Genomic DNA, 55,717 nt, shown 5'->3' on the forward strand with positions numbered 1-55,717 from the left:
TAGTCCAGGGCCCGCTGCGGCGGCGTGCCTTGGGGCAGGAGCACCAGGCCCAGGTCCACCGCGCGGGCGCTGCTCGCGTGGCCTGGCTCCGCGGGGGCGATGTCCATGCCCGCCAGATGCCCCAGGGTGCCCAGGCCGCAGCAGCAGAAGCAGCTCGCCAGCCCCACGAAGGCGAGCAGCAGCTTGAAGAACGTCTTCACGCGGGCGCGCGCAGCATCCCTTCGGGGAGCTGAGGGAAGGGGATGAGCCCGTTGAGCGCCGCCTGCAAGCCCGGCGCGGTCAGCAGCGCCAGCACCAGCAGGATGGCGGAGAGGATGAGCGCGGCGGCGATGTTGCCCTTGCGCACCTCTTCCAGTTCATCGATGCCGGGGGTCATCCGGTCGAACAGCAGGACGCCCGTGCCGAGCACCGTGACGCCCACGCCCAGCGACAACCCCACGTGGAGGACTGCCACCGCGAGCAGCTTCCCCACCACGGCGAGGTGGATGGGCGGGTTCTGTACGGTGAGGTCCACCGCGTCCGACGTGGCCTGCACCGCGTGCTGCACCAGCAGGCCCAGGGCCACGAGGCTGGCGGCGTGGACGAGGCACGCGGCGACGTTGCCCTGCCGCAGCTCCTCCACCGGGTTGGCGCCGAGGATGCGGCTCAGGCCCCGCAGGGCGAACCAGATGCCCAGCGCGGCGACGAGGCCGCCGAACACCACCTTGATGAGGCCGACGAAGAGGAGGGCGAGGTCCATGGCGAGCGAGGCGTGCCGGGCGCTCCGGATGAGCGCCCGGCCCCCCACTCTAGCCCGGTGTCACTGCCGGCCGAAGGCCTGAGTCCAGTAGTGCCGGTACGTGCTGCTCGGGGCGTTGAAGTACCCGACGCCCATGTCGAGGAGGCTCGGGTTCATGATGTTGTTGCAGTGGCCGCCGCTGGCCATCCAGCCGTTCACCACGGCCGCCGCGGTGCCGTAGCCGGCCGCCACGTTCTCCGCGGCGTTGCGGTACGTGTAGCCCGCCCAGTTCATCCGCTGCCAGGGCGAGGAGCCGTCCGAGCCGGTGTGGCTCATGAAGTTGTTGGTGCCCATGTCCTTGGAGTGCTTGCGCGCCGCACAGCGAAGCTGCGCGTTCATGGTGAGCGCGGGCGCGGGGGCCTTCACCACGCCATTACAGACAGCGCCGGCGGCCCGGCGTTGGTTGACGAGCACCAGGACCTCGGCCTCGAGCGCCGTCCAGGCCGAGTTCCAGGTCGTGACGTCATCGCAGTACGCGAAGGCGGTGACGGTGGCGGACCCTTCTTGCGTCTCCGCCGAGGGGATGATGACGCCCTCACCCGAGGGCTCCGACGGAGGCGCCTCGGGCTCACCGCAGCCCGCGGACATCGCGGCACCTAGGAACACGACAGCGAAGAAACGTGCGTTCATGACAGCTCCCTTTCCACGGGGGTGGAGCCGCATCCTGCCGCTTCAGGCGTCTGCGTCGAAAGGCGCCAATGGCATACAGATGAATGGCTGTTTACTCGCCTGCTTGGAGGCGCTCGATTGCCTTCAAAAGCTCCGGATCTCTATCCAAGGCGAGGTCTTCCGTCGTGGGCACAATCTCTTCATCCGGCACAATTCCCACGCCATGGAAGGTGGAGCGGTCAGGATAGAGAACTTCCATTCCGGTGAACATGAACCGGAAATTGCCTGGCAGCACCAGGTTGGTGAAGTTGCCGTTGGTGCCAGCGCTGCGCCGGCCCACGACCTGGACGCGGTTGGCTCCCACGAGGATGGTCGCGAAGTTCTCCGCCGCGGAGACGGAGCGAGGCCCCATGAGCAGCACGATGGGACCTCGGAACGAGGGCTCGGCGCCTCCCGTGAAGACGTAGTGCTCTTCCTTCGCGTCGTGCTGGTCAGGTCCCGTCCAGCGGCGGATGCGGAAGATGGGGCTGGAGAAGTCGCCCTGGATGAGGTGCGGGAGTGCATCGTAGTGGCTGAAGCCGGGATAGCCGCGCATGTCCACGACGAGCCCGCGCGCGCTCGAGGCGCTCTGAAGCTGTTGGATGAAGGCGTTCAGGTTCGTGCCTGAGTCCTGGTTCATGCTGACGTAGTAGAGGGAGGGCGCGCCCAGGTCGTCCAGCCAGCCGCCCCGGCGCCGAGAGGGGGCGAAGCCGAGCGCCTCGGTGAGGTCACTCCCATTCCAGGGGGTGGCTGCCACGGTGCGTTCGTGGCCGTCCATTCCCCGCAGCACCAGAGAGAGGGGCCCTGTCAGCTCGCGTAGCCGGCGCGTGGCCAGGTCATGCCGGTAGCCGTGCGTGGCGGCGGACGTGCGGGCGAGCTCCTCCGCATACCACTCCGCCACGCCGCGGTCGCCCACGCGCACCAGGGTGTCGCCTGGGCGGAACTCCGGGAACAGCGCGCGGCGGACCACCACGTCTCCACCGGCGACCTCCTCCATCAGCACGGGCAGGGTGCCGATGAAGGGCGAGGGTGTGGCGTAGACGAAGACGTGTCCGTCCTGGAGGACGGCGCCGAAGCGGCGCAAGAGCTGAATCGTGCGCAGCGCGTTCACCGGGGCTTCGTCCACCGAGGCCAGCGTCTCCTCCAGCCTCGCGTCGATGCCATCGCCCACCACCGGGAAGTAGGGGAAGAAGCGCCGCAGGGCGCCATGGACGATGACGAGCGATGCGCGCGCGATGCCCGCGGTGGGCGGCCGCTGGGTGCCGGGGCCCGAGACAAACGGGCGCGGCGTCAGCTTTTCACGGAGCACCTCGGCGCTTCGATTCATCGCGGGCGGGGTGCCCAGCGCGGGCAGCTCTCTCAGTCCATCCGCGAGGAGGGCTGGCGGTTCGCGGTCGGCGGGAATCCGGTCGGGGAGGGGGCCGGCGTCGTCCTCGAGCTGAGAAATCCGAATCGAGAGGCCCCGTTGTGCCAGGGGAACCCAGCGCGACTCCGCGACCGCCGTCGCCACGGCTTCGCCCCACAGCCAGGCGCGGCGTGTCGCGCGCAGGTCAACCACGAAGCGCGCCGCCGCCGGGGGCAAGGTGGCGTTCGTCAGCAGCACCACCGGCAAGTCCACCGCGCCCGATGCCGGGTAGGCCAAGGCGTTCAGGCGCTGCGTGGTGTTGGCGTAGACGTTGACGCTGAAGAACTCGTCCATCGGTCCGTCGTGGACGCGCACGCGCGCGGAGACTCGGGACGCGGGCGTGTTGCTGGCGGCCGCGATGGCGCGAGTCAGTGCCTCCTCCAACTCCGGCACGTCGGGCAGCCCCCGCAGGTCGATGGCCACCGCCTGCGTCCCTTCGGGCAGCATGGGCTCCCCTGTCCCAGGGCGGATGACCGCGACGGTGTCGTATTGTTCGACCTGGACTGGGGAAAGCGGCGCGGCGTCACGAGGGACGTGGACGCAGACGGATTCGAACTCATCCGCGTAGGCCTGAGCGACGCCGTTCCAGTCGACGGTGCTCCCTTCCAGGGCGGTGGCGAGCACCGAGTCAATGGCCCGGTAGCCCCTGCCTGGGCTGAAGAAGCGGAGCAGCGCGTGGGCCTCGGACAAGGCCACGGCGGCCGGGGCCGTGCCCATGGCGCCGGGCGTGACGTGCGGGCACCAGTCAATGGCTCGTGGGGCGGGCTCGGGCGGCGGAGGCGGTGGGGCATCGCCACAGGCCGTGTGGAAGGCACAGGTCGCCGCGAGCAACCACCGTGAGCCCGGGGATGCGACGCGTCCCTGCGTCTTCGTCACTCTGGCGTGGCGTGTCATCGAGTCCGTTCTCGTTGCTGGGGTGGGGAGGCAAGGGGGCCGCCCGCTCGGAAACGGAGAGCCGCTCTCTGTATATCGACGAGGTTGCGCCCCGGGCGGGCCGTCGCGGCCGTGGCCGGAACCTCGGAGCGCCGGTCCGACACGTCATGAGCCTTGAGCGCGGCGCGGCTACTTCGGCGAGCGAGGTGCCGAACGCTGACTCAACTCGCGTACGAACTCGTCCTCGACAAGGGTGGCGCCAGCAGCCCAGAGCAGCCATTCGAGCGCCTGGTGCGAGAACTGTAACTCAGTGACGGCCACTCGAATGATGAGGTCGTCCGCGGAGACGAACTCGGCGTCCCACCACCACCACTCGCGTTGCGCCGGCTCGAACCAGTACGTGAAGCCGTCGACGGTCCACCGCTCCACCTCGACGCCAGCGGCCTCCGCGGGGAGCGCACCTGCCGCTGGCAGGCACGCCGCGACGAACCAAGAGGGCAGCAGTCGTTGCCAGTCGTCCTGGGATGGCCACGGTTCACTCGGTGGCCTGATGACGCACGCGAGCGCCTCGGTCGTACGCTGGAGCACGCGGGCCGCGCTCGACGGTGCGTGGACGTAGATGCGAACCCGCCTGAGGTCGTCTGGGAAGGGGGCGGCAATGGGGGCTCGCGCCTGCAGATGGTCGCGCTCGACCTCCCAACTCAATTCGCCTGGGGGCATGACTCCAGGATGTTCGCGGAGGAGCGAACTTGCAAACAACCGCGACCCACCGTGCATCGCTCCACGGCGGTGTCTGGGGTTGAGTTCAGCCGGGACCTGTCGGTCGTCCCGGCCGCCGGTGATGCGGCGCAAGGGGCTGGTCCGCTCGCGACCCTGCTCACTCCGCCCCGCGTGCCATGGCGCGCGGGACGGAGTGACGCGTCAGACGAGCCGCTTGCCCTTCACGAAGTCCAGGCCCACCGGGTTGCCCCGGAAGTGGATGGGGTCCAGCATGACGCGGCGGATGCGCCAGCCCTCGGCGGTCTTGAGCACGTCGTGCGTGTAGCGGATGACGACGGTCCATTCCTGCTGCACGCCGCCCGCGTAGAAGAAGTGGGCCACGTCCGCGTAGGCCATGACCTGCGCCTCGGTGTCGCTCTTGAAGTGGGTGCGCACGGTGTTCGCGGTGGCGTGCTGGACGCGGTGGAAGGGCGCCAGGGCATCACCTCCCACCTTGGCCATCGCGTCGCGGGCCATGGTGACGGGCTCACCGTCGAAGAGCCGGCTGTAGTCCGCGATGACTTCGGGCGTGAAGACATTCACCCAGCGGCTCCAGTCGCCGGTGTCCCGGCCGAAGTCGATGGCCTGACCGTACTCCGCCACCAGTTCCTGGATGGCAATCCAGTCCAGGATGTACTGCGTGTCTTTCTCTCTCATGTCCGCTGAACCCCCGTTGAAAGGATTTGAAGGCTTGCATGGAGGCTCCGACGCGTCCAGCCCTGGCGCCTGGAGGACTTGAGGTGTTTGCCTTTCAAGGTGCTTCGGGCGGCTTCAATCCGCGCAGTCTCCAGACTTGAAAGGTGTGCAGGCGCTTCCCTCGAAAGTCGCCAAACAGCTCCACGGGGCCTTCCAGCGCGGTGAATCGAGACAGCAGTTCATCGGGTGGATGGGGGCCGCCTTCTCCCACCCAGAGCACGTCCTGGCCGGGCGCCAGGGGCGGGGCGGGCCAGAGGTCGTACTGGCTGAAGCGCGCGGGGGCGCCCGTGTTCGTGACGCCCCCTGTGTAGTAGGCCACCTGGGAGGCCAGTTGGTAGTTGCCGGCGTACACGGCGGCGACGTTGGGCGCGTCCAGGTCTGGGAAGAGCTGCTCGGGCGATGCCAGCGCACGCAGCACGCTCCAGCCATGCGTGCGGGCCAGGGCCGTGTCCCGGCGGAAGTCGAGCGCGGGGAAGAGCAGGTGCGAGCCCACGCCCAGCACCACGGCCAGTCCTGAAGCGGCCGCCGCGCGTTGCAAGCCGGGGCGCATGCCCGCCGCGCCGACGCAGGCCGCCACATAGGCCGCGCAGGGCCAGTTGGCCTCGCCCCGCGTGCGAAGCGACGCGACGCCGAAGAACAGCAGCGGCACCAGCACCGCCATCCGGAGCAGCAGGTGCTCGCGGGGGCCTCGGAGGCCGTACCACCCCGCGAGGGGAAACAGGATGGGCCCGCCCAGGGCGAGCTGACCCGCGAGGAACTCGCCGAACGTGGCCCAGCCGCTGCGCCAGCCTCGCCCCAGGCCATGGGTGAGTTGGAAGGTGAAGCCCACCCAGTCCTTGTCCGCGTTCCAGAGCACCACGGGCGCGAAGCAGGCTCCGGCCACGGTCGCGGTGCTCCAGGCGCCCCAGGGAAGGCGCCGCGCGCGCACCGTGGTGATGAGGAACGCCACGCCCAGCAGCACCGCGGGGTACTTCGCGAGCAGCGCGCAGCCGCCGGCCAGTCCCGCCCAGAGCCACTGCTCGCGCCACAGGGCCCAGAGCGCGAGCGTCCAGAAGAGCAGCAACAGTGAATCCGGCGTGGGCCACACGCCCGCCACCGCGCCCGCGGGAACGGTGCTCCACAGCGCCGCCGCGCGCCAGGCCGCGTGCGTGTCACCATGGACGTCGCGCGCCAGGCCCCAGACCGCGGCCACCGTGCCCAGGCCACAGAACAGGGCCGTGCCTTCGATGCCCAGCAGGGCGATGCTCCAGGCCACCAGCGGCGGGTGGTCGAAGTAGCCCCAATCGAGCTGGCGGGCCCATTGCCAGTAATAGGCGCTGTCGAAGTAGACGTCCGTGCCGAGCATCAGCGCGAGGCGCGCCCCCAGGGCGAGCGCGAGCAACACCTGACAGGACTTCAGGCACAGGCCCGGTGAGGTGGGCCGAGGGAATGCGGGAGGCAACGGAGACACGGCGCGCAGCTACACAGTCCCCCCCTGTGTTCGCCATCGTCCCTCGAGTGCTTTCGGCTTGCCCGGCCCCGCGCGGGTTCGTATCTCGACAGCAGGTCCTTTCCCCGGAGTCCGCATGGCCACGTTTCCCCCGTCTCCTGACACCTCCAACCGCCTGGCCCGGGAACCGTCACCGTACTTGCGCCAACACGCGCACAACCCCGTGGACTGGTTCCCCTGGGGGGAAGAGGCGCTCGCGCGGGCGAAGGCGGAGAACAAGCCCATCTTGTTGTCCGTGGGGTACTCCGCCTGCCACTGGTGTCACGTCATGGCGCACGAGTCGTTCGAGTCGCCCGACACGGCCCGGTTGATGAACGAGGGTTTCATCAACATCAAGGTGGACCGCGAGGAGCGGCCGGACCTGGACCAGATTTATCAGGGCGTCGTGCAGCTCATGGGGCAGGGCGGCGGCTGGCCCCTCACGGTGTTCCTCACGCCGGACCTGAAGCCCTTCTACGGGGGGACCTACTTCCCTCCGCAGGACAAGTATGGGCGTCCGGGTTTCCCCCGGCTGCTCATGGCGCTGCGGGACGCGTGGGAGAACAAGCAGGACGAGGTGCAGCGTCAGTCGGCGCAGTTCGAGGAGGGGCTCGGGGAGCTGGCCTCGTATGGCCTGGAGGCCGCGCCCGCCGTGCTGACGGTGGCGGACGTGGTGGCCATGGGGCAGGGCATGGCGAAGCAGGTGGATGCCGTCAACGGAGGCTTTGGCGGCGCGCCCAAGTTCCCCAACCCGATGAACTTCGCGTTGATGTTGCGAGCCTGGCGGCGCGGTGGGGGCGCGGCGTTGAAGGACGCGGTGTTCCTCACGCTGGAGCGCATGGCCCGGGGCGGCATCTATGATCAGCTCGGGGGCGGCTTCCACCGGTACTCGGTGGACGAGCGCTGGCTGGTGCCCCACTTCGAGAAGATGCTCTATGACAACGCGCAGCTCCTGCACCTCTACGCGCAGGCGCAGCAGGTGGAGCCCCGGCCGCTGTGGCGCAAGGTGGTGGAGGAGACGGTGGAGTACGTGCGCCGCGAGATGACCGACGCGGGCGGCGGCTTCTACGCCGCGCAGGACGCCGACAGCGAGGGCGAGGAGGGGAAGTTCTTCGTCTGGAAGCCGGAGGAGGTCCGCGCGGCGCTGCCGGAGGCCCAGGCGGAGCTGGTGCTGCGTCACTTCGGCATCAAGCCCGGCGGCAACTTCGAGCATGGCGCCACGGTGCTGGAGGTCGTCGTCCCCGTGGACGCGTTGGCGAAGGAGCGCGGGGGGGCGGAGGACGTCGTGGCGAGCGAGCTGGCCGCGGCCCGGAAGACGCTCTTCGCGGCGCGTGAGCAGCGGGTGAAGCCGGGCCGGGACGACAAGCAGCTCTCCGGTTGGAACGGGTTGATGATTCGCGGGCTCGCGCTCGCCTCGCGCGTCTTCGACCGGCCGGAGTGGGCGCGCTGGGCCGCGGACGCCGCGGATTTCGTGCTGGAGAAGGCGTGGGACGGGACGCGGCTGGCGCGCTCGTACCAGGAGGGGCAGGCGCGCATCGACGGCTTCCTGGAGGACTACGGCAACCTGGCCTCGGGGCTCACCGCGCTCTATCAAGCGACGTTCGACGTGAAGTACCTGGAGGCGGCGGACGCGCTGGTGCGCCGGGCCGTGGACCTCTTCTGGGATGCGGAGAAGGCGGCGTACCTCACCGCGCCAAGGGGACAGAAGGACCTCGTCGTCGCGACATATGGCCTCTTCGACAATGCCTTCCCGTCCGGTGCGTCCACGCTGACGGAGGCGCAGGTGGAGCTGGCGGCGCTCACGGGCGACAAGCGGCACCTGGAGCTGCCGGAGCGCTACGTGTCACGCATGCACGACGGGCTGGTGCGCAACCCCATGGGCTACGGCTACCTGGGGCTCGCGGCGGATGCGCTGCTGGAGGGCGCGGCGGCCGTCACGCTCGCGGGCTCGCGGGAGGACGTGGCGCCGCTGCGGTCCGCGCTGGACCACGCCTTCATCCCCACCGTCTCCGTGGGCTGGAAGGCGATGGGGCAGCCGGTGCCGGCGCTGCTGAAGGAACTCTTCGAGGGCCGCGAGCCCGTGAAGGGGAAGGGCGCGGCCTACCTGTGCCGGGGCTTCGTCTGCGAGCTGCCCGTCACCGAGCCGGACGTCCTGTCCCAGCGGCTGGCGGCGCTCACCGGCCCCTGAGCAGGGCCGGCGCGCCGCCGCGTCACTTGACGGCGGTGACCTTCAGGGCGCCGATGAGCGGCGTGATTTCGGCGTTGCCTTCCTTGCCGAAGGCGAAGTGCGTGGCGTCCGCCACCGGCTGGTTGAAGGTGGGGTCCAACTGGGTCCACTCGCCCACGAAGGCCTCCACCCACTCGTGCCAGTAGAGCGCGGGCACGCCGTCCTGGTTCATCATGTAGATGACGCCGTCCACGCGCCGGGCGGGCACGCCGGCCGCGCGCAGCAGCGCCACCGACAGCAGCGAGTGCTCCGTGCAGTCGCCCTTCTTCTGGGTCAGCACATCCGTGGCCCGGTCCGCGCTGGCGCCGTAGTCCTTCTCCAGATTGGCGTACACCCAGGCGTTCACCTTCTGGGTGATGCGGTACGCGTCCTTCTCGTTGCCCACGAGCTGCTTCGCCAGCTCCCGGATGGCGGGCGCCTCGCTCTCCACCATGAGCGTGGCCTTGAGATTCTCGCCGCCCTCCGGGTCCTTCAGCGGCAGCGGCTTGCGCGTCTTGGGAGCGGCGGCGGACAGCGTGACTTCCACGCTGCCGTCCGGCTGCGCCTTGTAGTGCTGCCGGTACGTCTGCTCCTGGAACTTCGCGGGCAGGCCCTGCACCACCAGCGTGACGCTGCCGGGCACCGTGCGCGCGGAGTCGGGCAGCGGCTTGGGGAGCACCACGCGCGTGAGGCCGAACACCTCCACCAGGTCCAGCCGCTTCGCGACGGCCTCCGTCTCCTTGCGGGCCTGCATCGTCGTGCCGTAGTCCACCAGCACCATCTCTCCGCGCTGGGTGACGTACGAGACGACGGGGACCTTCTCCTTCTCCGACACCGTGGTGGACTTGCCCAGCTTCACCTTCACGCCGTTGATGACCCGCTGCTCCTCGGGCTCCACGGTGGTGGTGAGGCCGTACGACTCCAAATCCATGCCGTCGAGCGAGAAGCCCGACACCTTCGCCTTGCGGTGCAGCGCGACGCGCGGCGGGTCGGCGTCCTCCACGTGCTCCTTCGCGGGTGGCAGCTTGGGCAGCGTCTCGTCCGCGAGCCCCGGGCGCTTGCGCACCACCGTGACGCCGTCCGGCTGTGCCGTGCCTTCCAGCGTCTGCGTGCCGCCGTCGCCCGTCTGCTTCACCACGAAGGACAGCAGCCGCCCACCGGGCTTCGCTTCGTAGATGCGCTCCTCGTGGTGCATGCGCTCCGAGACGCGCGAGCCCACCATGGCCTTGAAGACGAGCTGGTTGGTCGTCTTCACGCGGGCGGGCGTGCCCGGGAGCACCTCCAGGTCGGTGAAGAGCCAGCCGACCTTCTTGTCCATGAGGTAGAGGCCGAAGTACTCGCCGCCCTGGGGCCGGGCGGCCTTCACCACGTCCGAGACGGGGGCCTGCGCTGGCGCGGCCTTGGCGGCCGGAGCGGGCGCCTTCGCGAGCGCGGACGGTGCGCCCACCAGCAGGGCGCACAGGGACACGAGGGCCAGGGAGGTCGGTCGGTGCGTGCGAGTCATCGTGCCCCTTCTAACGAGGGAAGGGGCCGTTGTCTTCACCCGCCCGACGCGGGGGCCTGGGGACTACAGGCGCTTGGTGAGGATGATGAGGTCGTCCCCCACCTTGTAGAAGTCCCGGATGCGGGCCTCCTCGCCGTACTTCATGGAGGCGTAGAAGCCACGCGTGGGGCCGTAGGCCTCCGTGGCGCTCGTCTCCACGCGGATGAGGCGCCCGTTGCGGCGGCGCAAGTCACCCTCCATGGCGGACACCAACGCGGCGCCTACGCCCTGACCGCGAACTTCCGGTGCGGACGCAATCCAGTACAGGTCGAAGGTGTCCTCCGTCATCGGCGTGGGGCCGTAACAGATGTAGCCCACCAGCTCGGAGCCCCGGTCCGCCACGATGATGGCGTAGTCCGTGTTGCCCTTTTCCAGCGTGGTGTTCGCCAACTCGATGGCGACCTCAACCTCCTGCGGCGAGAAGGTTTCGATCTTTCGAATCAGCGCGGCGATTGACTCCCGGTCCTTTTCTTCGATGGGACGGATGTCCATGTGCTCTCTCGAGAGCGACCTCCACGAGCCGGGATGCCAGGGCCGGGTAGTCCATGCCCGCGGCCAGGGCGGCCTTGGCGAACCCCGCGTCGGGGTGGAGGTCACAGTTGGGGTTGATGTCGATGACGTAGGGCACGCCCTCCGGAGACACCCGGAGGTCGACCCGTCCATAGTCCTGACAGTCCAGTGCAGCAAAGGCTTCCAATGCAACCTGCACGCAACGGGACTCCAGCGCCGCATCTGCCTGGCACAAGCCGCTGGACGTGTCCCGGTACTCCGGCGACGCCGCCTCCCACTTCGCGTTGTAGGAGACAATGTTCGGTCTGTCTTCGAAAGTACGCCCGAAGACGATTTCAGTCAGCGGAAGTGGCTGGCGCGGCTGGTTGCCGAGCAGCGGCACGTAAATTTCACGCCCAGGGATGAACTGCTCGACCAGGGCCGGCTGATGGAACTCGCGGAGCACCGCGTCACAGGCCCGCACCAGCGCGGCGCGGTCGTGCACGACGGACTCCGACGTGACGCCCATGCTGGCGTCCTCGCGCGCGGGCTTGACGATGAGGGGCCAGGGCAGGTCCACCGCCAGCGCGTCCTCCAGGCGCTCCACCACGCGGAAGGGCGGGGTGGACACGCCGCGCGCGGAGAGGACCTCCTTCGCCTTCGGCTTGTGCAGCGCCAGGCCCAGGGACAGCGCGGAGGAGCCCGTGTAGGCCAGGCCCAGCGCGTCCAACAGGCAGGGGACCGCCATCTCTCCGCGGCTGTCCGCGGCCAGGGACTCGCAGAGGTTGATGACCAGGTCCGGCTGGCGCCGGCGCAAGGTCTCCACGAAGTCGAGCCGGTCACCTTCGATGGCGAGCGGCTCGGCCAGCGTGGCGCCTTGGGTGAGGGCGTCCGCCAGCGAGGAGACGACGCGGACCACATCCTCCCGGGCCTCCCGCCCAGGGTCGTCCTCGAGGAGGTCGTGGTCGCGGTTGTGCAGCAGGATGATGTGCATTCGGTGGTGGCGGAGGGTTACCACGTCCCCTGCCTTCATCACAGTCCGCACGTGAGGCGGGCCACCCCCTGGCTGCCCCTCGGGGAGGTTCGCGGTACGTTTGCAGACCTACCGAAGGGGTAACCAGGAGTATGGAAAGGGAATCATGCGCATCCGTGACCCCATCCACGGCACCATCCCGGTCAGCGACCCCGAGAAGGCCGTCATCGACAGCCGACACTACCAGCGCCTGCGCTACGTCCGGCAGCTCGGCTTCGGCGACCTGGCCTTCCCCGGGGCCACGCACACGCGGCACATCCATTCGTTGGGGGCCATGCATGTGGCCTCGCGCGTCTTCGGCGCGGTGGCCGCGCGCTCGTCCCTGCCGGAGGACGTGCGCGAGCGCTTCTGCACGGCGGTCCGGCTGGCGGTGCTGTGTCATGACCTGGGGCACATGCCGCTGTCCCATGCCTCGGAGCGCATCGCCCCGAAGCGCTCGCTCCTGCGCCTGCCTTCCTGGTTGGACAGCACGGCGGAAGGTGAGCAGGCGACCCACGAGGACTACACGGCGAAGATCCTCCTCGACAGCTCGCTGACGCCCATCATCGAGAAGCACTTCCACGGCATGGGGATCACCCCCATGGCGGCGGTGGCGCTGGTGACGGGCGCGAAGCCGCCCAGGGACCCGGGCTTCACGCACCAGGGCGTGGACTGGTCGCCGCTGCTGCGCGCCATCGTGTCCGGCGAGCTGGACGCGGACCGCATGGACTACCTGCTGCGGGACTCCTTCTATACGGGCGTGAACTATGGCCGGTACGACATGGATTGGATTGTCAGCAACCTCAATCCGGCCGTGAAGGACGGGCGGGCCTACCTCGCGCTCAGCCGCGCGGCGGCCTTCGCCTTCGAGGACTTCCTCCTCAGCCGCTACCACATGTTCGTGTCCGTCTACCTTCACCACACCTCGGTGAACTTCGACTACATGCTGCGGCGCTATTACGAGGAATCGCCCGGCGAGTTCGAGATTCCCTCGGACCCGGAGGAGTTCCTCCTCTGTGACGATTCGGCGCTCTGGTACACGCTGCGCCGCTCGAAGAACCCGTGGGCCCAGCGCATCAGCCGGCGGCAGGGCTACAAGCTGCTGGCGCAGTTCACCGAGCGCGACGCCGGTTACGACCTGGACGTGCTGCGCAGCGCGCTCGTGTCCCACAAGTTCGACCACTACGTCGTTGAATCTCAAAACGTGTTGAGCAAGTACACCTCCGGTCCGTCCTCCAGCGGGCCGAGCCTGTTCATCATCGACGCGTCCACCGGGCGGCTGACGGAGGTGGCGCGTTACACGCCGCTGTATCAACGCTACAGCGGCGCGGTGAAGCTCGTCCGGCTGTACGTCCGGCCGGACCAGGCGGACAGGGCACATGCGTTGATGGGCAAGCTTCTCGGCCAGGCGGTGGAATCATGAGCGAGCGTCTTCCGGGCCTCGGCCTCGGGCTGGACCTGACCCACACTCCCGTGGAGGCCCGGCCCTCCTCTGTGGCGCTGCTGTACCGGCGAACGGACTCGGGGGTGGAGGTGTACTGGGTGAAGCGCGGCAAGGCGCTTCGGTTCGCGGGGGGCTTCTATGCCTTTCCCGGCGGGAAGCTGGACGCCGCGGACTCGGACGTCGAGGTGCGGGGCGCGAGCGGGGAGGAGGCCGCCCTGCGTTCGGCGGCGGCGCGCGAGCTGTTCGAGGAGACGGGGGTGTTGGTGGCAGACGGCGCGCACGCGCTGGACGCGCCGAAGCGGGCTTCGCTGCGCAAGGCGCTGCTCGCTGGGACGCTGGGGTGGGGCGCGCTGCTGAAGGCGGAAGGGCTGGCGCTGGATGCCGAGGCGTTCCGCGCCGCGGGCCGTTGGGTGACGCCGCCGTCTTTGCCCGTGCGCTTCGATACGCGCTTCTATCTGGTGGAGATGCCGGCGTACGCCCAGGCGGAGTGGTGGCCCGGGGAGCTGGCCGAGGGCGCCTGGATTCGTCCCGGTGATGCCCTGGCGCGCTGGGGTGACGGCACGGCGCTGCTGCATCCGCCCGCGGTGCATGCCTTCCAGGTGCTGGCGTCCTTCACGGATGAGGCCGACGCGCTGGCCCGTCTGGTGTCGCCGCCGTTCTGCCCGGGTTACGTGTCCCAGCGCATCGAGTTCCAGCAGGGCGTCCGCGTGGTGGCGTTGGAGACGCCCACGCTGCCTCCCGCGGCGCACACCAACGCGTACGTGCTGGGCAACGGTGAGCTGCTCATCGTGGACCCGGGCGCGTCGGACGTGAAGCAGTACGCGAAGCTGCTGTCGCTGGTGTCGGGGTTGAAGGCGGAAGGGCTGCGGCCCGTGGCGGTGGTGCTCACGCATCACCATGGTGACCACGTGGGCGGGGCCCGCGCGGTGAAGGAACGGCTGGGCATTCCGCTGTGGTGCCATGCGCGCACGGCGGACCGGCTGGACTATCCCGCGGAGCGCTTGTTGGAGGACGGTGACGTGCTGGAGCTCGCGGGCGAGGTGCCGCAGCGCTGGCGTGTGTTGCACACGCCGGGACATGCGCAGGGGCACCTGTGTCTCGTGGACGAGCGCAGCCACGCGGCGGTGGTGGGCGACATGGTGGCTGGCGTGGGTACCATCGTCATCGACCCGCCGGAGGGGCACATGGGGGATTACCTCACGCAGCTCGCGCGGCTGCGCGACCTGCCCGTGAGCACCCTGTACCCGGCGCACGGCTCGCCGATTCCGGATGGCCCCGCGAAGCTTCAGGAGTACCTGGACCACCGGGCGGCGCGTGAGGCGCTCATCCTTCAGGCCGTGCCGCCTGATGGGGCCACGCTGGCCCAGGTGGTGTCCCTGGCGTACGCGGATACGCCACCGCTGTTGCATCCCATCGCGGAGCGCAGCGCGCTGGCCACGCTGGAGAAGTTGATGGCGGAGGGGCGCGTGCGCGAGGAGTCGTTTCAGTACTTCCGCGTCTGAGCGGGACGCGTTGGCGGATGCGCTCCAGTTCGTGAGGTTGAGCGGAGCCGTCGTTGGGGACCGCTCCGCCATGTTGCGCCCTCGCTTTGACGCTGCCCGTCGCCCCTGCGCTCGGTAGGCTGACGCGCATCAGAATGTGCCCGCGAGCCCGAGCGCGCCTCTCGCGGGCTCCGCCGAGGTGGGAACCGGGGGCAGTTCCGCGCTTGGGGGCTGAAGCGCATCAGAATGTACCCACGAGCTCAGGCGCGCCTCTCGCGGGCTCCGCTGCCGAGGTGGGAGTCAGGGGCAGTCCCGCGATTGGGGGCTGATCCGGCTGAAGCGCATCAGAATGTACCCACGAGTCCGAGCGCGCCTCCTCCGGGCGCCACCGCGGCGGTGGGGACCAGGGTCAGCCCCGTGGGCGGGGACTGACGGCGCTTCCGCCGCGCCCCGTGCGACAGCTCGAACGCGAGGATGGAGGTCGCCACCGGCGCTGCGTAGGCGGCGGCCAGTGCGGGCCACGGCAAATCGCCATCCGTCAGTGCGATGACGGTGAGGGGCACGCCCGTTCCCACGAGTCCGCCCAGCAGCGTGGGCAGAAAGCCCCCATGGGCATCCATCAGCGAGCCTGCGAGGTACGTGCCCGAGGCCGCGCCGAGCCCCATGCCCAGGGATGCCCCGAGGAGGGTGGCCTTCCGGGACTTCGCGCATTCGTTGTAGGGACACGACACGCGGTCGGTGACGAGCACGCCGCCGAGGAACGCTAACGCCAGGCCCGAGGCTCCTATCAGCGCGCCGCCCACTGTTTCGCCCACGAGGCGGGCGCCCAGCGGAAACGTGTCATCGCCTGTCGCGTGCGCCTGGGTGAAGGGTGGGTGGACCTTCGACGACGGCCGTTTCCTCGCAACAGGGGAAGGCTCCTGTGCTTGTGCATGGGGCACATCCGTCGCGGGTTGGGCCGCTACCAGGGATGGGAGCAGGACGGCGAGCGCGATGACGCGGAAGGGGCGGGCAGGCATGGGCACTCGACTATGTCTGCGGGGTGAAAACATGGTGGGGGCAAGGAGACCATCGCTCGCGGCGCGGCACTGTACTGGGCTTGGCCCCACCGGAACGCGTGGGCGCATGGTTGGGACACGGAGTCCATCGCTCGCGGCGCGATACTGGGCTTGGCCTCTCCGGAACGCGTGGGCGCATGGTTGGGGCGTGGAGACCTCGCTTGAGGCGCGGCGCGATACTGGGCTTGGCCTCACTGGACCGCGTGAGCGCATGGCACGGAGACCATCGCTTGTGGCGCGGCACTGGACTGGGCTTGGCATCACCGGACCGCGTGAGCGTATGGCGCGGAGACCATCGCTTGCGGCGCGGCTCGATCCTGGGTCCTGGCCTCACAGGAACGCGTGAGAGCATGGTCGGGGCGCGGAGACCATCGCCTTCCTATCGGGTTCCTCGCTGAACAATCCGCCCGCAGGGGCCTCGTTTCGCGCTCGCGTGGCGGGTCGGGGGCGGTACCTCGGGGCGCTGCTGTCGCGGCTCACTGTTCGGAAATGTCGGGGGTTTTCGCCGCGAAATGTCCCGACATTTCCGAACAGCGAGCTCCCGGCTGCGACTCAGAAGCTGCCCATCAGTCCCAGGCGAGCTCCGTGTGACGTCATGCCCGCGACGGGCACCAACCGGACCTGGCTGGAGGCCTCGCGTTGGCTCTCCTTCAGGATGTTGCGCTGCGAAGACAGTTCGTAACCCGTGACGGCGCCGGCGATGGGGAGCATCAGCATGACCACGGCGATACCGGGGTTGATGTCCCTGTCGCCCACCACGGCGGTGCCCAGGGCGAAGGCGCCCCACCCGACGAGGCTGCCACCGAGGGTTCCGAGGAAGCTCCCCTTGCCGCCCATCATCCTGCCGCCCAGGTATGTCCCAGCGGGGATTCCCAGGAGGACACCGCTGCTGCCGCCCACGGCCGCGACGATGGCGCACTCATCACATCCCACGGTGGCCGAGCCCAGGAGGAAACCCAACACCAGTCCCGCGGTGCCCGCGGCGAGCCCACCGGCCACACCGGAGGCGAACTCCACCGTGATGCGTGGAACGGGGTCCGCGGGTCGCGTGTAGACCTGCGCGGCGGGAGCCTGTTCGTGGGGGGCGTTGGCGCCCTCCGTGTCCTCGCGCGGCGTGGCGCTGTCCTCGGCGATGCCGTGCCGAGTCGGGGCGTCGAGTCCTCCGGGGGCCGGAACCAGCGGCGGGGGCGTCAGCTCGGTGGCGGGCGCCTGTGCCGGTTCGCTGGGGGTGGGCGTCTGTGCCCAAGCCACCCCCTGGCTCCAGAAGAGCAGGAGGGCCAACCCGGTGGAGAGCGCTCGCGAAGGCTTCACCTGCGACACGTTATCGCAACACGTGTCGCACGTCGCTCAAACCCTCAACCGGCGGAGGCTTCGGACACCGGCTGGGCACGGCCCTTGCGGCGCAGCAGGACCCAGGCCAGCGGAATGCCACCCAGCAGGAGCTGGGGAACGAGCGAGAGGGCGTCCGGATAGATGCCCAGCATGTCCACCAGGATGAAGGGGAAGGGCAGCGGGGCCAGCGGGAGGGCGCCGACCTCCTGCAACGAGTGGAGCCCCTTGCCCAGCACCATCACCGCGGTGGCGACGAGGATGACGGTGGACGCGTTGAAGAGCGTCTTCATGGGCAGCCGGTAACCCAGCCGGTTGACGAAGAGGACCATGGCCGTGAGGGCCAGGGCGCCCGCCAGGCAGCCCCAGGCCACGCCCTCGGGCGAGTCCAGCGCGAGGCCCTGGAGGAAGATGGCCGTCTCGAAGCTCTCGCGCAGCACCGCGGTGAAGGCGATGAGGAAGAGGCCCGCCATGCTGCCGCGGCCCAGGGCGCCCTGCATCTTCTCGCGCAGCTCACCCATGAACTGGCTGATGTTGGAGCGCGCGTTGAGCCACAGCGCCGCGTAGATGAGCATGGCCACCGCCACGAGCGCGGCGATGCCCTCCAGCCACTCCCGCTCGGCGCCGGCCAGCAGGTGCCGGCCCAGGAGGTAGGCCAGCGCGCCCACCACCAGCGCGGACATCCATCCGATGTGCACCACCCGCGCGTGCTCGGTGGCCTTCATCTTCCGCAGCGCGGCCAGCAGCGCGGCGACGATGATGGTGGCCTCGAAGCCCTCGCGCAGCAGGATGAGCAGCGTCAGCCATGCCGTGGCCAGCAGGCTCGAGGTGTTGCCGGAGTCGCGCCGAGCCTGGTCCAGCATGGCCAGCAGCTCGCGGCCTTCGTCCTGGAGGTGCGGGCTGCCGCGCTCGGCGGCCATGCGGGCCTTGAGGAAGCCCTGCTCGATGCGCAGCGTCAGCGAGGCGTCGCGCGCGCTGAGCTTGGGCTCCACGGGCTCCACGCCGTTGAGGTAGCCGTCCAGCAGGGCCGCCTTCGCGCCCGCGATGTCACCGGCGGCGCCCAGCTTCATGGCCTGCTGCACGTTCTCCCGGGCGGCGAGCAGCGAGCGCTCCTCATCGGCTTCCAGCATCTTCCGGCGCAGGCAGGCGAGGTTCTGCTCCCCGAACTCCTTCACGAGGTCCGCGTCGGTGGCGTTGGCCAGCCGCTCCAGCGACACGCGCGGCGGGGTGCCTTCGCACTCGGGCAGGCGCATCGTGAAGGCGTAGAAGGCCAGCGCCCAGCGCTCGTCCTCGGACAGGGTGGGGTAGGCGGGCATCGCGGTGCCCGGCACGCCGAAGCTGGTGGTGTTGAAGGCCTTGTACGGCGTGAGGCCGTTCATCAGCTCCGCGTCCTGGAAGTTCGCCGGGGCCGGCTCCATGGTGGCGGCGATGGCCACGTTCGCGCTGCCGTCGGCGCCATGGCACGCGGCGCAGTTGGTGGCGAAGAGCGTCTTGCCCAGCTCCAGGTCCGGCGGGCGGCGGGGGCTGCGGGCCAGTCCACCGGCCACCACCAGGTTCTCCACCAGCTCGCCGCAGTCGCGGCTGACGCCCTCGGCGTCCTCGCTCTTGTCCACGCGGGCCTGGATGTCCTGCACGCGTGGCAGGAAGGCCGCCGCCGCGGGCCCCAGTCCTCGCGCCGCGTCCACCGCCTCCGCGGCGAAGCTCTTCTGCTCCTCCAACTCGAACTCGGACTGCGACTCGATGGCGAGCGGATAGTCCGCCTCCAGGTACTGGAGGATGCCGATGAGCCGGTGCCACGTGCGCTCGTCCGATGCACCGTCGTCCGCCCGGGACGAGAAAGGCAGGGCGAGCAGCAGGCACATGAGGAAGGAGGCAGCGCGGTTCATGCCCCCCCTCTACCAGCGGGGGGAGGTCCTTTCAATCTTGAGAGTCAATATCAAAATCGGGTGCTTTCATGCCCCGGCGGGCAGGGCGGACTCGGGGCCAATCGTCTCCACGACCTGGAATGTGCCCACGCGCAGGGAGTCCACCTGCCAGTCCTCGCCCCGGAGCTTGCCGATGGTCATCGCCCGGATGGCGAGCGTGCCGATGCTGAGCGCGCCGATGGCCAGGGCGCCCAGGGCGGTGGCGCCCATGGCCAGCGCGGGCAGGGCGCGAGGACGGGGCCTCAGCCGGTGTCGCAGCAGGGGAGCGAGCCGCAGGCTGGCGACGAGCGCGGCCACGTTCGAGGCGGTGAGGACGGCGGCGCTGGAGAGAGCGGCCGTCCGCCAGGGAAGGTCCACGGAACGGGAGAGCATGGAGGTCTGCATCCCGTGGAGGTGTGCATGGCGCCAGCGCGTGCCACGCGTCAGGACGGGAGGCCCCCGGCCGGATGGTCAGCGCTCGTAGGTGAGGAACGCGAAGGGGAGCTCGGCGTCGAGGTGCTGTTCCTCTTCGACACACGTCCAGCCCGACAGGTCGACCTCGGGAAAGCATGTGTCGCCGGGGAAGTCCCGGTCGATGCGGGTGAGGTAGAGGCGCTGCACTCGGTCCATCGTCTGGGCGTAGAGGTCCGCGCCGCCGGCGATGAAGACCTCGGTGTCGCCGCTGGCTTGCGCCTTCGCGAGCGCGTCGTCCACGGAGTGAGCGACCTGGACGCCCGCGGGCGCGAAGTCACGTTGACGGGTGACGACGATGAAGGTGCGTCCCGGCAGCGGACGGCCAATGGACTCGTACGTCTTGCGACCCATCACCAGGGTGTGGCCCATGGTGATGCGCTTGAAGCGCGCGAGGTCCGCGGACAGGCGCCATGGGAGCTGATTGCCCGCGCCGATGACGCGGTTGGCGGCCATGGCGACGATGGCGGAGAGCTTCATACGGCCACGGGCGCCTTGATGGCGGGGTGCGGGTCGTAGCCTTCGAGCGTGAAGTCTGCGTACTTGAACGCGAAGAGGTCCTTCACCTCGGGGTTGAGGCGCATGCGAGGCAGCGGGCGCGGCTCGCGCGCGAGCTGCGTCTTCGCCTGCTCGACGTGGTTGAGGTACAGGTGCGCGTCGCCCACGGTGTGGATGAACTCGTGCGCCTCCAGGCCCGTCACCTGCGCCACCATCATCGTCAGCAGCGCGTACGACGCGATGTTGAACGGCAGCCCGAGGAACAGGTCCGCGCTGCGCTGATAGAGCTGGCAGGACAGGCGGCCGTTGGCCACGTAGAACTGGAAGAGCACGTGGCAGGGCGGCAGGTTCATGGAGGGCAGGTCCGCCACGTTCCACGCGCTGATGAGGTGCCGCCGCGAATCGGGGTTCTTCTTCAACCCTTCCACCAGCGCCTTCATCTGGTCGATGTGCTCGCCGTTGGGCGCGGTCCACGAGCGCCACTGGTGGCCGTACACGGGGCCCAGGCTGCCGTCGGCGTTGGCCCACTCGTCCCAGATGGTGACGCCCTGGGCCTGGAGCGTGTGCACGTTGGTGTCCCCCGCGAGCATCCACAGCAGCTCATGCAGGATGGACTTCGTGTGCAGCTTCTTCGTGGTGAGGAGCGGGAAGCCCTGCGTGAGGTCGAACCGGAGCTGGGGGCCGAAGACGCTGAGCGTCCCCGTGCCGGTACGGTCGCCCTTCTTCACTCCGTGGCGCAGGACGTGGTCGAGCAGGGACAGATAGGACTGCATGGGGCTCATGTAACCGAGTCGGTGCTCGTCACAAGTAAACGTACACAGCCTGTCCCGGAGTGAAATGAGTACAGCTACGCACAGGCCTGTTGCGCGGCGTGCGGCTTCTCATGGACGCCAGTCGTCACGCACCATTAGAAGCCGGGACATGAAAATCTACACGAAGAGCGGGGACGCGGGAGAGACCGGACTGTTCGGTGGCGGCCGCGTCGCGAAGGACGACGTGCGTGTGGACGCCTACGGGGACGTCGACGAGCTGAACTCGACCCTCGGCCTGGTGCGGAGCTTCGATGGCCCCACGGACGTGGACGCGCTGCTGCACCGGTTGCAGGACCAGCTCTTCACGGTGGGCGCGGCGATCTCGACGCCCGAGGGCACCAAGGCCTCGGCGCACATCCCCGAATTGAAGGCCGAGTGGGCGGAGGACATGGAGCGCGCCATCGACGGGTTCGAGGCGGAGCTCGCGCCGATGACGCACTTCATCCTGCCCGGTGGCACGCGGGCCGCGAGCGCGCTGCACCTGGCGCGCACCGTCTGCCGCCGCGCGGAGCGCCGCGCGGTGACGCTGCTTCGCGAGGGGAAGATTCCGAAGGCGGTGGTCGTCTACCTCAACCGGCTCTCGGATCTGCTCTTCGTCCTCGCTCGCGTGGTCAACCACCGTGCGGGCGTGGAGGATGTGAAGTGGATTCCCGAGAAGCCTTCGAAGTAGACGGACGCGACTCGTGAACGTGTTGCCCACCGCCCATCTGCGTGACCTCGCCCGCTCGGTGGGCTTCGACCTGGTGGGCTTCGCGCGCGCGGAGCCCATTCCTCCGGACTTCCTGATGTCATGGGTGGCCGCCGGGTACGCGGCCGACATGGACTGGATGGGCGAGCGTGCCGCCGAGCGGCTCGACGTCTCGCTTCTGCTCCCGGGCGCGAAGACGGTCATCTCGTTCGTGAACAACTACTGGCGGGACGACGCGGAGTCGGTGGACTCGCCCATCGCCCGCTACGCCCGTGGCCGGGACTATCACTCCACGCTGCGCGACCGGATGAAGGCCTTCCGCAAGGCCCTCAACGTGATGTTCCCCGGGCTGGGGACCTACGGCAGCGTGGACAGCGGCCCGCTGATGGAGAAGGTCTGGGCGGCTCGCGCGGGGCTGGGCTACGTGGGGAAGAATGGCTGCTTCATCACCGAGCCCTATGGCTCGTGGGTGTTGCTGGCCACGCTCATCGTGGACGCGGAGGTGGATGACTACGGCAACGGGCCCGCGGCGGACCGGTGTGGCGCATGTCGCCGCTGCCTCATGTCCTGTCCCACGGGTGCGTTGGTGGGCAATGGCCGCGTGGATGCGCGCGCGTGTCTGTCCTATCAGACCATCGAGAACCGCGAGCAGCAGGTGCCGGAGGCGTTCCGGCTCAAGTTCGACAACCTGATTTTCGGCTGCGACATCTGCCAGCAGGTGTGCCCGTTGAACCGCCGGCCCGTGTTCGCGGAGAACCCACGCTTCGCGCCGCGCGCGGTGGCTGCGTTGGGCGTGCGTGAACTCGCGGGACTCACACTGGAACAGTATGAGCACCTAATACCTGGCACGGCGCTGGCGCGCGCACGCTACGACGGACTGCGCCGCAACGCCGTGTATGCGTTGGGCGTGGCAAAGCAGGCGGACGCGAAAGTGTTGCTGGAAAAGCTCAGCGGCGATTCGAGCGAATTGGTACGTACCGCCGCGCAATGGGCGCTTCTTCAGCTCGACCCCTGACGTCCACTCCCACGCAGTCCTTGGGCCCGGTCTACGCCGCGCTCATCCTCCAGGTTCTCATCAGCGCGGGAACCTATCTGGCCGGCAAGCGGGCGATGTCGGAGCTGCCACCGCTCACCGTGGTGTTGTGGCGCTTCGTGCTGAGCGGCTCGGTGTTCATGCTGCTCCTGTGCTTCCTGCCAGGGCCGAAGCTCCCACCGCGCAACGAGTGGGGACGGGTCCTGCTGCTGGGCCTGCTCGCGGGGCCGGTGAACCAGGTGTTCTTCTTCTACGGCCTGTCGCAGTCCACGGCGGCGCACGCGGCGCTGCTCTACGCGCTGACGCCGCTGGGCGTGTATTTGCTGAGTCTGGCGCGCGGCCACGAGCGCGCTTCGCTGCGCGCCATGGGCGGCATCGTCACGGCGTTCTCGGGCGTGGTGGTGCTGCTGCTGGGGCGGGGCCTGGCGGACGCGAGCGGCTCGCTGCTGGGTGACCTGCTCATCCTGGGCGCGGTGATGTCGTGGGTGGTGTACACGACAGAGGGCAAGCCGTTCGTCGCCATCCACGGGCCGTTTCGGGCCACGGCGTGGAGCATGAGCGCTTCCACGTTCATGATGCTGATGATGGCGCCGTTCTTCGCGAAGCCCCAGGCGGTGCTCGCGGCGAGCTCCATGGCCCGGTACTCCATCGTCTACCTGGGCCTGCTGACCTCGGTGGTGGCGTACCTGCTCTGGTACTACGCGCTGTCGAAGGTGCCCGCGTCGAAGGTGGCGGTGTTCTCCAACCTCCAACCCGCGGCGACCGCGCTGGCCGCGTGGGCCATCCTGGATGAGGCGCTGCATTGGGAGATTGCGGTGGGCGGTGCGCTCGTGCTCCTGGGCGTGCGGTTGACGCAGGCCGCGCACGTCCGGCCGCCTCCCGTGGCGCCCGTGCCCGCGGCGCGCATCGGGTAGCAAGACTCGGAGTGCCGTGCGGGGTTGCCCCCATTAGCTTCCTTCCGTGGCAGCAAGATTCCCTGGAAGGAGGCAGATGCCGTGCCCACGATGAGGGTGACCGCGCGCGCGTCGAGCGCGAGGTCCGTGAAGGGTGTCGCGGAGCGGGTGGCGGGCGTCGATTGGACGCGTGTCACGACGGAGCTCGATGCACGGGGCTGCGCGACGGTGGAGGGGCTGGTCACCTCCGAGGAGTGCGAGGCCCTGGCCGCGCTGTACGCGGAGGACGCGGTGTTCCGCAGCCGGGTGGTGATGGCGCGTCACGGCTTCGGAAAGGGCGAGTACAAGTACTTCGAATACCCGTTGCCGGGCGTGGTCGCCGCGCTGCGCGAGGCGCTGTATCCCCAGCTCGCGCCCATCGCGAACCGGTGGAACACGGCGATGGGCATCGACGTGCGGTATCCGGTGGAGCACGCGGCGTATCTCGAACGCTGTCACGCGGCGGGGCAGGTGAGGCCCACGCCGCTGCTGCTTCGGTACGGCGCGGACGATTACAACTGCCTGCACCAGGACCTCTACGGCGAGCACGTCTTCCCGCTCCAGGTGGCGGTGTTGTTGTCGGAGCCGGGCAGGGACTTCACGGGCGGCGAGTTCGTGCTCACCGAGCAGCGGCCCCGCATGCAGTCGCGCGCGGAGGTGGTTCCGCTGCGCCAGGGGGACGCGGTGGTGTTCGCGGTCCACCACCGTCCCGTTCAGGGGCCGCGGGGCGTGTACCGGGTGAACCTGCGTCACGGTGTCAGCCGGATTCGTTCAGGGCACCGTCACACGGTGGGCGTCATCTTCCATGATGCGGCGTGAGGAACGCGGATGACGCTGGACCTGTTCGACAGCGTGGGTGGCACCGAGCCCCGTGAAGAGGACCTGGGGCCTGGAGCCCGGGTGCTGCGAGGCTTCGCGCTGCCGCACGACGCGGCGTTGCTGAGCGCGCTTCAGGGCATCACGGACGCGTCGCCCTTTCGCCACATGGAGACGCCGGGTGGCTTCCGCATGTCCGTCGCGATGACGAGCTGTGGGGCGTGGGGCTGGGTGACGGACCGCACGGGCTACCGCTATGCAGAGGTGGACCCGGTGCCGGAGCGGCCTTGGCCCACGATGCCCATGGCGTTCCTTCAGCTCGCGCAGTCCGCCGCCGCACGGGCTGGCTTCGCCGACTTCGTTCCCGATAGCTGTCTGGTCAATCGCTATGACACTGGCGCGAAGATGTCGCTGCACCAGGACAAGGACGAACGTGACTTCTCCGCGCCCATCGTCTCCGTCTCACTGGGACTTCCGGCGGTCTTCCTTTTCGGAGGGGAGGGCAGGGCGGACAAGCCGCTGCGGGTCCGCTTGATTCACGGCGACGTGGTCGTGTGGGGCGGCCCCGCGCGGCTTCGGTATCACGGCGTCATGCCGCTCAAGCCCGGTCATCACCCCCAACTCGGAGCGCATCGCATCAACCTGACGTTCCGGAAGGCGCGCTGAAGTACGCCGCCAAGAAGGGCGCTTCACAGGAGCGCATGGTTGCGGCCAGCCTTGGGCGGCATACGCTGGGCCGATGCTTCGTCCAGGTGAGGACTTGCTCCAAGTGGAAGAGCGGCTGTGGCTCCTGACCGCGCCCACGGGCAAGGGCATCTACGACTTCGCCTTCGACCGCTTCTTCGCGTGCCGCCGACCCTACGTGCTGCCCGAGTCATTGGAGGTGGTGGCGCGGGTGGGCGTCTGGACCGACTATGCCGAGCGCTTCAAGGAACTGGCCGAGTCCGGCATCCGCCTGGTCCACACCCCCGAGCAGCACCTGATGGCCACGGAGCTGCCGCACTGGTACCCGAAACTCGAGGACCTGACGCCGCGCAGCTTCTGGTTCGACACGCGGCCGGACGCGGAGACGGTGGCGCGTCTGCTGGGGTGGCCCGTGTTCGTGAAGGGCGAGCGGCAGACGAGCCGGCACCGCAAATCCCTCTCCATCATAGAAGGGCCGGAGCAGTTCCGCCACGCGATGGAGACCTACGCGAAGGACCCCATCCTGCACTGGCAGCGGGTGGTGTGCCGTGAGCTGCGGCCCTTGCGCCGGGTGGAAGAGGGCGCGCCGGACCGCATCCCCAGCTCCTTCGAGTTCCGCACGTTCTGGTGGAAGGGCGCGCTCGTCGGCTGGGGGCCGTACTGGTGGCAAGGCACGCCGTACACGCTCACGCCGGAGGAGCAGCATGCGGCGCTCGGTCTGGGGCGAGAGGTCGCGCGGCGGCTCGACGTGCCCTTCCTGGTGGTGGACGTGGCCCAGGAGGTGTCGGGCCGGTGGATCGTCATCGAGTGCAACGACGGCCAGGAGAGCGGCTACGCGGGCATCTCTCCCTTCGCGCTGTGGCAGGCCATCCTGAACCTCGAGCGCGGCACGGCCGCCGCGCCGTAGGGCCTCAGTCGCCGTTCGGGTCCCACTCCGAGATGTCGTACTTGGGCTCGGCCGGCACCGCCGGCTTGCTGCTCTTGCTGGGCTGGGGCGTCTTCGCCACCGGCGGACCCTCGGGCACGTCATCGTCGAGCAGCGGGTCCTTCTTCGCCGGGCTCGCGATGACCGCCGGCGGCGCGGCCTTCACCGGCGCGGGCGCGGGCGGTGCGGGCTTCGGCTCCGGAGCCGCCACCGTGGTGGGCTCGTCATCCGGGCCATCCAGGTCGCCCAGTGACGTCGGGTCGGCGGGCGTGGGGACCGGGGCCCGAGGCGGCGGGTCCGATTCACTGGCCCGGTAAACCCCAGTCCTCGTGGCTTCCGCGCCAACACTGGAGGACGGCGGCGGCGGAATGGGCTCCGGCGGCGGTGCGCGACGCGTGGGCTCGGCCGCCACCGCGGAATCCGCGGCGCGATACCCCTCCCGGCGTCCCGACGGACGCTCATCCCCGAACGGGTCCTCCTCCCGCGATTTCCGACTGCGCGTCGGCTTCGCATCGCCGTCGCCGAAGGGGTCCTCCTCGCGGGTCAGCTTCTTGCCCCGCCGAGACCTCGGTGGATCCGCCACCACGCCGGCCGGCAGACCTTTGAGCGAGCTGTGCCGGTCCGCACACAATCCCAGGTTCTCCTGACAGTCCGCCAGACAGTTCGTGAGCTGTTTGACGGCGCGTCCGCTGCCGCCGAACTCGATGGAGCAATCCTCCTTGCACGTCGCGTAGTCCTCCTTGCATCCAGAGGGGACTTCCGCAGCGGCGGTGCTGGCGGCGAGGGTCAGGCCGAGAATCAGAAGAGCTCGCATGGCGATTACGAAAACTACCAGTCTTCTGGGGTTCCTGGGCCAGGGGGGCGCGTTATGGTCCCCTGGCGCGGTGGTCGCGCCACGAGGAGGCACATGGCTGTCAGGGTGGGCATCATCGGGAGCCCCGGGTTGGCCCAGGCACTGGGCATCCCCGGCAAGGGCGAATCCCACATCATCGAGACGCCCTTCGGCCCTCATGCGGCGCCCATCGTCACCACCGAACTCGGCGGCATTCCCGTCGCCTTCGTCGCCCGTCATGGCGCGGGCCACGTCTACAACGCCACCCGTGCCCCCTACCGCGCCAACCTGTACGCCCTGAAGGTCCTGGGCATCACCCACGTCCTGGCCACGGGCACCGTGGGGAGCCTGCGCGAGCACATCCAGCCCCTCCAGCTCGTCGTGCCGGATCAGGTCATCGACCGGACCTACCGCCGACCCTGCACCTTCTACGACGACGTCGCCGTCCACGTGGACCTGGGCACCCCCTTCTGTGGCACCCTGCGCGAGGTGCTCGCCCAGGCCAGGGACCCGCTGGGTCCGCCGGTCCACACGGAGTCCACCTACGTCTGCATCGAGGGCCCGTCGCTCAGCACGCGCGCGGAGAGCCTGCTGTACCGCACCTGGGGCGCGGACCTGGTGGGGATGACGGCCATGCCGGAGGCCCGGCTCGCGCGCGAGGCGGAGCTGCACTACGCGATGGTGGCGCTGCCCACGGACTATGACTCGTGGCAGCCCTGCGCGCCGGGTCACGAGCACGATGAGCTGCTGGCCCTGGTGTCCCACAACCGCAAGGCCGTCACCGCCAGCGGCGCTGCGCTCATCCGCCGCGCGTTGCCCCGCATCGCCGAAGCCCACGCCACCTGCCGCTGCGACACCGCGCTGGCCCTGGCCATTGGCACCGAGCGCAGCCGCATCCCCGACGAGGTGCGCGGCCGGCTTCGTCCACTGCTGGGCAGATACCTCCCGCCCAACGTGGCCTGACACGCCGCGCACCGTCCGCTATCCGAAGCGCGCGCCGAGCGCCCGCTCGCCCGCCTGCTGCCAGTCCGTTCCGCCGAGGCCACTTTCCGGTCCCCGGAACGACTTCGAGCGTGGAGGCGAGCATGCGGCGGCCCAGACTCAAGCACCTCACCTGGCGCGAGTTCACCCGGCGCTTCGTGAAGGAGTTCGAGGAGGACAGCGTCACCGACATCGCGGCGCAGCTTTCGTACTACCTCCTGTTCTCGCTGTTCCCGTTCCTCTTCTTCCTCGTCACGCTGGTGGCGTACCTGCCCATCGCCCCCGGGGCGGTGGACGCGATGATGGACCGCATCCGTCCGCTCGTCCCCGGCGACGCGTTGCAGCTCATCACCGGCCACCTGCAGTCCCTGGTGAATCAGCCCCAGCCCCGGCTGCTGACCGTCGGTCTCGTCATCACGCTGTGGTCCGCGTCTCGCGGGGTGAACGCGCTGCGCACCGCGCTCAACCTGGCCTACGACGTCTCCGAATCCCGGCCCCTCTGGAAGACGCAGGGCCTGGCCATGCTGGTGACGTTGATGGGCTCGCTGCTCATCCCGCTGTCCTTCGCCGTGTTCCTGTTGGGCGGGCGGCTGGGGCTGTGGCTCGCGGGGAAGTTGCAGCTCGTGGACGCCTACCACCTGGTGTGGTCCTGGCTGCGCTGGCCCTTCACCGCGGGGCTGGTGATGCTGGTGCTGGCGCTCTGCTACTACCTGCTGCCCGACGTGAAGCAGCGCTTCAAGTACATCACCCCCGGCTCCGTGCTGGGCACGGGCCTGTGGCTGGGGAGTACCTGGGGCTTCACGCAGTACGTGGAGCACTTCGGCAAGTACAACGTCACCTACGGCTCCATTGGTGGCGTGGTGGTGCTGATGCTGTGGCTCTACATCTCCGGGCTCATCTTCATCGTTGGCGGCGAGGTCAACGCCATCCTCGAGCACGCCTCGGTGGAGGGGAAGTCGAAGGGGGCGCGCCGCTTCGACGAGGCCGCTCCGCGCGAGCCGCCGCTGAAGTCCGTGGGCGCGGCCAAGAGCGCGAAGGGCGCTCAGCATTCGAGGCTGGCGCGCTTCCGGTGGCGGCGCCGCGTGGCCCGGGGGTTGGAGCCCGAGCCCACCGTGGAGGAGCAGGACCCCCGCTCCTCCACGCTGCACTGACGCGGAGGGCTACTTGGCGCCCAGCGCCTGCTTGATGGCGGGGAGCCCGCCCGGGCCGTTGTTGCTGCCGCGCAGGTTCTTCTGCGAGATGATCTTCTGGATGTTCGCGATGCGGTCCTTGTTGGTGGGGTGCGTGCTCAGCCACTTCATCAGCGCGGGCGTGTCGCCCTGCGCCTGCTGGAGCTTCTCGAAGAAGGTGACGAGCCCGCGCGGGTCATAGCCAGCGCCAGAGGCGTAGCGCGCGCCGTACTCGTCGGCTTCAATCTCCTCGCTGCGGCCGTGCGCCAGCAGGGTGCCGCCGCTCACGAGCTGCGCGGCGATCTGCGCCACCGTGCCCGGGTTCTGCCCCAGCGCGGCCTGGGTGATGGCCTGCAGGCCCATCTGGTTCACCATGGCGCGGGCGGAGTGACGGCCCACCACGTGGCCCGCCTCGTGCGCCATGACGCCGGCCAGCTCCGCCTCGGTGTCCGCGGCGAGGATGAGGCCGGTGTAGACGTACAGGTAGCCGCCGGGCGTGGCGAACGCGTTGACCATCTTCGGGTCGTCGATGACGTTGATCTTCCACTTCACCCCCGGCCGGTCCTTGGACGCCTGGTTGAGGATGCTGGAAGAGATGCCGCGCACGTAGTCGACGACGGCGGCGTTCTCGACGTACTTGATGTTCTCCTTCGTCTCCAGCTCCTGCTTGACCTGCCGGCCGAGCTGCTCCTCCTGCTCGTCGGAGATGAGGGTGCGGGCCACGGCCTTCTCCGCGGAGATGCGCTGCTTGGAGCAGCCCGTCGACAGGCCCGTTGCCAAGGTGAGTCCCAGTGCTGCCACGAGGATGCGCTGCATGACGAATGGTGCCTTTCTGTGCAGAGGTCTACGCCGCGTCGCTTCCGCGGGGATGCGGGACGCTGGCCCACATCGGCCCCTGCCTTCAAGCGCTGCGTGATGCAAGCGTCCAGACAGTCACGTAAGCGGTGCGTGGGGCCGCTCGCCGGTGTATGTGCCCCGCAGGATGCCTGAGCTACCCGAGGTGGAAATCGCGCGGCGCAACCTGGTGCGCTGGTTCGCCGACAGGCGCCTGGTGCGCGCGGAGTCGGAGGACACCCGCATCTTCCGGGGCGCCGAGCGCCAGCAGTTCGACGCGCTCCGGGGCCGGCTGGAGTCCCTGGTCCGCCGGGGCAAGTACCTGCTCTTCGCCTTCGAGGGCGGCAAGGGGCTGATGGGGCACCTGGGGATGACGGGCAAGTTCGTCCGCCGCACCGAGGGGCGGGTGGAGCCCTACAGCCGCGCCCGTTTCCATCTGGACGATGGTCACGTCATCCACTTTTCAGATCCCCGCATGTTCGGGCGCCTGGAGCCGGCGCCGGCCGCGCGCCTGCGCGAGCTGGACGCGGTGAAGATTCTGGGCCGGGATCCGCTGGCGGACGGCCTCACGGCGGGACAGCTCCAGGCGGCCGTAGGCCCCTCCCGGAAGGACCTGAAGGTGGCCCTGATGGACCAGGAGCGCATCTCCGGCCTGGGCAACATCCACGCCGCCGAGGCCCTCTTCCGGGCCGGACTTCACCCCTCGCGACAGCCCGGCTCCCTGACGCCGGACGAGTGGAAGCGGCTGGTGCAGGCCATCCGCGCCTCCATCGACTTCGGCCTCAAGGAGCAGGAAGGGGAGGAGCCGGTGTACCTGGAGGAAGGGCGCTCGGAGAACCCGTTCCTCATATATGGACGCGCGGGCAGCCCATGCTCCCAGTGTGGTACCCGGGTCGAGTCCTTCACCCAGGGCGGCCGTACCACCCACTTCTGTCCCAAGTGCCAGCCACGGGGGCGGACGACGAAGTGATCCCAGGGCGCCGGCCGTTGACGGCGCGAAGCCGCACCCTGGTAAGCGTTGACACCCCTTGGTCCGGTGGCTTGAATCGCCCGCCTTTCAGACCCGGCCGCCCCCTGGCGGCCCTGGAGATCGTTGCCCATGTCTCACGCCCTGCTGGCGGCGCTGCTCGTCGCTTCTTCCACGGCCACCGCCCAGACGCCGGTGCCGGAGGGTAGCCCGCCCGCGCCAGCGGAAGCCGCACCCGCGGAGTCCGCCCCCACCGCGCCGGTGGAGAGCGCGCCCGTGCCCTCCCTTCGCGATGCCGTCAGCCGGGATGACCTGGCGGCGCTGAAGGAGGAGCTGCGCGAGGAGATTCGCGCCGAGGCCGCGAAGCAGTCCATTGGCGCGACGGACACGTGGGCCGAGGAGTTCCCGGAGGAGAAGCGCAAGCTCGAGGTCTTCACGCTCGACGGCTACTTCCGCGTCCGCCCCACGCTCTTCTACAAGTTCGACCTGGGCAAGCAGCCTGGCCGCGAGCTCTTCCCGCGCTCGCCCCGCAGCGCGCAGGAGAACACGCAGTCCTTCGCCACCATGCGCGCGCTCCTGGAGCCCACCTTCAACATCTCCGAGCAGGTGGCGTTGAAGATGGAGGTGCTCGGCCTGGACAACTTCGTGATGGGCGCCATGCCCGACACGCTGCTGCCCGGCAACACGCGCAACATCTTCAACATCTTCTCCGAGAGCCAGGACCCGCTCGCGGACGCGCTCCAGCACTCCATCAAGCTGCGCCGCGCCTACGGTGAAGTGAAGACGCCGGTGGGCATCCTGCGCTTCGGCCGCATGGGCAGCCAGTGGGGTCTGGGCATGCTGCGCAACGACGGCACCTGCTTCGACTGCGACTTCGGCGACACCGTGGACCGCATCCAGTTCGTCACCAACCCCTTCGAGGGCTGGTACGTGACGCCGATGGTGGACTTCAACGCGGAGGGCGTCATCGACAACCGCGGCACGGTGGGTGAGCCCGTCGACCTGACCCAGGCCGACGACGCGCATAGCTGGGTGCTGGCCATTGCCCGCCGTGACACCGACCAGGTCATCCGCTCCAAGCTGGACAACAACCAGGGCGTGCTCCAGTACGGCCTGCACTTCACCTTCCGGCAGCAGAAGTGGGAGTACGACGGCTCCACCACCAACGGGCCGGGCACGGGCTTCATCCCGCGCGACGCCTCGCTGTACGTGCCGGACTTCTGGCTGAAGTACGAGGAGAAGAACTGGCGCCTGGAGTTCGAGGTCGCCGCCCAGTTGGGCCGCATCGGCAACCGCGCGCTGGACGTGGGCGCCATCAACGACCCCACGCTGAACCAGAGCCTCACCGTGGCTCAGTTCGGCGGCGTGGCGCAGGGTGAGCTGCGGCTGCTGAACCAGAAGCTGTCGCTGAACATGGAGTTGGGCTTCGCCTCCGGTGACAAGGCGCCGGGCTTCGGCAACCAGCCGGGCCGCCCGGGCTCGGGCCCCAACGGCCAGACGGCTCCGGGGGACTTCGAGGGTCCGCAGTACAACTGCGGCACGGGCGGTTGCAGCGACAACGCCATCCGCAACTTCCGCTTCAACCGCGACTACCGCATCGACCTCATCCTGTGGCGCGAGCTGCTGGTGGGCGTGACGGACGCCATCTACGTGCGCCCGTCGGCCAAGTACACCATCACGGACGGGTTCGACATCTACGGCCGCGTCATCTACTCGCAGGCCGTGTACGCGGAGTCCACGCCGTCCTTCACGAACAAGGCGCTGGGCGTGGAGGTGAACGTGGGCGCGGACTACAAGACGGAGGACGGGTTCATCGCGGGTGTCGCCTACGGCATCCTGTTCCCGATGAGCGGTCTGCAGGAGTTCGCGGTGACCAACCGCAGCGACCTCGACACGCCGCAGACCATCCGCGCCTGGTTTGGCATGCAGTTCTAGTCATGCGCGCCACCCTCGCTCCCCTGTGTGTGGCCGCCAGCCTGTCGTTGACGCTGGTGGCCTGTGGCATCAAGGGCCCGCCCCGTCCTCCAGGTCCGCCGCCCGCGCCGGCCACGGAGACGCAGCCGCCGCCCACGGCCACGGAGCGGGGGCCCCTGGAGCCGTCGGGGCCGACCCTGACGCCCAGGCCGGAAGGCAGCGGGGTGCAGACGCCCCTCACGCCGTCGGAGTCCCCCGCGTCCGAGGACGCCGGAGTCCCGTGAACCACTTCAGCTATCGCAAGGGTGTGCTCCACGCGGAGGATGTGCCGCTCGCGGCCATCGCCGAGTCCGTGGGCACGCCGACCTACGTCTACTCCACCGCCACGCTCACCCGGCACGTCCGGGTGGTGACGGAGGCCTTCGGAGACCGGCCGCACCTCATCTGCTACTCGGTGAAGGCCAACTCGAACCTCGCCATCCTCCGGCTCATCGCCGACCAGGGCGGTGGGTTCGACATCGTCTCGGGCGGAGAGCTGGCCCGCGTCCGGCACGCCGGGGGCGACGTCGCCAAGACGGTGTTCGCGGGCGTGGGCAAGACGCAGGAGGAGATGGAGGCGGCGCTGTCCGCGGGCATCCTCCTCTTCAACGTGGAGAGCGCCGAGGAGTTGGAGGCCCTGGATGCGGTGGGCCGCCGCCTGGGCCGCCGCGCGCCGTTCGCGCTGCGCGTGAATCCGGACGTGGATGCGCGCACGCACCGCTACATCTCCACCGGCCTGAAGACGTCCAAGTTCGGCGTGCCCTTCGAGGAGGCCGTCGCCCTGTACGCGCGGGCGAAGAAGATGAAGGGCCTGGTGGCCACGGGGCTGGATTGTCACATCGGCTCACAGCTCACCCAGACGGCGCCCATGCGCGCGGCCCTGTCGAAGGTCGCCGGGCTGTACACGGCGCTGAAGGCGCAGGGGCACCCGCTGGCGTACCTGGACGTGGGCGGCGGGCTGGGCATCACCTACTCGGACGAGACGCCGCCGTCGCCGGACGAGTACGCACGCACCGTGCTGGCCGCCGCGGGGGCCACGGGCGCCACGCTCATCCTGGAGCCGGGGCGGGCGCTGGTGGGCAACGCGGGCGTGCTGCTCACGCGCGTGCTGTACCGGAAGAAGACGCCCGCGCGGCACTTCGTCGTGGTGGACGCGGGCATGAATGACTTGCTGCGCCCCGCGCTCTACGAGGCCCACCATGGTCTCCAGCCGCTGGTGAAGCGGCGGGGCAAGGCGGTGGAGGTGGACGTCGTGGGGCCGGTGTGTGAGTCCACCGACGTGCTGGCGAAGGCCCGGCCCCTGGTGTTGCCGCAAGCAGGCGAGCTGTTCGCCTTCATGAGCGCCGGGGCGTACGGCATGAGTATGTCGTCCACCTATAATTCCCGGCCGAGGCCCGCCGAGGTGCTCGTGGACGGCGCGGCGTGGCGCGTCGTGCGGGAGCGGGAGCGCGTCGAGGATCTCTGGCGCGGTGAGCGGGCCTGAACGTATAAGCCCCGTCATGAAGACCTTCGAAGGCTCCATGACGGCCCTGGCCACTCCGTTCCGCAACGGAGCGCTCGACGAGCCCGCATACCGGGCACTGGTCCGTCAGCAGATTGAAGGTGGCACGAGCGTGCTGGTGCCCATGGGCACCACCGGCGAGGCCGTCACCATGACGGCGGACGAGCGCGCGCGCGCCGTGAAGGTCGTGGTGGAGGAGGCGAAGGGCCGCGTGACGGTGGTGGGCGGCGCCGGCTCCAACAGCACGGCGGAGACCATCGAAGGCGTCCGCCGGGTGCGCGAGGCGGGCGCGGATGGCACGCTCATCGTCACGCCCTACTACAACAAGCCCACGCAGGCGGGCCTGGTGGAGCACTACCGCGCGGTGGCCCAGGCGCACCCGGGCTTCCCCATCATCGCCTACAACGTCCCGGGCCGGACGGGCGTGGACCTGCTGCCCGACACGGTGCTGCGGCTGTGTGACATCCCCGAGGTGGTGGCCCTCAAGGAGGCCACCGGCAGCATGTCGCGGGCCATCGACATCCTGGAGAAGTGTGGCGACCGGATGACGCTGCTGTCCGGTGACGACTTCACCGTGCTGCCCTTCATCGCCTGCGGCGGCAAGGGTGTCATCTCCGTGTCGTCCAACGTGGCGCCGCGGATGATGGCGGACCTGGTGGCGGCGGCGCGCAAGGGTGACATCGCGGTGGCGCGCGACCTCCAGGTGCGGATGAACGAGCTGCACCGGCTGCTCTTCATCGAGTCCAGCCCCTCGCCCGTGAAGTGGGGCCTGCACATCATGGGATTGTTTGGGCCCGAAGTGCGGTTGCCCCTGATGCAGATGACCGAGCCCAACGCCGCGAAGCTGCGCGACAGCATGCGCCAGCTCGGGTTGCTCAAGGGCTGAGCCTTTCCGCATCACGCCGTCACCTGGAGCGCGGCAGACATGATTCGCACCGTCATCACCGGTATCACCGGCCGCATGGGCAGCACGTTGCTTCGCCTGGCGCGCGACTCGGGAGACCTGCGGGTGGTGGGCGGCACGGCGCGTCCGGGCAGCCCCTCGGTGGGCCAGGACGCCGGGGTGGCCACGCGGCTGGGCCCCGTGGGCGTGCAGGTGGTGGACAGCCTGGAGCGAGCGCTGGACGCCTCGCCCGCGGATGTTGTCATCGACTTCACCAGCGCCGAGCTGAGCGTGGCCCACGCGAAGGTGTGCGCCGCGCGCGGCGTGGCCCTGGTCGTGGGCTCCACCGGCTTCACGCCGGAGGCGTCCGAGGCGCTGGCCCAGAGCGCGAAGGAGGTGCCCATCGTCGCCGCGCCGAACATGTCGGTGGGCGTCAACCTGGTCATCCGCATGGCCGCGGAGCTGGCGCGGGTGCTGGGGCCGGGCTTCGACGTGGAGGTGCTGGAGGCGCACCACCGCATGAAGAAGGACGCGCCCAGCGGCACCGCGCTGCGGCTGGCGGACGTGCTGGCGGAGGCGCTGGGCCGCACCCAGGATGATTTGGCCTTCGCCCGGCATGGGCAGATTGGCGCGCGTCCGGCGCGCGAGATTGGTGTGCAGACGCTCCGGGGCGGCGACGTGGTGGGCGAGCACACCGTGTACTTCTTCGGCGAGGGCGAGCGCATCGAGCTCACGCACCGAGCCACCAACCGAGACCAGTTCGCCGCGGGCGCGTTGAGGGCCGCGCGCTGGGTGGCGGGGCGCGCGCCTGGGCTCCACGACATGGCCGACGTGCTCGGCTTCCAGAGGACCGCATGACGACCGCGCGCTACTGCCGCTTCCTGCACGAGGGCCGCGCCCACCACGGGCGCGTGGAGGGCTCCGAGGTGGTGGTCCTCACCGGCGCGCCGTGGGCCGCCGGCTCGAAGGAGACGGGCATCCACCGCTCGTTGTCCTCGCTGACGCTGCTGGTGCCGTCGGACGCGTCCAAGGTGGTCTGCATCGGGCAGAACTACCGCAAGCACGCGGAGGAGATGGGCAAGCCGGTGCCGCCCGAGCCGCTCATCTTCACCAAGCCCTCCACGGCGCTCAACGGCACGCGCTCGCCCATCCGCATCCCCAAGGCGAGCCAGGAAGTGCACTACGAGGCGGAGCTGGCGCTCGTCATTGGCGAGAAGCTGAAGAACGCCGACGAGTCCACCGCCGCGCGCGCCATCTGGGGCCTCACCTGCTTCAACGACGTGACGGCGCGGGACGTCCAGCGGCGCGAGATTCAGCACACCCGCGCCAAGGGCTACGACACCTTCGCGTGCGCCGGGCCGTGGGCGGTGACGGGCCTGTCCCCGGACGACCTCCGGATTGTGTGCCGGGTGAATGGGGAGGTGCGCCAGGACAGCCGCACGTCCGACATGATTTTCAGCCCCGCGCGCCTGGTGTCGTTCATCTCCCACATCATGACGCTGCTGCCCGGGGACATCATCAGCACCGGGACGCCGTCCGGGGTGGGGAAGCTGTCGGCTGGGGACACGGTGGAGGTGGAGCTGGAGGGAATCGGAACCCTGGTGAACCCTGTTGAGCTGGAGCCGTGAGCGATACCGTCTACGTCGGATTGGGTTCGAACGAGGGGGAGCGCGAGAACCACCTCGTCGCCGCCCTGTCCGCGCTGTCCCGCATCGATGCGGTGGCGGTGCTCCACTGCTCGTCGTTGTTCGACAGCGCCCCCGTGGGGCCGCCGCAGCCGCGCTTCCTCAACGCGGTGGTGGCCCTGGAGTGTGGCCTGCCGCCGCAGCGGCTGCTCTGCATCCTCCAGCAGATTGAGAAGGACCTGGGCCGCCGCCGCGACGTGCGCTGGGGCCCGCGGACCATCGACCTGGACATCCTCTTCTGGGAGGGACAGGTGGTGGCGGACCCCACGCTCCAGGTGCCCCACCTGGAGCTGCACAAGCGCCGCTTCGCCCTGGAGCCGCTCGCGGAACTGGCGCCGCACCTGCGTCATCCGGTACTGGGGATGTCGGTGAAGGAGCTCCTCGGGAAACTCGCCCCGCAGGATGTTCGCAGGAGCGAGGCCACGTGGTGGCCGGAAGCGAGCTACTCGAGCAACGACACATGAACCTGTCCCTTGCCCTGGCCACCGCGGCGCTGCTGAGCGCGGAACCCTCCTCGACGCTCCCCGCTGGCCATCCGGTCATCCCTCCGGGGACGCAGGCCTCGCCCGCCCGGCCGGGGGCCGCCATGCCCGAGGGCCACCCGCCGACCGAGGGCGTGGCCCCCAGCATCAACCCGGAGCAGCTCCCGCCGGGCCACCCGCCCATGTCGGGCACGGGCCGGGCGCCGCCGTCCGCGGACGAGCTGCTGCGCCAGCTCGATTCGACCGAGGGGCTGGCGGACCGGGAGAAGACGTTCGAGATCGCCGCGTCGCTGGGGCGCCTCTACTACGTCAACGGCCGCAACACGGAGGCGCTCACGTATCTCCAGCAGGCGCTGTCGCGCGCCAGGCCCACGCGCGAGCTGTTCCTGGCGCAGCGCAAGAAGCTGGGCAAGGCCGCCATGCCCACCGCGGAGGCCGCGGGGTGTGGCTTCACCGTGAACATGCCGGTGGAGGAGATGGGCGCGGTCGCCCAGACGCGCGCGCAGAAGGGTGACGCCGCGGGCGCCGCTGCTTGTTCTCGCGCCGCGCTGGCGCCCGTGCTGGACGTGGCGGTGATGCAGGCCAACGCGCACTACCTGTCCAACGACAGCGCCAAGGCGCTGGCCGCCTACGACGCCGTGCTGGAGGTGGAGCCCCGGCACGAGGACGCCCTGTATTCGCGCGCGGCGCTGCTCTTCGAGACGAAGGGCGACGACGTCGCGGCGCTGAAGGAGGCGGGCGCGGGCTTCGAGGCGCTGGTGGCCGCGCACCCGGATTCGTATCGCGCGTCCATGGCGAAGCGGATGGCGGGGCTGGTGGAGGAGACGGTGAGGGCGGGGGGCCGCAAGAAGCTGGTGGCGTCGCGCGCCGAGGACCGCCGCATCCGCTTGTCGCAGGCGCCCACCGCCGCCGCGCCGGACGCGCCCCGTCCGCTGTCGCAGGACATGGTGGACGCGGTGAAGAACACCGAGCGCACGCCGGAGCTGGAGCAGGGCCTGGCGAAGCTGGTGGAGGAGGGCGAGGCGCTCCTGGCGAAGGGGAACTACCAGGAGGCGCTCGCCAACTACACGCGCGTGGTGCCCTTCCAGCCGGAGAATGGTCGCGCGAAGGCGGGCATGGCCTGGGCCCTGGTGGGCCTGGAGCGCCCCATGGCCGCGCGCGTGTGGGGCGTGGCCGTGCAGTCCGACCCGCTCTCCGTGGAGAAGCTGGGCGACACCTTGAAGGCCAAGGGGGACGAGAAGGGCGCGAAGGCGCTCTGGGCGAAGCTCGCCGCCGACGCGCCGGAGTACCCCAACAAGGCCAGCCTCCAGGAGAAGCTGGGGAAGTAGCCGCCTTCGTCAGACGAACTTCGCGGCCAGCAGGTCCTGCACGTCGAGCAGGCCCACCGCGCGGCCCTCCACGTCCACCACGGGGAGCTGGTCCACCCGCAGCTCGCGCATCTGCGCGGTCGCTGTGAGCACCAGCGTCTCCGGCGTCACGCAGCGCGGGTTCTTCCCCATCAGCTCGCGCACCGGCACCGTGAAGTCCGTGAGGCCCGACTCCACGCGGCGGCGCAAATCGCCGTCGGTGAAGATGCCCACCAGCTTCCCCGCCTTGTCCACCACGCAGGCGGCGCCCGGCCGGCCCGGCGTCTTCGTCATCACCGCCACCACCGCGGACAGCGGCGAGGTGTCCCGCACCAGCGGGTTGGCGGGGCCCGTGCGCATCAGCTCGAAGACGCGCTGCACGGAGCGCCCCAGCTTCCCGCCCGGGTGCAGCAGCGCGTAGTCCTCCGTCCCGAAGGGTCGCGAGCGCAGCACCGTCATCGCCAGCGCGTCACCCACCGCGTGCAGCGCGGCCGTGGAGGCCGTGGGCACCATCCCCATGGGGCACGCCTCCGCGATGGCGCCGATGTCCAACACCACGTCCGCGCCGCGCCCCAGCGGGCTCTTCGCGTCACCCGTGAGGGCGATGACGGGCGTCTCCATCCGCTTGAAGGACGGGAGCAGCCGGAGGAGCTCCTCCGTGGAGCCGCTGTTGGACAGCGCGAGGATGACGTCGCCGCGCCCCACGCGCCCCAGGTCCCCGTGCACGGCCTCCGCGGGGTGCAGGTACACGGAGCGGATGCCGGTGGAGGCCAGCGTGGCGGACAGCTTCTGCCCGATGTGGCCCGCCTTGCCCATGCCGGTGACGACCACCTGGCTTCGGCAGTCGCGCACCAGTTGCACGGCGCGCAGGAAGTCATCGCCCAGGCGCTCCATCACCCCGAGGATGGCGCGGGCCTCCGCCTCCAGGACGCTCCGCGCATAGGCGAGCGTCGCCTCCGCGTCGGAGGGCGCTTCGGGGGCCGGGGCGGCGCGGCCGGGGAGGGCGCGAAGACGGGGCTTCTTGGCGGCGGAACGGGAAGGGCGGGCCATGGGCGGTGTCCGGCCTTCTACCTCCGCCCCCTGGTGGTGGCCACCCTTGACGCATGGGGGGCCATCGGTTACGCGCCTGCTCGCCCGGTCGCCTTCGGCCGGGGCACATTCCACCTTCAGGAGAGGGACGAGATGAAGTTCTTCATCGACAGCGCCGACGTGGAGGAGATTCGCAAGGCCCACGCCATGGGCTGCGTGGACGGAGTGACGACCAACCCGTCCCTGCTCGCCAAGGTGGGCCGGGGCCTGGATGAGACCATCCGCGAAATCTGTAGCATCGTGGACGGCCCCATCAGCGCCGAATGTGTGTCCCTGGAGGCGGATGACCTCATCAAGGAGGGCCGCACCCTGGCGAAGATTCACGACAACGTCGTGGTCAAGATTCCCATGGGCGTGGAGGGCATGAAGGCCACCAAGGCGCTCACCGCCGAGGGCATCCGCACCAACGTCACCCTGTGCTTCTCCGCCAACCAGGCCCTGCTGTGCGCGAAGGCCGGCGCCACCTACGTGTCGCCCTTCGTGGGCCGCCTGGATGACATCTCCCAGGACGGCATGGAGCTCATCTCCCACATCCTGGAAATCTACCGGAACTACGAGCAGTTCAACACGCAGGTGCTGGTGGCCAGCGTGCGCAACCCCGTGCACGTGCTCCAGGCCGCGCGCCTGGGCGCGGACGTGGCCACGCTGCCGTACAACGTCATCACCCAGCTCGCCAACCACCCGCTCACCGACTCCGGCATCAAGAAGTTCCTGGCGGACTGGGAGAAGGTCCCCAAGGCGGCCAAGTAACCCCCGGAAAAGCAAGTTTCGCGGCGGGTTTTCCAGGCCCCGCCCCCTGCCCGGGGGTGGGGCTTTTCTTTCTGAGAAGATGGGCGGGCGTCATCCCTGGGGTCCAGGCGGGTTGCACTGGAGATTTCGCGCCGTGGCATGTATTCGTTGACTCCCGAGTCAACATGCCAACGGAGGCACGAGGGCCCCATGGAATTCCAGCTCACCGACGCCCAGCGCGCGCTGCAGGACGCGGCTCGCAAGTTCGCCCGTGAAGTGATTCGCCCCAAGGCCGCTCATTACGATGAGACGGCCACGTTCCCTCGTGACCTGCTGACCGCGGCGTGGGAGCTGGGCCTGCTCAACATGGCCATCCCCGCCGAGTACGGCGGCGTGGGCCTCTCCCACCTGGAGCAGGTCATCGTCGCCGAGGAGCTGAGCTGGGGCTGCGCGGGTGTGGCGACGTCCATCATCGCCAACGACCTGGCCAACCTCCCCATCATCCTCCACGCGACGGACGAGCAGAAGAAGCGCCTGCTGGGGCACTTCGCGGAGAAGGTGAAGTTCTCCTCCTTCTGTCTCACGGAGCCGGAGGCGGGCAGCGACGTGGCCAACATGCAGACCACGGCGCGGCGCGAGGGCGACCACTACGTCCTCAACGGCGCCAAGTGCTTCATCACCAATGGAGGCCACGCCGAGCAGTACACGGTGTTCGCCACCATGGATAAGTCCAAGAAGCACAAGGGCATCACCTGCTTCGTGGTGGAGGGCCGTCCGGAAGGCCTCACCGTCAGCAAGCACGAGAACAAGATGGGCCAGCGCGCCAGCGACACCGTGTCGCTGACGTTCGAGGACGTCCGCGTCCCGGTGGAGAACCGCATTGGCGAAGAGGGACAGGGCTTCGCCATCGCCATGGCCACGCTGGACAACAGCCGTCCGTTGACGGCGATGTTCTCGGTGGGCATCGCCCGGGCCGCGCTGGAGCACTCCATGGAGTACGCCAGCCAGCGCCGCACCTTCGGCAAGCCCATCATCGAGCACCAGGCCGTCCAGTTCATGATCGCGGAGATGGGCATGAACACCCACGCGGCCCGCATGCTCACCTACGAGAGCGCGTGGCTGCTGGACGAGGGCAAGCGCAACACCCTCCAGTCCAGCTACGCCAAGTGCTTCGCGGCCGACATGGCCATGAAGGTCGCCACCGACGCGGTGCAGGTCTACGGCGGCTACGGCTACATCAAGGAGTACCCCGTGGAGAAGCTGATGCGCGACGCCAAGCTCATCCAGGTCTACGAGGGCACCAGCCAGGTCCAGCGGCTCGTCATCGCGCGGGAACTGTTCAAGTAGCGCCGCAGTACCGCGTCCGGCGGCCTTTCCCATTGCCGCCGCGACGCGCCAATGCCTATTAACCCAGGCCGTTCGCGCGCCGAGTCAACCTGGCCCGCCCGGACTGTTTTCCAGATTCCAAACTCCTCCCCGTAAGGAGAAGCACCGCCGTGAAGATTCTCGTCACCGCCAAGCGCGTGGAAGACCCCGAGTCCAAGATCAAGGTCAAGCCGGATGGCTCGGGCATCGTTCAGGAGGGGCTCAAGTACAAGATCAACCCCTTCGATGAAATCGGCGTGGAAGAAGGTCTGCGCCTCGTCGCCAAGCACCAGGGCGAAGTTGTCGTCGTGTCCATCGGCGGCAAGGAAGTCCAGGAGCAGCTCCGTCACGCCCTGGCCATGGGCGCGCACCGCGCCGTGTGGGTGAACCACACGGGCCCGGTGGACCAGCTCGGCATCGCCGGCCTGCTCCAGAAGGTCGTGGAGAAGGAGCAGCCGGACCTCGTCGTCCTGGGCAAGCAGTCCATCGACGATGACCAGAACCAGGTGGGCCAGTATCTCGCCGAGTTCCTGGGCTGGGGCCAGGCCACGTTCGCCTCCAAGGTCGAGTCCATGGAGAGCGAGCAGGAGAAGAACAAGGTCCCGGCCATCGTCGTCTCCGCGGACAAGAAGAGCGTGCAGGTGATTCGCGAGGTCGACAACGGGCTCGCCACGGTGGAGTGCCAGCTCCCCGCCGTCGTCACCACCGACCTGCGCCTCAACCAGCCGCGCTACGCCAGCCTCCCGGGCATCATGAAGGCGAAGAGCAAGCCGATTGAGGAGCTGTCGCCGGCGAAGCTGGGCGTGGACGTCACCCCGGCCATCCAGGTCCTGAAGATGTCCTCGCCGCCGCCCCGCAAGGCCGGCATCAAGGTGGAGGACGTCCCGTCCCTGGTCGCGAAGCTGCACAACGAGGCGAAGGTCGTCTGAGCGGCCCTTCCGCACACACTTTACGGAGTCATTCACATGCCAATCGTTCTCATTGTCGCCGAGCAGCAGCCGGACGGGAACCTCCGCAAGGCCACCCTCAACGCCATCTCCGCCGGCAAGCAGCTCGCGGAGAAGGCCGGTGGTGAGCTTCACATCGCCCTGGTGGGCAAGGACCCCGCCAAGGCCGGCGACGAGCTCAAGGGCTTCGGCGCCAAGGCCGTCCACGTGGGCGCCGCGCCCGAGCTGGAGCACTACCTGGCGGAGACCTACGCGCCCGCCATCGCCGCCCTCGCCCAGGAGCTGAAGGCGGACTACATCGGCATGGCGTCCACCGCGCAGGGCAAGGATCTGCTGCCCCGCGTGGCCGGCCGTCTGCGCGCCGCCATGGCCACCGACGTCATGGCCATCAACGGCAGCGGCGCGGACATCACCTTCACGCGCCCCATGTGGGCCGGCAACGTCTTCGCCGACGTGAAGCTGACCACGCCGGTGAAGGTGCTCACCCTGCGCGCCACGGAGTTCACCGCGGCCGCCGGTGGTCAGGGCGCCTCCGAGGTGAAGGCCTTCAGCCCGAAGGTCGAGGCCTCCAAGACGAAGTTCGTCGACTTCAAGGAAGTGAAGAGCGCGCGTCCCGAGCTGACGGAGGCCCGCGTGGTCGTCTCCGGTGGCCGTGGCACCAAGGGCGACTTCAAGGAGATTGAGGGCCTGGCCGACGACCTCGGCGCCGCCGTGGGCGCGTCCCGCGCGGTGTGCGACGCCGGTTGGGTTCCCAATGACTTGCAGGTTGGTCAGACGGGCAAGGTCGTGGCGCCGGCGCTGTACATCGCCGCGGGCATCAGCGGCGCCATCCAGCACCTGGCGGGCATGAAGAGCTCGAAGACCATCGTCGCCATCAACAAGGACCCCGAGGCCCCCATCTTCCAGGTGGCGGACTACGGCATGGTGGCGGACCTCTTCAAGGTGCTGCCCGAGCTGCGCGCGGAGCTGGCGAAGCTGAAGTAGTCCCGCGGGACACGCGTGTGTCCTCCTCCAAGGGGCGACGTGGGGACCTCCCCGCGCCGCCCCTTCGCATTTCCGGGAGGCGCCGCCCTACAGCTCGATTTCGCGCCCCGCGTCGCGAGGCGCTTGCTCGCCGGGCTCCGGGGGCTCGTCCGCGTAGGGCGGCTCGCCGGGCAGGGGCAGCTCGGGGCGCGTCGGGGGTTCGTCACGCAGCAGGTTGATGACGGTGCCGTCGCGCAGGTGGACGGTGAGGGCGGTGAAGCGCCACGGCGCGTCGCCGCGCTGCTCGCCCTGGGCATGCAGCGTGGCCTCGCCACGCGGCCCCTTCAACGGCAGGGAGAACTGCGCGCGCGAGGTGTCATTGCGCCGTTGGGTCGACGAGCGCCGGGGCATGCCACTTTCGATGGGCGTGCCCAGCGCGCGCTCCACCTCCGGGTCCGCGATGGCGATGGCGACGGCTTCCCGGTGGGCGTCGGACTGTCCCAGCGACGTGAAGCCCAGGTACGCGGCGAGCATTCCCAGGCAGGCACACGAGGCCAGCAGGCCCAGGCATCCCAGCGGCATGGCCCAGCGCCAATTGCGGCTCCACCACCCGGGCCGGGGCGCCAGCGAACCATCCTGCACCGTGTCCATGAACGCTTCCCTCGCGCTTCGCGTGCGGCCCCCTCATATTTCGCTCCAGGGCCGCGCGGGGAACGCGTGGAAGGCTCCTCACGCCGCCAACGGTTGGTGTGTGTACCGGGCAACAGGTAGATTTCGCGCGTGCTCCAGTGGGCCGGTGGGCACGTGAGGCAGGGAGCATGACGTCGCGCAAAGCCTCCTCCGCAGAGGTGATGGTGCACGTACTGGAGGCCCTGCCCCTGGGGCACCGGCTCTGGGTGCGGGGTGTGGGGCGCGGCCTGTCGCCCTTGCTCCGCCCGAGAGACTCGGTGCGCGTGCTGCGCTGCGGTCCAGGACTGCTCGCTCCCGGAGATGTCGCGCTGCTGCGCCAGGAGGACGAACTGGTGGCGCACGTGGTGCTGTCCACGGCGCCCTGGCGGACCGCGCCGCTCCTGGGGCCGCCGGACGCGCCCGGAGGCGTCGCGCTGGGCCGGGTGGTGGCCCTCCGGCGCGGCCCCTGGGTGATGCCGCTGCCCCGGCCCTTCCGCCCGGCACTGTGGATGGCCCAACAGGCCGCCTCCACGGCGTGGGCCTGGCCCCGCTCCCGGGTAGTGTCTCGGCGCGTGCGCAACTTCCTGTACGCCGGCTGGTCACTGCCGCTGCGCCGCCGGCTGGTGGGGACGCTGGAGGTGCGCCTGCTGACGGCGAAGGACCTGGACGCGCTGCTGGCCTTCGCGGAGGAGCGGCTGGTGGTGACGCCGGGCTTCTTGCGCCGCCAGCTCCGTGAGCGCTGGGGCGTGTCCGAGGCGGAGCGTCGGGGCGCCGCGGCGGGGGCCTTCGATGCCTCGGGGCGTCTGCAAGGCTTCGCGTGGGTGGACTCCTACCGTCAGGAAGGGCTGCACCTGGAAGGACTCTGGGTGCGTTCCCTGGTGGTGGCACCCCGGGCCCGGCTCATGGGGCTGGCCACCCGCATCCTCCACGTGTTGATGGCGGAGGCCCGGCGGCAGGGCGAGGAGCGGCTCTACGCGGACGTGGACGAAGGCAACGCGGCCTCCCTGCGCACCTTCGACCGGCTGGGGTTCCAGCGGGCGGACGAGAAGCTGACCCAGCAGGCCAACGAGGCCTGGGACGCCACCGGGGACTCCACGCGGCTCGTCGTGTTCGAGCTCCGGCTGGAGGCCTGAGCCCGCGGAGGGTTGCGCGGCCGCCCGGGCTGCGTCAGAAAGCGCCCGGCCGGGGACTCCGCGCGCCGTGTGGTGACGGACCGGCTGTCCCCCTTGCAGGTGGAAACGCCCGACATGAGCACCTCGACGTCCGACATGCTGCCGGTCGCTTCGGATTCGGCGTCGCGGTCGCAGCGGCTCCGCGCGGATGGCGCGCTGGCGCTCATCACCTCGCTGTGGGGCATCACCTTCGTGGTGGTGAAGGACGCGCTCGGGCATGGCGACCCGTTCACCTTCCTCACGCTGCGCTTCCTCGTGGGCGCGGTGGTGCTGACGGCGCTGGCGGGGCGGCAGGTGCTGACGGCGCGCAACCTGCGCACCGGGACGATGCTGGGCACGTGCCTCTTCCTGGCCTTCGCGCTGCAAACGGTGGGGCTGGCCACCACCACGCCGTCCCGTTCCGCGTTCATCACCGGGCTGTGCGTGCTGCTCGTGCCGCTGCTGTCCGTGGTCGTCTACCGGAGGGCGCCGAAGTTCACCTCGCTCCTGGGCGTGGGACTGGCGGCGGTGGGGCTCTACTTCTTCACGCAGCCGGAGGGGGGCCTGACGGCGGGCGGCCTGTCCCGGGGCGACGTGCTGTCCCTGGGCTGCGCGGTGGCCTACGCGTGCCACATCCTCCTCACGGAGCGGCACGCGCCCAAGCAGGGCGTCATGGGGCTGGTGGCGGTGCAGTTGTGGACGGTGGCGGCGCTGTCCGCCGCGTGCCTGCCCTTCGTGGAGCGGAGGCTGACGTGGCATCCGTCCCTGGTGGGCGCGGTGCTCCTCTGCGGCGTGCTCGCCAGCGCGCTGGCCATCAGCGTCCAGACGTGGGGGCAGGCGCGCACCACGGCGGTCCGCGCGGCGCTCATCTACTCGCTCGAGTCGGTGTTCGCCGCGGTGTACTCGGTGGCGCTGGGCTACGAGGTGCTCGGGCCTCGCGAATGGATGGGCGGCGGGCTCATCCTGTCCGGGGTGCTGATGTCCGAGGTGGGCGCGGTGGCCTGGCTGTGGTGGCGGGCTCGGGCACCTGCACGTTGACCGTGCTTCCTGGGCTCACGTGCTGGCGTGGGGCCTGTCCTCCAGCCGGGCGGGCGGGGCCGAGAAGTGAGGCGGGCCCCGGAGGAGGGGACGCGCTATACCCGGGGCCCTTCCCATGAGTGTGGAGCTGCGCCGAAACGGGATGCACCTGACGGGCACCCCCCTGTCCCTGGATGCGAAGCGGAAGTCGCCGCTGTGCTTCGTGAGTCACGGGCACTCGGACCACATCGCGCGGCATGAGAGCACCATCGCCACCGCGGCCACGCTGCGCTTCATGGCGCACCGGTTGGGGCCCGTGCGCGAGCCGCGCGAGGTGCCGTTCAACACGCCCTTCGAGTTGGGGGCGCTGCGGCTGGAGCTGCTGCCCGCGGGGCACATCCTGGGCAGCGCGCAGTTGCGCGTGACGCGGCCGGATGGGCGCCGCATCGTCTACACCGGAGACCTCAATGTGGCGCCGTCGCTCACCGCCGAGGCGACGGTGGTGGCGGAGTGCGACACGCTCGTCATCGAGTCCACCTTCGGCCATCCGCGCTACCGCTTCCCGCCGCGCGCGGAGGTGCTGGGGCAGGTGGAGGCGTGGCTGCGGATGCAGTTGGAGCGCGGCGCCGTGCCGGTGCTGCTCGGTTATCCGCTGGGCAAGAGCCAGGAGGCGATGAAGCACCTGGCGGGACGCGGCTTCTCGCTGGTGGCGCACGCCTCCATCTTTGAAGTGGCCCAGCTCTACGCCGAGCTGGGCGTGCCGATTGAGAACCTGCGCTGCTACGACGGCCGCGTGGAGCCGGGCGAGGTGCTCTTCTTCCCACCGCACCACGCGCGCGGTGGGGCGCTGGCGCCGCTGTGGCCTCGGGCGACGGCGGTGCTGACGGGCTGGGCGGTGGACCGGGGCGCGTCGCGGCGCTACGGCGCGGACGTGGCGTTTGCGCTGTCGGACCACGCGGACTTCCCGGGGCTGGTGTCCTACGCGAAGTCCACGGGCGCGCGGGAGGTGCTGACGTGCCACGGCTTCGCCGAGGAGCTGGCGCAGGCGCTGCGTGACGCGGGCATGGACGCGCGGCCGTTGGGTGGCAAGCCGCAGCAGCTCGGGTTGTTCTGATGCGCGGCGCCGGGCCGGGGTAGCATCCAGGACGCCATGAGCCGCAAGACGCCGCAACTGGAGGGACGCCTCGTGCGCGTCCTCGTGTGTACCGAGCGCAAGAGCTTCGTTACCAAGGAGCTGCCCGAGGCGCGCGTGTCCTTCGAGGGCTTGGAGGGGGACCGGCACGCGGGCCTGACGCGCGCGGCGGACGTGCGCACGCCGTGGTTCCCGAAGGGCACGCCCATCCGCAACACGCGGCAATTCTCCCTGGTGTCGACCGAGGAGCTCGCGCAGGTCGCGGAGGCGCTGGGGGTTCCGCGCGTGCTCGCGACGTGGTTGGGCGCGAACCTGGAGGTGGCGGGGGTGCCTCGGCTGACGCACCTGCCACCGGGCACCCGGCTGTTCTTCCCCGAGGACACGACGCTGGTGGTGGAAGGGGAGAACGAGCCTTGCGTGGGGCCCGGGCGCGTCATCGAGGCGCATCACCCGGACCTGCCGAAGCTGGCGAGCCGCTTCGTGAAGGCGGCCTGGCAGCGCCGAGGACTCGTGGCCTGGGTGGAGCGCCCCGGCGTCATCCGCGCGGGTGACACCGTGCGGGTGGTGCTGCCCCATCCGGTGACGTACGTGCTGCCAGGGGCCTGAGCCGCGGGCCACAAACACCACGGGGCCGCCAGGTCCGGAAGCGTGTCCCGGACCCCGCGGCCCCGCGGGCCTCGACCTTCACCGGACGGCTACTCCTCCGGTGATTGGACGATGAGCTTCTCCTTGCCACACACGTCACAGCGCAGGTGGACGAAGAGGTCGCCGTCGCTCTCCTCGGGCACTTCACCCTCGGGGACGCCCAGCTCCTCCTTCGCCAGCGCCGCGACCTTGGCGGGAATCTCCTCCGCCTTCAGCGACTGGACGTACGTCATCTCCCGGTCGTGGCACTCGCGCGTCTCGGGACCCGTCAGCCACGACGGCTCCATGCCCTCCGGCAGCCGGCTCACCAGCTCCAGGTTGGTGACGGACTCGGCCAGGTAGGCCAGCCGCCGCAGCCGGGCCTCTTCCGGCAGCGCCGCGAAGACCTGGAAGCCCTCCAGCAGGGCATTGCGGTCCTCACCCGTGGCCAACTGCGCCAGCTCCATGGACGCGTCGCTCGACTCCAGCGCCTCGTCCCAGTTGTTGTCCGGGTTGAAGCCCGCCTCCAGCAGCGACGTGTAGAGCTGCGTGGCCGCCAGCCGGCGCCGCGCCTCCTGCAGGTGCTCCACGACTTCGTGCGTCAGCCGCAGCTCCAGGAGCGCGCCGGTGGTGCGCGGGTCGATGGAGCCCGTCAGGTCATCCACCTCCACCTCTTCCCGCAGCGCGCCCTTGAGCACCTGGGCCGCGGAGAAGCGGAACAGGGGCAGCACGCCCACCTCGCGCAGGTACATGGCCGCCACGGGGGCGTCCTTGGCACCCATGCGCAGCGCCTTCTGCGCGCGGTCCACCACCGCAGGGTCCGCCGCGGGCTTCTTGTTCTCCAGCCGCGTCTTCACCGCCTCGCGGTAGAGCGTCTCCAGCGAGCTGCCCGGGGGCAGCCGCTGCGGCAGGAGCGGGCGCAGGCCCGGAACGTCCAGCACCCACAGCGGCGGCACGCCCATCCGCTTCAGGGCCCGGAAGAAGAGCGACCCGGGCGGGTCCTGGGGCCGGAAGGGCGGGAGTTCGTCGCTGGGGGCGTCGCCCTGGAGCAGCGAGGCCGCCTGAGCGCCCAGCGCCTTCTCGCGCTGCTCACGGGTGAACGCGGTGATGCCCTGCGCGGGGGGCGGCGGAGGCGGTGGGGCCTCCTCGCCGTCCAGACCGACGACGCGGTCCATGTCCACGTCGTCCATCTCGAGGTCGTCGAGGCCCTTGGCGCCCGTGAAGTCGCAGCGCAACAACTTCAGCTTTTCGAACGTGGTGCCTTCGAGGTTCGCACCCCGAAAGTCGCAGTCCTGGAGCCGGCCGCCATGGAAGTAGGCGTTGGAAAGGTCCGCGTCCCGGAAGTTGACCTTGGACAGGTCGCACCGGTCCCACTCGGAGCCGATGAGGCCGAGGCCGGACAGGTCCGTGTTGGCGGAGAACAGTTGAGTGAAGGTGGCGCCGGTATGGTCGGTGGCGACCTGGCCGGACTTGCGCATCCGGTTCCATTCCGCCGAGCCACTCTGGAGAAGCTTCTCGATACTGGGGGCTTTCGCCATGGACCCGGGATTATTCGTATGGTCTGGTCCGTGCGCCAGCACAAATGATCGAGTACCGAATCGAAGCCGACACCGCCGGGATGCGGCTGGACAAGCACCTGCGCAAACGGCTCCCCAATGTTCCGGTGAGCCACCTCTTCAAGATGATTCGCACCAAGAAGGTGCGGGTAAACGGCAAGCGCGCGCAGCCCGAGCAGTTGCTGTCCGAAGGAGACGTGCTCACCATCCGCGGCGACGAGCAGCAGCTCGTGGGGGCGGAACGTCCAAAAGTGGACCCGCCTCCACCACCGGTGGACCCCAGCCGGTTGGTCATCCTTCGAGAGGACGACTGGCTCATGGCCGTGGACAAGCCCAGTGGAATGGCCGTCCATACCGGCAGTGGCATCACCGGCGGCACGCTGGTGGACTACGTGCGGGCCTACCTGGGCCCCAAGGCCACCCGCAACGACTTCACGGCCTCGCCCGCGCACCGGCTGGACCGGGAGACCTCCGGCGTCATCCTGGTGGCCAAGCGGCGCCCGGCCATGGTGCATTTCACCGAGGTCTTCACCCACGGCCTGTCCCGCAAGCGCTACCTGACCCTGGTGAAAGGGAAGATGCCCAAGGACTCGGGCGTCATCGACCTGCCGCTGGCCGAGCACCAGCAGACGGCCGAATCCAAGGCCCGTCGTGGGGTGAACATGCAGGCGGCCGTCACCCGGTGGAAGGTCGTGAAGCAGTCGGCCGAGGTGGCGCTCCTATCCTGCGCCATCGAGACCGGGCGCACGCATCAGATAAGAAGGCATCTGGCCGCCATCGGACATCCGGTGGTCGGAGACTCGAAGTACGGAGACTTCGCCTTCAATCGCGACGTGCGGGCGCGCTGGGGGCTCAAAAGGATGTTCCTGCACGCCGAGCGCATCGAATTCCCGCATCCCGAAGGCGGCGCGAAGGTGGCCGTCGAAGCCCCCCTCGCCGTCGAACTCCGAGATGTGCTCAAGCGGGCGGCCCTGGTGCCCTGACGCCCGCGAGGCCCAAAAGAAACGCGTATGTCCGACCCTAAATCCGCTGACCGCAGCCGCTCGAAGCTGGTGCTCGAGGGCGTCCCAACCAAGCGCTGGTGGAAGTTCCTGCTGAAGAGCGCGGGATGGCTGGCGCTGACCGGGGCCACGGCCGCCGGGATTGCCGTGACGGCCCTGTACTACGTGTACTCGGATGGGTTGCCCGCAATCCCGAAGGTGGACGAGTACTGGCCGCCCATCGTCACCGAGGTCTACACCGACGACGCGGTGCTCGCGGGTGAGTTCTACGAAGAGCGCCGCAAGGTGGTGGCCTACGACCGGATTCCGAAGCGGCTGGTGCAGGCGTTCATCGCCTCCGAGGACTCCAGCTTCTTCGACCACTTCGGCGTGGACGTGTTGGGCACCGCGCGCGCCGGCTTCAAGACGGTGAGCTCGAAGCTGGGCCTGCGCTCCGGCGGCATCCAGGGTGGTTCCACGCTGACGCAGCAGACCGCGAAGGCGGTGCTCATCTCCGCGGAGGGCTACAAGTCCGCCACCGCGAAGACGCTCACCCGCAAGATTCGCGAGGCCATCCTCGCCCGGCGCCTGGAGGAGTCGCTGACGAAGGAGGAGATTCTCTACCTCTACCTCAACAACGTCTTCCTCGGTCACCACAGCTACGGCGTGCAGAGCGCCGCGGAGAACTACTACCGCAAGGACGTGCGCGACCTGACGCTGGGCGAGATGACGCTCATCGCGGGCCTGCCGCAGGCGCCCAGCCGCTACTCGCCGTTCCTGCGTCCGGAGGCGGCCCGCAAGCGCCGCTCCTACGTGCTGCGCCGCATGCTGGTGGAGGGCATGATTTCGCAGGCCGAGCACGACGCCGCCAACGCCGAAGAGGTGAAGGTGTACCCCGTGGAGGACGTCTTCCACGAGTTCGCGCCGTACTTCGTGGAGCAGGTGCGCAAGGACCTGGTGGACCGCTACGGCAACCCCGTGCTGCTCAAGGCGGGCCTCAAGGTCTTCACCACCATGGACAGTGAGCGCCAGCGCGCCGCGCAGGACGCGGTGCTGCACGGCCTGTTGTCGGTGGACAAGCGCCAGGGCTGGCGCGGCCCGGTGGAGCAGCTTGCGTCGAAGGACGCGGTCCAGGAGTTCATCACCAAGGCGAAGAAGACGATGGGCGCGCAGGAGCTGGTGGAGAACCGGCTCTACGTGGGCGTCGTCACCGCCATCGACTCGGACGGCAAGGGCGCCGACGTGCAGGTGGGGCCGCACAAGGGCCGGTTGCCGCTCTTGGGCATGCGCTGGGCGCGCAAGGTGAACCCGGAGGGCTACTACCCGGCGATGATGATCACGTCGGTGAAGAAGGCCATCGCGGAGAATGACGTCATCGTGGTGCGCCACGTGACGAAGAAGGACCTCACGGACGACAAGGAGCAGTGGGACAAGAAGCTGGCGGATGAAATCCCCAGCGAGGGCGTGAAGCTCTTCCGCCTGGAGCAGACGCCGGAGGCGCAGAGCGCGCTCGTCTCCATCGACCCCCACCGTCAGTACCTCTCCGCGATGGTGGGCGGGTACGACTTCGACGACAACGAATTCAACCGCGCGTTCCAGGCGTGCCGCCAGCCGGGCAGCTCGTTCAAGCCCTTCGTGTACTCCGCGGCGCTGGAGCAGCTCGACTGGACGCAGGCCACCGTGCTGGTCGACTCGCCCATCGTCGAGCACGACCCGGACACCAAGGTGTCGTGGAAGCCGGCCAACTACAGCGACAAGTTCGAGGGCGAGGTGCTGCTGCGCACCTCGCTGGTCAACTCGCTCAACGTGCCCGCGGTGAAGACGTTCGGCGCGGTGGGCGTGAAGAACATGGCCGCGTGGAGCACGAAGCTCGGCATCACCACGCCCATGAACATGGACTTCTCCGCGGCGCTGGGCTCCTCGTGCGTGTACCCGGTGGACCTGGCCAACGCCTACGCCACCTTCAACCGGTACGGCCGCAAGAAGCCCACGTACTTCATCCGCAAGATTGAAGACCGCTGGGGCCGCACGCTGGAGGACCACACGGCCTTCGACGACGCGTGGGCGCCGCTGCAGGACCGCGTGGCCGCCGGCTACGCGCGCCTCTTCGAGCCGGGCGAGCAGGTGATGAGCCCGGAGGCTGGCTTCATCCTCACGCACCTCCTGCGCGGCGTGGTGCTCCAGGGCACCGGTGGCCCCGCGCAGCGCCTGGGCAAGCCGGCGGCGGGCAAGACGGGCACCACGAACGACTCCTTCGACGCGTGGTTCGCCGGCTACACCCGCGACCTGGTGACGGTGGCGTGGGTGGGCTACGACTTGAACCCGCACCCGCTGGGCCGCTACGAGACGGGCGGCCGCGCCGCGCTCCCCATCTGGCTCAACTACATGAAGAGCGCGCTGGAGGGCCGCCCGCAGTCGGAGTTCTACCCGTGGCAGTCCATGAACCTGGTGCGGCTCCACATCGACAAGAAGACGGGGAAGATTGCCCCCGCCGGCTCCAAGGATTCGGAGCTGATGTTCTTCAAGAAGGGCACCGAGCCGAAGGACGCGGTGCCCGACAAGAACACGGTCGACGTCGATCAGTTCATGATGGGCGCGCAGTAGCGCGGAAGGCGCGGGCCGGCGCCAGGTGCCGGTCCAGCGCTTGACGCAGGGAGGCGGCATCCGGCCCCGCCTCCAGCACCGAGCGCGTGGCGGTGGGGATGACCTGCGCCTCGCGCCCCGCGAACAGTCGCTTCAAGTCGTCGAAGCCGGCGCCCTGCGCGCCGATGCCGGGCGTGAGCAGCAGCGCTCCGCCGAGCCGCTCGATGACGCCGTGGTCCGAGTCCGGGAGGGTGGCGCCCATGACGGCGCCCGCCACCGGCGCCGCGTCCTTGCCGGGCTTCTCGTTGAAGGCGCGCAGGCCGTCCGCCAGCGCCTCCGCCACGGTGCGGCCGTCCTCGCCGCGTGCCGTCTGGAGTGACGTGCCCTCCGGGTTGGAGGAGCGCACCACCACGAAGGCGGCGGCCCCGGACGCGCGCGCGCGCTCCAGCGTCTTCAGCAGGGCGCCCAGGCCCAGGTAGGCGGTGAAGGTGGCCGCGTCCGCCGCGTAGGCGCTGCCCTCGCCGAAGAGGCTCTCCGCGTACGCGTCCATGGTGGAGCCGATGTCACCGCGCTTCACGTCCAGCAGGGTGAGGGTGCCCGCGGCCTTGAAGCGGCGCATTACATCCTGGAGCACCTGGAGGCCCGCGGGGCCGTGGCGCTCGAAGAAGGCGCTCTGCGGCTTCACCACCGCGACGCGGTCTCCCGCGGCGTCGGCCACGCGCTCGCAGAAGTCGCGCAGGCCCTGCGCGTTGTCGGGCAGGCCCCAGCGCGCGAGCAAATCTTTCGACGGGTCGATGCCCAGGCAGAACGGCGAGCGCTGTTCGGCCAGTTGGCTGAAGCGGTGGGCGAAGGGAAGGGGCGTCGTCACCGGGCGTCTCCGGAGCAGGGGAAGGGGAGGCTCAGCGCAGCCGGCGCGCGGCCGCGTCGAAGATGGGATTGGGCAGCACCTTCGCCATGCGCGTGGGCACCGCGAGCTGCCAGGGGAAGGACACCTCCGCGTCGCCGCGGACGATGCCCTGGCCCATCAGCTCCACCGCGTCATGCGTCTCCATGAGGAAGGGCATGGGGAAGTTGTTGGTGGCCGTCATCTCGCTCTTCACGAAGCCGGGGTAGATGCAGGTGGCGCGCACGCCGGTGCCGCTCAGGTCCACGCGCAGGCTCTCCATGAAGGTGGACAGGAAGGCCTTGGACGCGGAGTAGGCCGCGTGGCCCGCCAGGCCTCGGATGCCCGCGAGGCTGGAGACGCCCACCAGGTGCCCGCGCTTGCGCTCCACCATGTTGGGCAGCACGGCGCTCAGCGTGGCCGCGGCGCCAGTGACGTTGGTGTCGATGATGCCGCGCACGCGCTCCCACTGGAGGCGCTTGGCGTTCGTGGTGCCGCCCACGCCCGCGTTGGCCACCACCAGGTCCAGGCCGCCACACTCCGCGTCGAGCGCGCGGATGCGCTCCATCGTGGCGTCCGGCTTCGTGACGTCCATCTCCACCGGTTCAATGGTGACGCCGGCCGCCTGGGCCTCGGCCGTCAGGGCCTGCAACTGCGGCAGGCGGCGGCCCGTGGCGAACACGCGGACGCCGCGCTTCGCGAGCCACAGCGCCAATCCGCGGCCCAGGCCGCTCGAGGCGCCCGTCACCAAGGCCGTCCGGTAGTTCGTCTCCGTCATGCTGTCCTCCCGTGTGCAGGTGGAGGGCTTCTCGCACGGTTGCCAGGGGATGGCTACATGCGGGGCCAGTAGGGCCGCATCGCGTCGCGGCTGGCCTTCAGCGCGTCCCGCGCGTCCGCGTGGACGTCCCCCGTGGGGAAGCTGTCCTTGCGCCCGGCGAGCACCTCCACGCACGCATGCACGGACTGCGACAGGCCCTCCAGCGAATAGCCGCCCTCCAGCAGCAGCACCAACCGGCCGTCACACGCGCTGTCGGCCAGGGACTTCATCGCGGAGCACATGGCCGCGAAGCCGCGCTCGCTGACGTCCATGCCGCCAATCGGGTCGTGCTGGTGCGAGTCGAAGCCCGCGGACACCAGGATGAGCTGCGGCTTGAACGCGTCCGCCACGGGCAGCAGCAGCTCCTCGAAAATCATTCCGTAGTCCGCGTCCGAGTTGCCGCCCGGCAGGCCCACGTTGACGGTGTAGCCCTCACCCGGGCCTCTGCCAACCTCGTCGGCCGCGCCGGTGCCCGGGTAGTAGGGGAACTGGTGCACCGACTGGTACATGACGTCGCGGCGCTTCCAGAAGGCCGCCTGGGTGCCGTTGCCGTGGTGCACGTCCCAGTCGAGCACCAGCACGCGCTCGGCGCCCAGCCGCCGTCCCGCCTCCGCGGCGATGGCCGCG

54 protein-coding genes (2 of these 54 running past the window's edge) are annotated in these 55,717 nt (G+C 69.7%); 30 read left to right on the forward strand and 24 right to left on the reverse strand.

The features are described 5' to 3' along the window. From A176_RS04540 to A176_RS04570, 7 genes are all read right to left on the reverse strand, one after another. Positions 1 to 200, reverse strand: the beginning of a protein-coding gene (locus A176_RS04540; protein WP_002635792.1) for a hypothetical protein. 661 nt of this gene lie to the left of the window's left edge; only the first 200 of its 861 coding nucleotides appear in the window; its start codon is at positions 198 to 200; its stop codon lies beyond the left edge, outside the window. Next, a complete protein-coding gene (locus tag A176_RS04545) occupies positions 197 to 787 on the reverse strand; it encodes a DUF350 domain-containing protein (protein WP_002635791.1) in 591 nt (196 codons plus the stop codon). Before A176_RS04545 ends, A176_RS04540 begins: the two co-directional genes overlap by 4 nt. A 12-nt stretch (positions 788 to 799) precedes the next feature. Next, positions 800 to 1,408: a CAP domain-containing protein gene (locus tag A176_RS04550; protein ID WP_021781116.1), complete on the reverse strand. Its 609-nt coding sequence runs from the start codon at positions 1,406 to 1,408 to the stop codon at positions 800 to 802. 91 nt (positions 1,409 to 1,499) lie between these two features. Continuing rightward, positions 1,500 to 3,707 (reverse strand): S41 family peptidase, encoded by a 2,208-nt coding sequence (locus A176_RS04555; protein ID WP_002635789.1) that lies wholly within the window; start codon positions 3,705 to 3,707, stop codon positions 1,500 to 1,502. A 186-nt stretch (positions 3,708 to 3,893) separates the two neighbouring features. Next, a complete protein-coding gene (locus A176_RS04560) occupies positions 3,894 to 4,424 on the reverse strand; it encodes a hypothetical protein (RefSeq protein ID WP_044889696.1) in 531 nt (176 codons plus the stop codon). 201 nt (positions 4,425 to 4,625) lie between these two features. Beyond that, positions 4,626 to 5,120 carry a nuclear transport factor 2 family protein gene (locus tag A176_RS04565; RefSeq protein WP_002635787.1) on the reverse strand — a complete coding sequence of 165 codons (495 nt, stop codon included), beginning with the start codon at positions 5,118 to 5,120 and terminating at the stop codon, positions 4,626 to 4,628. Between the two features lie 94 nt (positions 5,121 to 5,214). Then, positions 5,215 to 6,609, reverse strand: a complete 1,395-nt coding sequence (locus tag A176_RS04570; RefSeq protein WP_226994198.1) for an ArnT family glycosyltransferase — start codon at positions 6,607 to 6,609, stop codon at positions 5,215 to 5,217. A gap of 115 nt (positions 6,610 to 6,724) precedes the next feature. Between A176_RS04570 and A176_RS04575 the strand changes: the two genes are divergently transcribed. Further along, positions 6,725 to 8,815, forward strand: coding sequence for a thioredoxin domain-containing protein (locus A176_RS04575; protein WP_002635785.1), 2,091 nt, complete (start codon positions 6,725 to 6,727; stop codon positions 8,813 to 8,815). A 22-nt stretch (positions 8,816 to 8,837) separates the two neighbouring features. On the opposite strand, the gene A176_RS04580 is transcribed toward A176_RS04575, so the two are convergent. From A176_RS04580 to A176_RS04590, 3 genes are all read right to left on the reverse strand, one after another. Next, positions 8,838 to 10,337, reverse strand: a complete 1,500-nt coding sequence (locus A176_RS04580; protein ID WP_021781115.1) for a transglutaminase-like domain-containing protein — start codon at positions 10,335 to 10,337, stop codon at positions 8,838 to 8,840. A gap of 63 nt (positions 10,338 to 10,400) precedes the next feature. Next, on the reverse strand, positions 10,401 to 10,868 hold the full coding sequence (locus tag A176_RS04585) for a GNAT family N-acetyltransferase (protein WP_044889694.1): 468 nt from the start codon (positions 10,866 to 10,868) through the stop codon (positions 10,401 to 10,403). Beyond that, positions 10,780 to 11,859, reverse strand: a complete 1,080-nt coding sequence (locus A176_RS04590; protein WP_002635782.1) for a D-alanine--D-alanine ligase family protein — start codon at positions 11,857 to 11,859, stop codon at positions 10,780 to 10,782. Before A176_RS04590 ends, A176_RS04585 begins: the two co-directional genes overlap by 89 nt. 145 nt (positions 11,860 to 12,004) lie before the next feature. Here A176_RS04590 and A176_RS04595 point away from each other — a divergent pair, with 145 nt between their 5' ends. Both A176_RS04595 and A176_RS04600 read left to right on the forward strand, forming a co-directional pair. After that, on the forward strand, positions 12,005 to 13,300 hold the full coding sequence (locus A176_RS04595; protein WP_002635781.1) for an HD domain-containing protein: 1,296 nt from the start codon (positions 12,005 to 12,007) through the stop codon (positions 13,298 to 13,300). Next, positions 13,297 to 14,823 carry an MBL fold metallo-hydrolase gene (locus A176_RS04600; RefSeq protein WP_044889693.1) on the forward strand — a complete coding sequence of 509 codons (1,527 nt, stop codon included), beginning with the start codon at positions 13,297 to 13,299 and terminating at the stop codon, positions 14,821 to 14,823. The genes A176_RS04595 and A176_RS04600 overlap by 4 nt, the downstream gene beginning before the upstream one ends. A gap of 323 nt (positions 14,824 to 15,146) precedes the next feature. Here the strand turns inward: A176_RS04600 and A176_RS04605 are convergent, their stop codons facing one another. The 6 genes from A176_RS04605 to A176_RS04630 all read right to left on the reverse strand — a co-directional run bounded on the left by A176_RS04605 (position 15,147) and on the right by A176_RS04630 (position 20,835). Then, on the reverse strand, positions 15,147 to 15,821 hold the full coding sequence (locus tag A176_RS04605) for a hypothetical protein (protein ID WP_002635779.1): 675 nt from the start codon (positions 15,819 to 15,821) through the stop codon (positions 15,147 to 15,149). Between the two features lie 591 nt (positions 15,822 to 16,412). Beyond that, the gene (locus A176_RS04610; RefSeq protein WP_226994200.1) at positions 16,413 to 17,171 is read right to left on the reverse strand and encodes a GlsB/YeaQ/YmgE family stress response membrane protein; all 759 of its coding nucleotides are present in this window, start codon (positions 17,169 to 17,171) and stop codon (positions 16,413 to 16,415) included. A gap of 44 nt (positions 17,172 to 17,215) precedes the next feature. Then, positions 17,216 to 19,075, reverse strand: coding sequence for a cytochrome c/FTR1 family iron permease (locus A176_RS04615; RefSeq protein ID WP_002635777.1), 1,860 nt, complete (start codon positions 19,073 to 19,075; stop codon positions 17,216 to 17,218). Positions 19,076 to 19,141: 66 nt separating this feature from the next. Next, complete coding sequence (locus tag A176_RS04620) at positions 19,142 to 19,486, reverse strand: hypothetical protein (RefSeq protein ID WP_002635776.1); 345 nt, start codon at positions 19,484 to 19,486, stop codon at positions 19,142 to 19,144. 78 nt (positions 19,487 to 19,564) lie between these two features. Then, a complete protein-coding gene (locus A176_RS04625; protein WP_002635775.1) occupies positions 19,565 to 20,044 on the reverse strand; it encodes a dihydrofolate reductase in 480 nt (159 codons plus the stop codon). Continuing rightward, a complete protein-coding gene (locus A176_RS04630; protein ID WP_002635774.1) occupies positions 20,041 to 20,835 on the reverse strand; it encodes a thymidylate synthase in 795 nt (264 codons plus the stop codon). The genes A176_RS04625 and A176_RS04630 overlap by 4 nt, the downstream gene beginning before the upstream one ends. Before the next feature lie 148 nt (positions 20,836 to 20,983). Here A176_RS04630 and A176_RS04635 point away from each other — a divergent pair, with 148 nt between their 5' ends. The 6 genes from A176_RS04635 to A176_RS04660 all read left to right on the forward strand — a co-directional run bounded on the left by A176_RS04635 (position 20,984) and on the right by A176_RS04660 (position 25,934). Next, positions 20,984 to 21,544, forward strand: coding sequence for a cob(I)yrinic acid a,c-diamide adenosyltransferase (locus A176_RS04635; protein ID WP_002635773.1), 561 nt, complete (start codon positions 20,984 to 20,986; stop codon positions 21,542 to 21,544). 13 nt (positions 21,545 to 21,557) lie between these two features. Continuing rightward, the gene (gene queG / locus A176_RS04640) at positions 21,558 to 22,577 is read left to right on the forward strand and encodes a tRNA epoxyqueuosine(34) reductase QueG (protein WP_002635772.1); all 1,020 of its coding nucleotides are present in this window, start codon (positions 21,558 to 21,560) and stop codon (positions 22,575 to 22,577) included. After that, positions 22,550 to 23,509, forward strand: coding sequence for an EamA family transporter (locus A176_RS04645; RefSeq protein ID WP_002635771.1), 960 nt, complete (start codon positions 22,550 to 22,552; stop codon positions 23,507 to 23,509). The genes queG and A176_RS04645 overlap by 28 nt, the downstream gene beginning before the upstream one ends. Positions 23,510 to 23,599: 90 nt before the next feature. Next, positions 23,600 to 24,346 carry a 2OG-Fe(II) oxygenase gene (locus A176_RS04650; RefSeq protein WP_044889690.1) on the forward strand — a complete coding sequence of 249 codons (747 nt, stop codon included), beginning with the start codon at positions 23,600 to 23,602 and terminating at the stop codon, positions 24,344 to 24,346. 9 nt (positions 24,347 to 24,355) lie between these two features. Then, entirely contained in the window at positions 24,356 to 25,009 is a 654-nt protein-coding gene (gene alkB / locus A176_RS04655; protein ID WP_002635769.1) for a DNA oxidative demethylase AlkB, read from the forward strand. Between the two features lie 103 nt (positions 25,010 to 25,112). Beyond that, on the forward strand, positions 25,113 to 25,934 hold the full coding sequence (locus A176_RS04660; RefSeq protein ID WP_002635768.1) for an ATP-grasp domain-containing protein: 822 nt from the start codon (positions 25,113 to 25,115) through the stop codon (positions 25,932 to 25,934). A gap of 4 nt (positions 25,935 to 25,938) precedes the next feature. Here the strand turns inward: A176_RS04660 and A176_RS04665 are convergent, their stop codons facing one another. Next, positions 25,939 to 26,766, reverse strand: a complete 828-nt coding sequence (locus A176_RS04665; RefSeq protein WP_021781113.1) for a hypothetical protein — start codon at positions 26,764 to 26,766, stop codon at positions 25,939 to 25,941. A gap of 93 nt (positions 26,767 to 26,859) precedes the next feature. Here A176_RS04665 and A176_RS04670 point away from each other — a divergent pair, with 93 nt between their 5' ends. Next, a complete protein-coding gene (locus A176_RS04670) occupies positions 26,860 to 27,747 on the forward strand; it encodes an MTAP family purine nucleoside phosphorylase (protein WP_002635766.1) in 888 nt (295 codons plus the stop codon). Positions 27,748 to 27,869: 122 nt separating this feature from the next. Beyond that, positions 27,870 to 28,916 carry a YihY/virulence factor BrkB family protein gene (locus A176_RS04675; protein ID WP_002635765.1) on the forward strand — a complete coding sequence of 349 codons (1,047 nt, stop codon included), beginning with the start codon at positions 27,870 to 27,872 and terminating at the stop codon, positions 28,914 to 28,916. Positions 28,917 to 28,925: 9 nt separating this feature from the next. Here A176_RS04675 and A176_RS04680 read toward each other — a convergent pair whose 3' ends face one another. Then, positions 28,926 to 29,750 (reverse strand): M48 family metallopeptidase, encoded by an 825-nt coding sequence (locus tag A176_RS04680; RefSeq protein WP_002635764.1) that lies wholly within the window; start codon positions 29,748 to 29,750, stop codon positions 28,926 to 28,928. A 166-nt stretch (positions 29,751 to 29,916) separates the two neighbouring features. Here A176_RS04680 and mutM point away from each other — a divergent pair, with 166 nt between their 5' ends. The 9 genes from mutM (at position 29,917) to A176_RS04725 (ending at position 38,567) form a co-directional block, all read left to right on the forward strand. Continuing rightward, positions 29,917 to 30,738, forward strand: coding sequence for a bifunctional DNA-formamidopyrimidine glycosylase/DNA-(apurinic or apyrimidinic site) lyase (gene mutM, locus A176_RS04685; RefSeq protein WP_044889689.1), 822 nt, complete (start codon positions 29,917 to 29,919; stop codon positions 30,736 to 30,738). Positions 30,739 to 30,867: 129 nt separating this feature from the next. Continuing rightward, a complete protein-coding gene (locus A176_RS04690) occupies positions 30,868 to 32,670 on the forward strand; it encodes a TIGR04551 family protein (RefSeq protein WP_002635762.1) in 1,803 nt (600 codons plus the stop codon). A gap of 2 nt (positions 32,671 to 32,672) precedes the next feature. Beyond that, on the forward strand, positions 32,673 to 32,933 hold the full coding sequence (gene lptM / locus A176_RS04695) for an LPS translocon maturation chaperone LptM (RefSeq protein ID WP_002635761.1): 261 nt from the start codon (positions 32,673 to 32,675) through the stop codon (positions 32,931 to 32,933). Continuing rightward, positions 32,930 to 34,171: a diaminopimelate decarboxylase gene (gene lysA / locus A176_RS04700; protein ID WP_002635760.1), complete on the forward strand. Its 1,242-nt coding sequence runs from the start codon at positions 32,930 to 32,932 to the stop codon at positions 34,169 to 34,171. The genes lptM and lysA overlap by 4 nt, the downstream gene beginning before the upstream one ends. A 16-nt stretch (positions 34,172 to 34,187) precedes the next feature. After that, the gene (dapA, locus tag A176_RS04705; protein WP_002635759.1) at positions 34,188 to 35,075 is read left to right on the forward strand and encodes a 4-hydroxy-tetrahydrodipicolinate synthase; all 888 of its coding nucleotides are present in this window, start codon (positions 34,188 to 34,190) and stop codon (positions 35,073 to 35,075) included. Between the two features lie 39 nt (positions 35,076 to 35,114). Further along, positions 35,115 to 35,930 carry a 4-hydroxy-tetrahydrodipicolinate reductase gene (gene dapB, locus A176_RS04710; RefSeq protein WP_002635758.1) on the forward strand — a complete coding sequence of 272 codons (816 nt, stop codon included), beginning with the start codon at positions 35,115 to 35,117 and terminating at the stop codon, positions 35,928 to 35,930. Beyond that, the gene (locus A176_RS04715; RefSeq protein WP_002635757.1) at positions 35,927 to 36,700 is read left to right on the forward strand and encodes a fumarylacetoacetate hydrolase family protein; all 774 of its coding nucleotides are present in this window, start codon (positions 35,927 to 35,929) and stop codon (positions 36,698 to 36,700) included. Before dapB ends, A176_RS04715 begins: the two co-directional genes overlap by 4 nt. Further along, complete coding sequence (gene folK, locus A176_RS04720; protein WP_002635756.1) at positions 36,697 to 37,221, forward strand: 2-amino-4-hydroxy-6-hydroxymethyldihydropteridine diphosphokinase; 525 nt, start codon at positions 36,697 to 36,699, stop codon at positions 37,219 to 37,221. The genes A176_RS04715 and folK overlap by 4 nt, the downstream gene beginning before the upstream one ends. Beyond that, a complete protein-coding gene (locus A176_RS04725; RefSeq protein WP_044889688.1) occupies positions 37,218 to 38,567 on the forward strand; it encodes a tetratricopeptide repeat protein in 1,350 nt (449 codons plus the stop codon). Before folK ends, A176_RS04725 begins: the two co-directional genes overlap by 4 nt. 9 nt (positions 38,568 to 38,576) lie before the next feature. On the opposite strand, the gene A176_RS04730 is transcribed toward A176_RS04725, so the two are convergent. Continuing rightward, positions 38,577 to 39,635 (reverse strand): KpsF/GutQ family sugar-phosphate isomerase, encoded by a 1,059-nt coding sequence (locus A176_RS04730; protein WP_002635754.1) that lies wholly within the window; start codon positions 39,633 to 39,635, stop codon positions 38,577 to 38,579. Between the two features lie 132 nt (positions 39,636 to 39,767). Here A176_RS04730 and fsa point away from each other — a divergent pair, with 132 nt between their 5' ends. From fsa to A176_RS04750, 4 genes are all read left to right on the forward strand, one after another. Beyond that, positions 39,768 to 40,424 carry a fructose-6-phosphate aldolase gene (gene fsa / locus A176_RS04735; protein ID WP_002635753.1) on the forward strand — a complete coding sequence of 219 codons (657 nt, stop codon included), beginning with the start codon at positions 39,768 to 39,770 and terminating at the stop codon, positions 40,422 to 40,424. Between the two features lie 189 nt (positions 40,425 to 40,613). Then, a complete protein-coding gene (locus tag A176_RS04740) occupies positions 40,614 to 41,750 on the forward strand; it encodes an acyl-CoA dehydrogenase family protein (protein WP_002635752.1) in 1,137 nt (378 codons plus the stop codon). 149 nt (positions 41,751 to 41,899) lie between these two features. Beyond that, the gene (locus tag A176_RS04745) at positions 41,900 to 42,697 is read left to right on the forward strand and encodes an electron transfer flavoprotein subunit beta/FixA family protein (RefSeq protein WP_002635751.1); all 798 of its coding nucleotides are present in this window, start codon (positions 41,900 to 41,902) and stop codon (positions 42,695 to 42,697) included. A gap of 36 nt (positions 42,698 to 42,733) precedes the next feature. After that, positions 42,734 to 43,699, forward strand: a complete 966-nt coding sequence (locus tag A176_RS04750; protein WP_002635750.1) for an electron transfer flavoprotein subunit alpha/FixB family protein — start codon at positions 42,734 to 42,736, stop codon at positions 43,697 to 43,699. An 87-nt stretch (positions 43,700 to 43,786) separates the two neighbouring features. Here A176_RS04750 and A176_RS04755 read toward each other — a convergent pair whose 3' ends face one another. Further along, positions 43,787 to 44,329 (reverse strand): cytochrome c oxidase assembly factor Coa1 family protein, encoded by a 543-nt coding sequence (locus tag A176_RS04755; RefSeq protein WP_002635749.1) that lies wholly within the window; start codon positions 44,327 to 44,329, stop codon positions 43,787 to 43,789. 167 nt (positions 44,330 to 44,496) lie between these two features. Here A176_RS04755 and A176_RS04760 point away from each other — a divergent pair, with 167 nt between their 5' ends. The 4 genes from A176_RS04760 (at position 44,497) to A176_RS04775 (ending at position 48,253) form a co-directional block, all read left to right on the forward strand. Further along, entirely contained in the window at positions 44,497 to 45,480 is a 984-nt protein-coding gene (locus tag A176_RS04760; RefSeq protein ID WP_082282684.1) for a GNAT family N-acetyltransferase, read from the forward strand. Between the two features lie 114 nt (positions 45,481 to 45,594). Continuing rightward, a complete protein-coding gene (locus A176_RS04765) occupies positions 45,595 to 46,536 on the forward strand; it encodes a DMT family transporter (RefSeq protein ID WP_226994202.1) in 942 nt (313 codons plus the stop codon). Positions 46,537 to 46,651: 115 nt separating this feature from the next. Continuing rightward, on the forward strand, positions 46,652 to 47,629 hold the full coding sequence (locus A176_RS04770) for an MBL fold metallo-hydrolase (protein WP_044889687.1): 978 nt from the start codon (positions 46,652 to 46,654) through the stop codon (positions 47,627 to 47,629). A gap of 36 nt (positions 47,630 to 47,665) precedes the next feature. Further along, complete coding sequence (locus A176_RS04775) at positions 47,666 to 48,253, forward strand: MOSC domain-containing protein (RefSeq protein WP_044889686.1); 588 nt, start codon at positions 47,666 to 47,668, stop codon at positions 48,251 to 48,253. An 89-nt stretch (positions 48,254 to 48,342) separates the two neighbouring features. Here the strand turns inward: A176_RS04775 and A176_RS04780 are convergent, their stop codons facing one another. Next, the gene (locus tag A176_RS04780; protein WP_002635744.1) at positions 48,343 to 49,809 is read right to left on the reverse strand and encodes a pentapeptide repeat-containing protein; all 1,467 of its coding nucleotides are present in this window, start codon (positions 49,807 to 49,809) and stop codon (positions 48,343 to 48,345) included. A gap of 44 nt (positions 49,810 to 49,853) precedes the next feature. Here A176_RS04780 and A176_RS04785 point away from each other — a divergent pair, with 44 nt between their 5' ends. Both A176_RS04785 and A176_RS04790 read left to right on the forward strand, forming a co-directional pair. After that, entirely contained in the window at positions 49,854 to 50,810 is a 957-nt protein-coding gene (locus A176_RS04785; protein ID WP_002635743.1) for an RluA family pseudouridine synthase, read from the forward strand. A gap of 27 nt (positions 50,811 to 50,837) precedes the next feature. Continuing rightward, positions 50,838 to 53,411, forward strand: a complete 2,574-nt coding sequence (locus A176_RS04790; RefSeq protein WP_002635742.1) for a penicillin-binding protein 1A — start codon at positions 50,838 to 50,840, stop codon at positions 53,409 to 53,411. Here the strand turns inward: A176_RS04790 and pyrF are convergent. The 3 genes in view from pyrF to A176_RS04805 are tightly spaced (at most 53 nt apart) and all read right to left on the reverse strand, a layout consistent with a single transcriptional unit that may run on beyond the window. After that, positions 53,392 to 54,258 carry an orotidine-5'-phosphate decarboxylase gene (pyrF, locus tag A176_RS04795; protein ID WP_002635741.1) on the reverse strand — a complete coding sequence of 289 codons (867 nt, stop codon included), beginning with the start codon at positions 54,256 to 54,258 and terminating at the stop codon, positions 53,392 to 53,394. The two genes, A176_RS04790 and pyrF, sit on opposite strands and share 20 nt — an antisense overlap. A gap of 31 nt (positions 54,259 to 54,289) precedes the next feature. Continuing rightward, positions 54,290 to 55,051: an SDR family oxidoreductase gene (locus A176_RS04800; RefSeq protein ID WP_021781112.1), complete on the reverse strand. Its 762-nt coding sequence runs from the start codon at positions 55,049 to 55,051 to the stop codon at positions 54,290 to 54,292. Between the two features lie 53 nt (positions 55,052 to 55,104). Beyond that, positions 55,105 to 55,717 carry the 3' portion of a histone deacetylase family protein gene (locus A176_RS04805; protein WP_002640444.1) on the reverse strand. 413 nt of this gene lie beyond the right edge of the window, so the window shows 613 of its 1,026 coding nt (coding positions 414–1,026); the start codon falls outside the window, past its right edge — the gene reads right to left on this strand; it ends in the stop codon at positions 55,105 to 55,107.

The organism is Myxococcus hansupus (assembly GCF_000280925.3).
GTDB classification, from domain to species: Bacteria; Myxococcota; Myxococcia; order Myxococcales; family Myxococcaceae; genus Myxococcus; species Myxococcus hansupus.

Coding starts and splice junctions, on each gene's coding strand:
- A176_RS04550 (WP_021781116.1), bottom strand. CDS start 1,408: ATGAACGCACGTTTCTTCGCTGTCGTGTTCCTAGGTGCCGCGATGTCC.
- A176_RS04560 (WP_044889696.1), bottom strand. CDS start 4,424: ATGCCCCCAGGCGAATTGAGTTGGGAGGTCGAGCGCGACCATCTGCAG.
- A176_RS04565 (WP_002635787.1), bottom strand. CDS start 5,120: ATGAGAGAGAAAGACACGCAGTACATCCTGGACTGGATTGCCATCCAG.
- A176_RS04575 (WP_002635785.1), top strand. CDS start 6,725: ATGGCCACGTTTCCCCCGTCTCCTGACACCTCCAACCGCCTGGCCCGG.
- A176_RS04580 (WP_021781115.1), bottom strand. CDS start 10,337: ATGACTCGCACGCACCGACCGACCTCCCTGGCCCTCGTGTCCCTGTGC.
- A176_RS04585 (WP_044889694.1), bottom strand. CDS start 10,868: ATGGACATCCGTCCCATCGAAGAAAAGGACCGGGAGTCAATCGCCGCG.
- A176_RS04590 (WP_002635782.1), bottom strand. CDS start 11,859: ATGCACATCATCCTGCTGCACAACCGCGACCACGACCTCCTCGAGGAC.
- A176_RS04595 (WP_002635781.1), top strand. CDS start 12,005: ATGCGCATCCGTGACCCCATCCACGGCACCATCCCGGTCAGCGACCCC.
- A176_RS04600 (WP_044889693.1), top strand. CDS start 13,297: ATGAGCGAGCGTCTTCCGGGCCTCGGCCTCGGGCTGGACCTGACCCAC.
- A176_RS04605 (WP_002635779.1), bottom strand. CDS start 15,821: ATGCCTGCCCGCCCCTTCCGCGTCATCGCGCTCGCCGTCCTGCTCCCA.
- A176_RS04615 (WP_002635777.1), bottom strand. CDS start 19,075: ATGAACCGCGCTGCCTCCTTCCTCATGTGCCTGCTGCTCGCCCTGCCT.
- A176_RS04620 (WP_002635776.1), bottom strand. CDS start 19,486: ATGCTCTCCCGTTCCGTGGACCTTCCCTGGCGGACGGCCGCTCTCTCC.
- A176_RS04625 (WP_002635775.1), bottom strand. CDS start 20,044: ATGAAGCTCTCCGCCATCGTCGCCATGGCCGCCAACCGCGTCATCGGC.
- A176_RS04630 (WP_002635774.1), bottom strand. CDS start 20,835: ATGCAGTCCTATCTGTCCCTGCTCGACCACGTCCTGCGCCACGGAGTG.
- A176_RS04635 (WP_002635773.1), top strand. CDS start 20,984: ATGAAAATCTACACGAAGAGCGGGGACGCGGGAGAGACCGGACTGTTC.
- A176_RS04645 (WP_002635771.1), top strand. CDS start 22,550: ATGGGCGCTTCTTCAGCTCGACCCCTGACGTCCACTCCCACGCAGTCC.
- A176_RS04650 (WP_044889690.1), top strand. CDS start 23,600: ATGAGGGTGACCGCGCGCGCGTCGAGCGCGAGGTCCGTGAAGGGTGTC.
- alkB (WP_002635769.1), top strand. CDS start 24,356: ATGACGCTGGACCTGTTCGACAGCGTGGGTGGCACCGAGCCCCGTGAA.
- A176_RS04665 (WP_021781113.1), bottom strand. CDS start 26,766: ATGCGAGCTCTTCTGATTCTCGGCCTGACCCTCGCCGCCAGCACCGCC.
- A176_RS04670 (WP_002635766.1), top strand. CDS start 26,860: ATGGCTGTCAGGGTGGGCATCATCGGGAGCCCCGGGTTGGCCCAGGCA.
- A176_RS04675 (WP_002635765.1), top strand. CDS start 27,870: ATGCGGCGGCCCAGACTCAAGCACCTCACCTGGCGCGAGTTCACCCGG.
- A176_RS04680 (WP_002635764.1), bottom strand. CDS start 29,750: ATGCAGCGCATCCTCGTGGCAGCACTGGGACTCACCTTGGCAACGGGC.
- mutM (WP_044889689.1), top strand. CDS start 29,917: ATGCCTGAGCTACCCGAGGTGGAAATCGCGCGGCGCAACCTGGTGCGC.
- A176_RS04690 (WP_002635762.1), top strand. CDS start 30,868: ATGTCTCACGCCCTGCTGGCGGCGCTGCTCGTCGCTTCTTCCACGGCC.
- lptM (WP_002635761.1), top strand. CDS start 32,673: ATGCGCGCCACCCTCGCTCCCCTGTGTGTGGCCGCCAGCCTGTCGTTG.
- dapA (WP_002635759.1), top strand. CDS start 34,188: ATGAAGACCTTCGAAGGCTCCATGACGGCCCTGGCCACTCCGTTCCGC.
- dapB (WP_002635758.1), top strand. CDS start 35,115: ATGATTCGCACCGTCATCACCGGTATCACCGGCCGCATGGGCAGCACG.
- A176_RS04715 (WP_002635757.1), top strand. CDS start 35,927: ATGACGACCGCGCGCTACTGCCGCTTCCTGCACGAGGGCCGCGCCCAC.
- A176_RS04725 (WP_044889688.1), top strand. CDS start 37,218: ATGAACCTGTCCCTTGCCCTGGCCACCGCGGCGCTGCTGAGCGCGGAA.
- A176_RS04730 (WP_002635754.1), bottom strand. CDS start 39,635: ATGGCCCGCCCTTCCCGTTCCGCCGCCAAGAAGCCCCGTCTTCGCGCC.
- fsa (WP_002635753.1), top strand. CDS start 39,768: ATGAAGTTCTTCATCGACAGCGCCGACGTGGAGGAGATTCGCAAGGCC.
- A176_RS04740 (WP_002635752.1), top strand. CDS start 40,614: ATGGAATTCCAGCTCACCGACGCCCAGCGCGCGCTGCAGGACGCGGCT.
- A176_RS04750 (WP_002635750.1), top strand. CDS start 42,734: ATGCCAATCGTTCTCATTGTCGCCGAGCAGCAGCCGGACGGGAACCTC.
- A176_RS04755 (WP_002635749.1), bottom strand. CDS start 44,329: ATGGACACGGTGCAGGATGGTTCGCTGGCGCCCCGGCCCGGGTGGTGG.
- A176_RS04760 (WP_082282684.1), top strand. CDS start 44,497: ATGACGTCGCGCAAAGCCTCCTCCGCAGAGGTGATGGTGCACGTACTG.
- A176_RS04765 (WP_226994202.1), top strand. CDS start 45,595: ATGAGCACCTCGACGTCCGACATGCTGCCGGTCGCTTCGGATTCGGCG.
- A176_RS04770 (WP_044889687.1), top strand. CDS start 46,652: ATGAGTGTGGAGCTGCGCCGAAACGGGATGCACCTGACGGGCACCCCC.
- A176_RS04775 (WP_044889686.1), top strand. CDS start 47,666: ATGAGCCGCAAGACGCCGCAACTGGAGGGACGCCTCGTGCGCGTCCTC.
- A176_RS04780 (WP_002635744.1), bottom strand. CDS start 49,809: ATGGCGAAAGCCCCCAGTATCGAGAAGCTTCTCCAGAGTGGCTCGGCG.
- A176_RS04785 (WP_002635743.1), top strand. CDS start 49,854: ATGATCGAGTACCGAATCGAAGCCGACACCGCCGGGATGCGGCTGGAC.
- A176_RS04790 (WP_002635742.1), top strand. CDS start 50,838: ATGTCCGACCCTAAATCCGCTGACCGCAGCCGCTCGAAGCTGGTGCTC.
- A176_RS04800 (WP_021781112.1), bottom strand. CDS start 55,051: ATGACGGAGACGAACTACCGGACGGCCTTGGTGACGGGCGCCTCGAGC.